Source organism: Aliivibrio sp. 1S175, from assembly GCF_001690985.1.
In the GTDB taxonomy this organism is placed as follows: domain Bacteria; phylum Pseudomonadota; class Gammaproteobacteria; order Enterobacterales; family Vibrionaceae; genus Aliivibrio.
The window spans coordinates 47,529-105,199 of record NZ_MAJS01000035.1 but is presented as its reverse complement, the minus strand read 5'-3'; the positions used below and the strand labels follow the sequence as shown (position 1 = coordinate 105,199).

The following is a 57,671-nucleotide window of genomic DNA, read 5'->3' as shown; positions in this document are numbered from 1 at the left end:
CCACGCAAGCGGCATTAACTGATAAAGACATTGCAGTATATAACCAAGCGGCAGCAGGCGATGAAGATCTTGTTGAATCGGCTTATGAACGTTTTGAACAATTAATTCAAAGTGAGGGGGCAACCCCCTTAACTCTCGTTTATCTTGGCAGCTCAGAAACCCTAAAAGGCCGAGACGCCATGATGCCTTGGACAGCAATGAAATACGTTGAACAAGGGTTAGCTAACATTGGCAAAGGGCTAAATTTACTTGCTACGGAAACGACCCCAATTGAAGATCAACCCGTTGTGTCTGGTCTTCCTAATTCTTATCTCACCCGTGCTTTAGCGGCAGCAACGTATTCACAATTGCCTGATATGTTTAATCATTTTGAGCGCGGTTATGATCTTTATTTGGCTCTTTTATCTGAGCCTACTTTTCAACAGCAACCTTATCAAGCCACCGCTTGGGTATACGGTTATGCAGTACAGGCAGCGCTTCGTGCTGATGATATAAATCAAGCCAATCAATGGGTAGCAGTCATGAGTGAGCGAGATAACAATCATCCTGAATCAATAAAAGCGCAGGCACTTATTCGTTCTAAAAACTAGGAGGCGATAATGATCAGTTTTAGTGGCATAGAAAAAACATATCAATTGGGCTCTCAAGACGTTAAAGCGTTGAAAAAGGTCGAGGGCTTTATTATTAAAGGCAGCATGGTGACTCTATGCGGCCCATCAGGTTCAGGAAAAAGCACCTTACTCAATATACTTGGCCTGTTAGATATGGATTATAAAGGCAAGATCAGAATGGATGGACAAGCTTATCCTAAAGATCCCATTAAAGCTGCCACGTTACGTCGTCACAAATTAGGTTTCGTATTTCAACGCTTTAATCTAGTGCCAGTGATGACCGCTTTAGAGAACGTAGCCTATCCGCTGCATTTAAATGGCTACAATCGAGAAGATCAAAAACGCTTAGCCACTGAAATGTTAGAAAAAGTAGGCCTTGGCAATTTTATTCATCACCGACCAGACAATCTTTCTGGTGGACAGCAGCAACGTGTCGCTATTGCAAGAGCATTAGTGCATAAACCAAGCTTAGTCATTGCCGACGAACCAACGGCGAGCCTAGATAGCCATACCGCAGAAAAAGTGATTGATATTATGAAAGCGTTAGGCAAAGAAATGGAAACCACCTTTATTATTGCGACGCATGATTACCGAATGGCGCAGCATTGTGATGCCAGTATAAATTTACTTGATGGCACGATCAGTAAGGAGACTATCTCATGGACAAGTTAATGGCCTTAGTTCCTGATTCATTGCGTCTTGCTTGGTTGAACTTATTGCGTAATGGACGCCGTAGTGCGCTTTCAATTCTTATTATTACTATTGCCGTTTTTGCGCTAACCAGTGCGGGCGGTTTTGGTTTATATACTTATGATTCATTGAAAGAATCGACAGCAAGAGACACTGGACACCTTACTCTAAGTCAGCCGGGTTATTTTGAAAGTGATGAAGAGATGCCGCTTAGTAATGGACTTTCAGATACTTCAAGTTTAATTAATGAAATCATGAAACACGATGAAGTAAGAGGAGTGCAACCGCGTATTTATTTTACAGGGTTAATCTCTAACGGGATAAAGTCGACCATATTTATGGGAACGGGTGTCAACGATCGTGAGTTTGATATGAAAGGTCCATTTCTAGACATGAGATCAGGAAAAACCTTAATGGATATTACATCGAGTCGATATGACGTGATGGAACCTGAGATTATGCTCGGAGTGGATTTAGCTAAAAATCTAAATGTGGGTATTGGTGATTGGGTTACTTTACTGGCAACGACCAGTGAGGGTGCGTTGAATGCGTTTGATTTTAAAGTACATGGAATTTATTCAACAGGGGTTCCAGAATTAGATAAACGTCAGCTGTATATACACATTGACTCAGCCCAAGAGCTGTTGATTTCAGATAAAGTGAGTACATTATCCGTCTTTCTGTTCGATACCGAGCAAACAGAGCTTATGCACCAACGATTAAATGAAGAAGTAAAAATCACACAGCAAGATATTGAAATTACCCCATGGCAAGACAGAGCCTTCTTCTACAATAAAGTAAAAAGCCTTTATGATCTGATTTTTGGTGTGATGGGATTTGTGATGGGATTAGTCGTCTTTGTTGCGCTGTTTAATACCATGACAATGTCCGTGACTGAGCGAACTCGTGAAATTGGTACCTTATCCGCACTGGGAAGTTACCCAAATGAAATTATCCATTCATTCTTAAGAGAAGCGGGTTTACTTGCTGTCATTGGTGTGTTTTTGGGGGCGTTAACCACTGCGATTACCACCGCGTTTCTGATGGTTATTGATGTACAAATGCCACCACCTCCGGGCAGAACCGACGGTTATCCATTAAATATTTATTTCTCTTTTGAGTTAGTCGCTTACGCAGGTTTTGGTGTGATGTGTATTTGCCTGCTTGCTGCGTATTTATCCGCTCGCAAAGGAGTCAAAAAACCAATCACGGAGGCGCTTATCTATGTCTAAACTCAAATTATTACCTACATTATTTTTATTAATAGGTTTTCAATCTCCAGTGGTGGCGACAGAGCTTGACCAACCAACGATTAATCAACAAGAGTTGACTCAACCAGAAAAAGAAATTCGGGATAGCCAAATTAAACAAATGATTAAGGCGGCGGATGATTATCGATTAGATAATGCGGCCGCAAAAGTGGTATCAGAAGTATTACTGTATAAAAATAATGAGTTAGATAAAACACGTCAATACACGGTCTATATGCGAGAAAATAGAGAATCATTAGTGCTGTTTAATTCTCAAGTAGAAGCTGGGCAAAAGATGCTGATGTTAGGTGATAATTATTGGTTATTAATGCCTAAAAGTCGCCGGCCAATCCGTATTACGCCAATGCAGAAATTATTGGGAGAGGCGTCTGTCGGTGATATTTCAACGCTAACATGGAGTGATGATTATCAAGGGCAGTGGCAATTGAGTGAGTCACTGACATTAGAGAATGGTAAGCAGGTGCAAACTGAAAAACTCAAATTAAATGCCATTACTAAAGGCGCGAGTTATTTCACTATTGATTTATGGTTAGAACAGGGAACTCATTTTCCAATCAAAGCTGATTTGTATCTACGTTCAGGGAGAATGGCGAAAGAAGCGTGGTTTATTAAAGGGATTAGAGAAGGAGAAACTAAAGTAATCTCGATGGTATTAAATGATCGGATCCAAACAAACCAAAAAACCGTCATTGAATACAAAGAAATTGTACCAACAGATATTGCGGATAAATATTACAACCCCGCTTATCTATCTCGCACCAAACAATTGGATTTGTAACAATGAGCAGGGTTATTAAATCTGTACTACTCGTTAGCGCTGGTTTTTTTTCTGCCACGTTGTCAGCGTCGGACTTTACGTTTGAATGGGATTGGATGCTCAGTGCCGAAACGGTTCAACAAAGAGAGACGGCTTTCTCTCCAATAACAGATAACGAGCATCAAGAGTCATTCAATGGTTTATTAGATGTTCAGATTGGCTATCAAGATTGGAATGCGGTGGTGGCACTGAAAGGTAATGATCTCTATTACCACTCAAGCCTTGAGTATCAAGATAAAAGTGCAGAAGCGGAATTGATTATCAGTGAACTGTTTTGGCAAAGTAGTGTTGATATTGCCAATACATCATTGGATTTACAACTAGGTAAAGTCCGAGTCGATTGGGGCGTTGGCTATGGTTACCGACCGTTAGATATATTCACGCCATATCGTCGTAACCCAGTCGGCATTCAAGTAGAAGAAGGGGCGGGGGTAGCCTCGGTATCTTATTTTGATAACCAAGGCGAATGGTCATTAATCTATACCGATTCTTCATGGACACAACAACAAGGGAATGAGTTAGAAGAGCAAAGCGAACAGCAAGGGATAGGAATAAGACGTTATGCGTTAATGGGAGATACCGAATACCAATGGGTCGCTTATTACGATGACGTTCGGCAAGGATTAGTGGGGGTAAGTGTCGTGACGGTGCTTGATGCTGCGTGGGAGTTTCATGGCTCGGCCGTGTATCAATTAAAGTATCTTTCTTATCAGCAGCCTAGTATCACGCTTTATCCTGTCACCTTAAAAAAAGAAGAAAATGCATATCAAGCCTTAGTAGGATTTACGTGGGCAAATGCCGTAGGCAATAGTATTGTCTTAGAATATTGGTATGACAGCCGAGCATGGAGCAAAAGCGATTGGAATAATGCGTTTATTGTGGCAACGCCATCGTATCAACAAGGCTTTAATCAGGCGAATATGGTTCAACATAACATGATGTTTCATTGGAGCCTAGATCCTAACGCATGGTCAACATGGCAATGGAGCCAAAACATATCATGGCTAAGTCAATTTACCCCAACATTTGATGTGCTTTACTCACCAGAAGATAATGGCGTGATAGCAACGCAGTGGTTAAATTATTTACTGCATGACTCGGGTGATTCCAGTATTGAAATGGAACTTGCCGCGCGTTTTTTAACAGGAAAAAGCGATTCTGCGTATGCAAACCTACCAGATAAGCATATGATCTTACTGAACCTAAAAGGAAGATTTTAATGGTTACAATAAATAAACAAAAAGAGCCAACGTTTAGATTACTAAAAAGCTTTTCTATCACCACGGTATTTTGCATTATTATTGCGATGGTAACGAGTAATCTTTGGCCATCACCATTTTATGAACATATCATTATTAGCCTTGGTTATGGCTATAGTGCAATTTTGTCTGCGTACATATTAGATAAACTTTTCCCGATGATTAGAAAAGTGTACTCAAGCGCGATAGCCATGGTATTCACTGTTATTTTTGGCACACTGCACGCTTTTATATGGCTTAAAAAATACGATGACTTTTCAACGATAGAAGCGCTTAAACCCGTAGTGCTATTAGGACTTATATTTTCAATAATCTGTTTTTACTATTTTCATACTAATGAACAAAAACTATTAGCAGAACAAGAATTAGAAGTGGCTAAGCGTAAGCAATCAGAACAAGAAAAAGCACTAGTACTTAGCCAGTTGAGCCAATTACAAAGTCAAATAGAACCGCATTTCTTATTTAATACACTTGCCAATATTAGTGCGTTAATTGAGCTAGACAATAATAAAGCGAAGCTGATGTTAGAAAAACTAACCGATTTACTGAGAGGTACGTTAAAAACAAGCCGTAAACCATTAATCAGCTTAGAACAAGAGACCGAATTACTCAGCGCCTATTTAGCAATTCAGCAAATCCGGTTAGGTGAAAGATTAAACTATGACATCGATAATCCGTTGATTGACTCATTGTCATTACCCCCATTATTAATCCAACCCCTAGTTGAAAATGCCATTACACATAGTATTGAACCTAAGGCGAGTGGTGGACAAGTTAAGGTAAAGTTTAAGCAACTTGATGGTATCTTTAAAGTTACTATCTTTAATAATGGGTTAGGTTTAAATTCAACGTGTTCTACTGCGGGTAATGGCATGAGTCTGAATAATATAAAACAGAGATTACAGGATTTGTTTGAAGGTAAAGCATCGTTAACTATCACTGAAAACAAGCAAGGTGGCGTAACCACGGAGTTATCAATACCCATGGAATGTTTAGAACAACTGAATAAGGAATATTCATGAATCAATCAACTACCGCTATTATTGCTGACGATGAACCTTTATTACGTTTTCATCTTGAAAAAATGCTCTCGGATTTATGGTTAGATTTAGAGATTGTCGCTACCTGTGCTAATGGTAAAGAAGCGCTCGAAGCAATAGAGTTGCATCAACCAGACGTAGTTTTTCTGGATATTAAAATGCCAGAGTTAGATGGCATGACATTAGCGACTCAACTGCAAAAATCGGCCATGCCACCTTTGATTACGTTCATTACAGCGTATGATGAGTTTGCAATAAAAGCCTTTGAAAATAATGCGATAGATTATGTATTAAAGCCAATATCAGAAACAAGGCTAGCGGTAACGTGTGAAAAGATACAACAGAGAATTGTTCAACAAAGGCTCTCTAAACAAAGAAGTTCATCAGATCCTTTGATAGAAGTCCAAAACAGCCCACACCAAACCATACTTAGTGATTTGTTAATTCAAATACAGCAGTTGTCTGCTCAAAAAACGCCAGATTATTTAACTTGGATTAAAGCCTATCAAGGAGAAGATTTACACCTAATCTCTATCTATGATGTGCTTTATTTTAAAGCAGAAGATAAATATGTTTCTGTTTATGCCCAACAAGAAAATAATAAAGTAACCGAGTATTTGATCCGTTGTTCTCTTAAGGAGTTACAGCAGAAAATAAATCCGGATCATTTTTGGCATATTCATCGTTCAAGTATTGTGAACGTAGCTAAAATAGACAAAGTAAAAAAAGATCTGTTAGGGCATTTGCACGTTCATATTGGTGGGGTGAAATTGTCAGTAAGCCGAAATGCTCAAAGCCTGTTTAAAGGCATGTAAAAAGCGAGAGTGTGAGTGTAACGCCCCATTTCTACAGCATAACTATCAATAGAAGGTAATCTAATAGATAAGCAACAGGGCGCTACAAGGGTGGTTCAATAGTCTTTGTAGTAAGCTATAAGCATCTAACTACAGTCTTACAACGATACTCTGATACGGTGTAAGTACTAGGTGTGATCCTAAATGAGTGACAGGATCCAGATTTGCAATTAAGCATTCAACTTCTTTATCCGTTAAATGTTCAGGCAGAGTTAACGTCTGAGACTCAGCAGTAAAGTTATTTAGCACGACTAAATGTTGATCGGCATCTTTACGTTCATAAGCAAATACCGCAGGGTGATCTTCAAACAGTGGAATGAAATCACCATACACAATTACAGGATTCTGTTTTCTCAGTGCGATCAGCTTTTGGTAATGATAAAAAATAGAATCGGTATCTTCCAAAGCTACGGCCACGTTTATCTCAGGGAAATTCGGGTTCAATGAGATCCAAGGCGATCCTTGAGTAAAACCAGCGTGGGCAGAATCATCCCAATGCATTGGTGTACGCGCGTTATCACGACTGTTAGCATGAATGCCTTTCATCATGGTCTCATGACTAACGCCAGAGTCAGTTTTTACTTTATAGAAGTTCAGCGTTTCAATGTCTTTGTACTCTTCTAACGTATCAAATGCCACGTTAGTCATACCAATCTCTTCACCTTGGAAGATATACGGTGTTCCCTTCAATAAATGCAGGGTTGTTGCTAACATTTTTGCGGACTCAACACGATATTGACCATCACAACCGTACTTAGAAACAACACGAGGCAAATCGTGATTATTCCAAAACAGTGAGTTCCAACCATTATTGCTTAACTCAAGCTGCCATTTAATCATCACTTGCTTAAAGGCATTAAGATCTAACGGTTTTGGTTTCCACTTATCGCCGTCTTCCCATAACAAAGTAATGTGCTCAAACTGGAACACCATTGATAACTCATTACGAGCAGGGTTACTATAAAGCTGCGCGGTTTCTGGCGTGGCATCCCACGTTTCACCTACGGTTAATAAGTCTTTATTACCAAACGTCGCTTGATTCATCTGTTGAAGAAGCGGATGTAAACGATCGCCATTACCCGTGATCTTTTTATCGATTTCTTTACCAATTAAATCAATCACATCTAAACGGAAGCCACCAATACCTTGGTCGATCCACCAATTCATCATATCAAACACTTTTTGGTGAACCGCAGGGTTTTCCCAGTTTAAATCTGGCTGACGTTTTGAGAATAGATGGAAATAGTATTGCTGATTTTCCTCATCCCACTCCCACGCCGTACCACCAAAAATAGAGCCTAAATCACTTGGTGCTTCACCGTTTTCACCCGCATCACGCCAGATATAAAAATCACGATATTCACTGTTTTTGTTGTTTTTTGCTTCAACAAACCAAGGGTGTTCATCTGAGGTATGGTTAACCACCAAATCCATCACGATTTTAATGCCACGTTGTTCCGCTTTTTGCATTAATTCACGCATGTCATCCATGCTACCAAATTCAGCAGCAATGGCTTGATAATCAGAGATATCATAGCCATTGTCATCCATCGGAGACTGATAAACAGGAGAGAGCCAAATAACGTCGATACCAAGTGTCGTTAAGTAATCGAGCTTGCTGATAATACCTTGAAGATCACCAATACCATCATTATTTGAATCACAAAAGCTGCGTGGGTAAATTTGATATACCACACTGTTATGCCACCAACGTTTTTCCATCTTGATATCCAATATTCATTAAAGAAAGTAAAACTAATATAGCGAAATTAAATCGGTATGAATAATTGATAATTTGAACTCTGATATAGAAAAAATTTATATCACGAGTATGGTAGAGGCGATACTTACTATGGATTATCATGATGGAAAAGCAGTACCGTTACTTTTATGAGGTGGCTCGCCAAGGCAGTATTAAAGCCGCGGCGGATAAATTGTTCATTAGTCAACCAACACTCACAACGGCAATCAAAAAATTAGAAGATGTACTTGGCACATTATTGTTTCATCGAAAATCTAAAGGAGTTGAATTAACCAGTGCTGGCTGGGTCTACTATCGTTATGTACAAGATATTTATGAAAAACACGGCCAGATGATGCATCAACTCTCTGACATGAAAGCCCGTAGCCAAGGTAAAATTAAAATTGGGATTGGTGAAGCGTGGTGGGAGTGTTTTGCCGCGGATGTTATTAAACAATTTATAGAGACTCATCCCAATAATTCACTCTACATTGAGTTTGGTAATGGATTATCAATGCTAAGTCATTTGCTTAATGGTGATATTGATCTCTTTATTGGTCATGAAATAGAAAATATTGATTCTCGTAACCGAGTGCGTTTTATTCCCTTATTTACAGAGCGTGAATCTTTATATGTTCGAGAAGGGCACCCATTATTAAATGATGAGGCGTTAAGCCTGCATGATTACCCACAAATAAAAGTTACGCCAGACCACACTAGAGACGGGAAAGTTCTGAATGATAAAGGGGCCGAGACTTTTGCAATTAAAGCACAGCAAGTCAAAGTGGTTTATGAATTAGACTCGTTAAAAGCCAGTATTGATATGCTTAAAATGAGCGATTCGATTATGCCTTATACCGATAAAATTAAAGAAAAAATGAAAGATCAGAACATTGCTACATTACCAATTACAGATCATCGACAAGGCGTCGTCGGGATTTATTCAAATACCGAAGTATTGTCCGAAAATATGGAGTACTTAGTGAATTTATTTAAGCAATAAACAAAGGAGTAGGTAAATAAAGTAAAGATCATTCTAAGATGAACTAGAATTAATTAAATATATGCTACTGTAGCAATAATATAAACATTAATGAGAGTCACTATCATGTCGAGCACTGCTCATTGGAGAAATCCAAAAACCTTTCTTATTTTAATCTCGATTGTCGTTCCTATCGCATTTTCGGCTTGGAGTGCTTTGCTCAATAACTTTGTGATTGAAAAGGCCGCTTTTACAGGTGCCGATATTGGTTTACTGCAAAGTGTACGTGAGATCCCTGGGTTTTTAGCGTTTACCGCTGTTTTCGTCCTTCTTTTTCTTCGTGAACAAAAATTCATGATCCTTTCTTTAGTGATGTTGGCTGCGGGTGTAGCAATTACAGGCTTCTTCCCGAGTGTTTATGGATTGTTGTGCACTACGTTATTAATGTCGACGGGGTTCCATTATTTTGAAACCTTAAAACAGTCATTATCTCTGCAATGGTTTACGAAAGAAGAAGCGCCTGAAATGTTAGGTAAACTAATTTCTGTGGGAGCGTTGGCCTCTTTATGTACGTATGGGGCGTTGTGGGTATTACTTGAAGTTATACAGCTAGAGTTTAAATGGATTTACTTGATTGCTGGCTCTGTTGCTTTGGGTATCATTATCTTTATGTGGATCGCTTTTCCTGAATTTAAAAGTGAAACGCCTCAAACTAAGAAGCTAGTACTGCGTAAACGTTACTGGCTGTATTATGCATTAACTTTTATGAGTGGCGCCCGTCGTCAGATATTCACTGTTTTTGCTGGTTTTTTAATGGTAGAAAAATTTGGGTATTCAGCCGCAGATATCACCTTATTGTTCCTCGCTAACTACGCATTTAACTGGCTATTTGCTAAAAAAATCGGTCGTTGGATTGGTGTCGTTGGAGAACGTAAAGCGTTGATGTTTGAATACGGAGGCTTAATTTGTGTATTTGTTGGCTATGCCGTAGTACAAACGGCAGAAGTAGCTGCGGCATTATACATTATTGACCATTTGTTCTTCGCGTTAGCGCTTGCTATTAAAACGTATTTCCAAAAAATTGCTGATCCTGCTGATATGGCTTCTACCGCCGGTGTGGCATTTACGATAAACCATATAGCAGCAGTCATTATTCCGGTAAGTTTTGGTTTGGTATGGTTAGTGTCTCCTGCTGCGGTATTTTATGTAGGCGCAGGAATGGCATTATTATCCTTAATATTGTCTTTAAACATACCTCAAGCACCAACTGAAGGAAATGAAACTCGCATTTTAAAGTGGAACTGATTAAAGTAATGCCATTGCATAAATTAAAAGGAAGTTGCATGAATACGATTACTCATGATCTTGAAAACAAATGCTATCAAATCACTTTAGAAGGGGATCAAGTCGCTAAAGTGTATTATGAAAAGAAAGGTCATATTCTAGATGTCATAAGCACCCGTATTCCTGATGAGTTACAAGGGAAGGGGTATGGAAAAGTGATGATGGAATCGTTTCTCTCTGAAATGAAAGCGTCTAACTTACAGATTGTACCGGTGTGTTCTTATGTTGTTCATTACATGAATCGAAATGAGCAATGGCAATTCTTAGTTGCGAAATAATTAAATCAAATAAAGCCTAGTTCAATTGAGCTAGGCTTTATTTTTATCTATCTAATTGAACAGAAAAAGGATGGAAAAGATGTCTCTACAAGCGTTTATTGAAAGGTTAAATACTCAGCCAGAATTGGTAGATTTTTCAGACACAATGTCAGTGATTGACGCGAATTATGATTTTATACCAACGGAGTTTTCTAATGGAAATACCGTTAGTGAAGCAGAGCAGAATAATGGGTCGTGTAAGATCTTTGCTTTTGCTCAATTAAATCAATTGACGGTTGAGCAAACGTTGACTTGCTTTGGTCAATATTATCGCGACGATGTGTTACAAAACCCAACCAATGACGATCACCAAAATATACGTAACTTTATGGTGACGGGTTGGAGTGGTATTCAATTTAAAAGTGAAGCATTAAAACTTAAATAACCCTATATAGAAACCAATAAAGAGAGACCATAATGATCAAACTTGCTGTTATTGGAACAAGCTGGATTACTGAACGTTTTATTGCGGGGGCGATAGCGTCAGGAAAATATGAATTAAAAGCGGTGTATTCTCGTTCATTAGAACAAGCAAAAGCGTTTGCAGAGAAGTTTGCGGTAGAACTGGCTTTTGATAACTTAGATCAATTGGCTGAGTGCCGTGAGATTGATACGGTATATATTGCGAGCCCTAACTCTTATCACGCGCCACAATCAATTCAAATGATGAAACAGGGCAAACACGTTATCTGTGAAAAGCCAATGGCATCAAATTACACCCAAGCACAACTTGCCTATAAAACAGCAGAAGAAAATAATGTGGTTCTGTTTGAGGCGTTTATGTCTCCGTATTTACCTAATTTTCAGGTAATGAAAGCGCAATTACCAAGCCTAGGATCAATCAGAAAAGCGCACATTACCTATTGTCAGTATTCTTCCCGTTACCCAAAATATCTAAATGGTGAAAACCCTAACACCTTTAATCCTGAGTTCTCTAACGGTTCTATTATGGATATTGGTTTTTACTGTGTGGGCTCTATGATTGAGTTATTTGGTGAACCTAAATCTATTCAAGCACAAGCGCACTTATTGGATTCAGGTGTTGATGGTAACGGCAGTATCATTTGTGGTTACGATGGCTTTGATGTCGTTGTCATGCACTCTAAAACAAGTGATTCTTATGTGCCAAGTGAGATCCAAGGTGAGAATGGAGCCATTTTGGCTGATATGATCTCTATCGGTGAGAAAATCACAAAAATCACTCGTGGTGGAAAAACCGAAAACTTAACCGTGGAGCAGAATGACAATCCAATGATCTATGAAGCACTTAAATTTGCAGAACAAGTTGAAGCCAACCAAATGGATAAACATGCGGTTGAACGTTCATTATTGATTTCGAAAGTAACGACAGAGATCCGTAAGCAGACCGGCGTTGTTTTCCCTGCGGATAGCTAGTGTTTTTACTTAACTATTTTTAATAAAAAAGCCGAATAATATTACATTATCCGGCTTTTTTATTGTCTACAGAATGCGTTATTCAAATGATTTATTAGTGATATATCCTTATGTTAACGATGAGTGTTGATAAGATGCTAGGTTAATGTTTTGTATAAATAAGATTAATTTTTAAGATGATGTTTTTTAGTGTTTACATAATCAAAATAAGTATATATAGTCACAAATAGTGAATTTATATTTAATTTGTTTTATGCAGTAGCAAAAGGAATATCGTTATGGAACAGACAGACATTACCTCCCTTATCCCCATTGTAATTACACTTTTTATTTCTCTGACCACGAAAAATGTGGTCGTTGGTTTATTCGCGGGTGTACTTAGTGGTGTCGCCATGATTAATGGATTGTTCATTCATGGTGACCCTTTAGAAACGTTTGGTGTGATGATAAAAAGTTATATTTCGCCACAGTTAACGGACAGCTATAATGCTGGTGTTATCGTATTACTTGTTTTTATTGGTGGCTTTGTTGCATTGATGGAAAAATCAGGAGGAGGCTATGCATTTGCAGATAAGGTAACTACGTGGATTAAGAGTAAATTCCAAGCTCAAACATCAGCATGGCTGGGTGGAATAATCATTTTCTTTTCTGATCTAGGCACTCCTTTAATTGTCGGTCCCGTTTTTCGTCCTCTTTTCGACAAATTAAAAATATCTCGTCAAAAATTGGCTTTCATTATTGATTCAACGTCATCTCCTGTTGCTATTTTAATCCCTTTTATTGGATGGGGTGTTTATATCATGGGATTAATTCAAAAAGAGTTTACCGCGCTAAATGTTGAACTATCAGATTGGGATGCATTTATTGGCGCAATTCCATTTCAGTTCTATGCCATTTTAGCGATTGCGATAGTTCCTCTTGTTGCTTTTAAAAAACTGGATTTTGGTCCGATGGCAAAAGCAGAATATGCCGCTGAAAAAGGTAATATACACATTTCATCAGAAGCATCTAAAGAGATATTTACGCATAAAAATGCAAAAGCATCATTTGTATGGGCGCCATTGCTTGTTATGGGATTAGTATTAGGCTTTATGCTTGTGCCTTTAGGTTTCCCGTTTGAGAAAGTATCAGGTTCGGTATTTCGTTCTGCACTTTCAACTGCCTATTTCTTTGCGGCGGCGACGTTAATTTGTCTTATGGCTGTTTATAAAGTAAGAAATTGGTCGGAAGGCATTTCTGTCTATATGAAAGGCATGGGTAATATGATGCAAGTCGCGATTATCTTGATCCTTGCTTGGTCATTAAGCTCAGTTGGTAAAGAGTTAGGGACGGCAGCTTATATTGCAGAGCAAGCACAAAATGGTTTCCCTCATTGGTTAGTTCCTGCGGTTGCATTTTTATTAGCGGCAATCATTTCTTTTGCTACAGGATCGTCATGGGGAACGTTTGCCATCATGATGCCTTTAGTTATTTCAACAGCACTTGCTATTGATGCTCCATTATACGCGTGCATTGGTGCGGTGTTATCTGGTGGTTTATTTGGTGACCATTGTTCCCCGATATCTGAGACGACCATTTTATCGTCGACAGGGGCTGGGTGTGATCAGTTTGAGCATTTTAAAACTCAATTGCCTTATGCCTTATTAAACGGTGGAATTGCTTTAGTCAGTTTTGTTATTGCGGGTCTTATTGAGAATCCATTAATTTTTGTATTCGCTTTGGTAGCGCAAGTTACTTTGGTGTTTATATTCGCTAGATTAACATCTGTTAATATCACCAATGAAAATAAGGTTGTGACCAGTTAGACTAGGCCTTTTATATTATTGTAGTGAGTTGAACGGTCCTTTGTTGGGCCGTTTTTTGTTTTAAATAAAATAAGTAATTTTAAATGTAATTAAGAGGTTGGATACTTACAAAAACAAGAGACGTCGACCTAGGAAGTTAAGAGTGAAAGGGAATAGAGTTTGACTGAGGAACCTATTCATATTTATATAATAGGCAAATTTATTATTAGATACCTTCAATACATTGAATGTGGAGACACAGATGCTCTGCCAATTTAAACTGATCCCTGGCCGGTTACTTACAAAAAAAGAATTACAATATATTCTTACGCCTAATGAGCTACATGTTCACCTTAATCGCTTTACCAGTCTACAAGCTTTAAACGCTTCTTTGCCCATTAATCTACAACGCCATATTGCTACTTCTGATCCACAAGGACTTTCACGTGTGGTACGGAGTATTCGTCAATTAGTTGAGAGCGGAGAGTGGGTTGCATTATCTTTACTGAACCAACACCGAAGTATAGATGAATTACATCTAGCTAAAGGGACAGGTCTTCAACAACGCATTGATAAAGTTGTTAATCCCTCAATCACTGGGTCTCGTATAAAAGTAAAACCGACGTTACTCAATGTAAGCACCTCGGTCTCATCTATCATCCCAATGACAGAAAAAAAGAACGACGATAAAATCGTCATAGAGTTTGCGGGACAATGGCCAAATAACGCTGGTTCTATATCCATTTCAAAATTGAAAAACATAAATGAAAAGACATTAAAACCGAAAAAAGACAGTAAAAATGCACATAGGAGTTTAGTTGAGTTTACCTATTTGGATGACATAGACCGATCTTTATATTTGACGCTACCAAGTATGAACTCTGCTAAAGAGATAAACCTGTTACTGAGTGAATCATTATCCCCTGTTACCAAAGAAACAGAAATGGCAGAGTGGGATAATGTATTAGTGCCAGTGGTTCCAATGAAGAAACAAGGGGCGATGCACTCGTTATATCAAACTGGCTTCTTTTATGTCGTTTGGAAGGGGGAAGTATGGCGAGAAATTGCTGTTAATAAAAAAGGGTATTTTTGTGAATGTTACCGTCAAGAAGACAATAAAGAGTCGTCAAAATCTTATCATGTAAATATTACAGGTTCTGAATTTCTACCACATTCCAATGTTTCCTTTGAACGATTTGAATTGTATCAACAAGGGAAAAAAGTTTTTTCTGGTGAGCTTGATCTATGTGAACAAGCAAGAGTATTTGATTTAGGAGAAGAAGAGGTTACTTTAAAATTTGTAGATTTTGATTGCGATGACATACGCTTACCGACACATGAAAGTCCAGCAAAAGATGATGGCTCAAGTAGTACGAAACGAATAAGTCACCCAATGCCTCATATTTGGATACCTTATAAAATATTAGGTCAACAGCAAACCGATTGTTATGTCTATTATAGCCAAATATCATTGAATGAAAATGACATTAATGCACTAGAGGCTGATTATATTAATATCGCTGTATCCACTGATGAAATGTCTGTTTATAGCAAGCAGCAAGTATTTGAAGGGGATGGTATCTACAAGTTACCTATAGTTGATAATTCAGTTTTTGGTTCAGAATTAATCAATAAGCAAAGTGATAGCAACATTGCAGCAATCACTGTGATGCCACCAAAAAATCAAATCACATTACGTTACCGAATTTGCAGCACGACAGACCAACCTGATGATTTCTTTATGTTGAGAAATGAAGAGGAAGAATGGTCACAGAAAGTTTATTTCAGACAAGCAAAAGCCGATGATGAAGGTTTCTTAAATCTCCCGTTCTCTGGTTGGCCAAAAGGAGTTGAAGAGGTTGATATTATTCGCGGCGCAAGTGCTGACTTAGGGACAACAGAATACGAATTATCCGTTTTGAAAACAAAAATTAAAATTTCAGAATTAATAGGCTAGAACAATGAAAAAAATACTATTACTTGCATTATTTAGCATCACTTTAATGGGGTGCAATGACCCTGAAAGCGCCGCAGCAGAAGCGGCTCAATTAAAGGCTGAACAGCATCCAGATCGTACCTATGTGGGTGAGAATAACTATTACACAATGGAAAGCAGTGAACATGCGGCGTTTGGGCGAAAAAAAGAATTAAAAGTAATGTATCAAGACTTTCCACGTTACTTTGTTGAAAAAGCCAAAGAGTGGCCAAAAGAAGATCTTAATGACGCTAGCTCATACGATTTACCGCGTTTTCAATTTGCATGGGCGAACTCAAGCTCAAAAGATGAGTATGAAAGCGGGCTTAAAATTTGGAGCATGAAAACCGACGGAACAGATTTACGCTTGGTGACGGATGCAACCATAGATTTAACTGCGGTGCGAAATTTAACTCGTTCGCCAAATAATCGCTACGTCGCTTGGGCTGGCTCTGGTGGTCATAAAAGTGTGTATGATTTAAAAACAGGTAAAGTGACAGTTGTACAGAAGACTACCTCTCCACTTGATATGCTTTGGTCTGAGGAAAGCCGCTATTTGTATCATGAGAGATATCGTAATCGTTATTCTCGTTGGGATTCTGAGACTGGTGAAATTAGTGAGATTGATTTTGATATAGAAACTTCGGCAGTAAGCTATGGAGGTAATCGTATTGTAGTGTATCCATTTGGCGTTACTGTTTTTGATAGCATCACAAATGAAAAGAAGCTCTTAATCGATGTTGATGAGACTCTTCCCTTTAAAGAAGCACGAATGACAATTCGTTCTATTGATCCTACTGGTCGTTATGGTTGGGGATCTAATCCTTCTTTTGGGTTCTTTTTTGATATAGAAAAAGGAACTGTAAAACAGATGGTAGATGATTTTGTCCCTGCTCAAATTTTAGGTAAAGATGCACATTATAGTGCTCTGAGTAAAATGACTTATGTCACTATTGTTGATCGTCTCGAGGATAAAGTATGGTCATGGCGTGCTTTCTCACATGGTGCCATGTCTGGAGAAGGAATTCTTTATAATGGATTAGCTAACGATGGTTTGTGGTTTAAGGAGAGAAAATAATGTCTACTTTGACAACTTATGATCATGGAGTGTATCTGTTAGGAGCATATTTTGAATGGAAGCGTCGTGGACAAAGTGAATCATTTCCCGATTGGAATAAGGGGGTTTCATCTGATTTAACCGAGGCTAATGATTTACGCAATGTTCGCCCAATCCCTTTTACGCCTGTTTTGGTTCATGATACTGAAAAACCAGTATTATGGGGAACGAATAAAGACGGTTTATTATGTCAGTTGGGTTATTTTGATGAGAATACAGCCCCTGAATCCATAGCAAAAAAACAAACCTTTTTACGTCATAAGCAGGCATTAACGGTTAGTGAATTAAATTTAGATAAACCATATTCATTAATGTTTCCGCCATTAAATGTGATTGGACAACTGGCTGAAACACACACCAGCGTTAAAGCGTTAAACGATTCACTAAAAGATATTTATTCCAATAAATTAAAAACGGAAGAAAAATATTCTAAATTAATTGAATTTACTATCAGTAAAATCAAAGTTAGCCAGTTAGCTGAACCTTATAAAGATTTCGATAAACCGCTGACAGATGAACAGAATGATTACAATGCTTGGTATAACAAAATTATAGCGAGTGAAGTAACAGAAATTCAAGGCATTATTACTCCTGTTTTTCACTCGCTTGGGGTGGTGTTCAGCAGTGATTTGTATGTGGGGGCAGAGGTTTCTCTTATTCAAGTGAAATCAAAACAAGACAATTCAGGTGAAGCTGAGGATGTTTTGGCTACGAGTTTTATCACTAAGCCTAACCCTAACCAAGAAAAAACAGATGAAGCTAAAGCTACACTACCGAGCGTAGTGTTTAATTTTGATCCTACATTAATTGATGATGGTTATTTTTTACTGCGAACAAGCTTTTGGGTAAAAGACTATTTAGATAAGCAAAAAGAAATATTAGAAGAAGGAATAGACGCTATTTTTCCTGATTCAGTAAAGCAAGGGCAATTAAAATTTAAAGCGAATGATAAGCATCCAGAGAGTGGAAGGATACAAGACGTCTATACTTATGAGTTGCATGAAAAAGTCACTTTTAAACCAATAAGTGGTTTTGGTAAGTTGGCGATAGTGTGTGGTGATTTAATCTCGCTTGAAGAGTGTTTAATTTATCAGTATCCAACAGCATTACCTAGTTATTCTGATTTTATGACACAACAAGGAAATACAGTGGCGTTAAAAGGCACTGGTGTAGCCACGCTTGGTGTTGCATCCGCAGTGCAAAAGACTGCGCAATCTTACGCTCAAGGTTTTGCGACAAAAGGCATTGGTGTCTTTGGTGATTTATCTAGCCAACAAATTGCAACCAGTGTGGCAAAAAATATTTGGGGTAAATTAACCGTTGAGGGTGTTTTACCAGAGCCACTTACAGCAGGAGCGAGTTTCTTATTTGGATTGCAATCGGTCAAAGAAGCGCGTGATGCCTTTACTGATGCAGTTAAGCTCACAGAAAGAGTACAACGATTTAATTTAACAGCCGGGCAAACTTTAGAAAGGGCGGTGCGTAAAGGTTTTGCTAATAAGACGTTTATGCAGAATGCGCTAAAAGAGATAAAAGAAAACTTTCAAGAGCACGGGGCATCTGTTAGTACTCGAAACCTTGCGGCAAGTTGGTTTGAGGGAAGTGCCTATACAAAATTGGCTAAAGGCTTACCTATTATAGACAGTATTGGCAGTATGTATGATTTTTATCAACTAGTAGATAAACAAGGAAAGCTAGAGAAAAAATCGGATGAAGTACAAAAAGACTTTGATGGTGCAACTACTGATTATTTGCAAAAAATTGTGATGGTAAAAGCTGAGGCGGATTGGGCTAAGCAGCTTTCAGATGCCATTAAGATTTTGAATAATGACGGTAAGGAGCAAATAGCTCGTATTATTACGCAAGGTACTCGCGCGATTATTCATATTAACTTCAAATTTAATTCGTCGGAGTTACCAAATACAGGTACGACATTACGCAGTGATATTGATAAAGTTTGTGAGAAAATTGCTGAACTACTAAAAACACACCCAGACTATCGAATTCAAATCGATGGTCACGCAGGGCGAATCGGCAGTGATAAAGCGAATCAGACGATTGCTGAGGATCGCGCGAAGCAAATTGAACAGGTGATTTTAGATAAAGCGAAAGAAGATAAAACATTATCTGAGCGTATTATTACTTTGTCACATGGCAATACTCAACCAATAAGTGCAGACAGTGCTAAAGTCAATATGAGTGAAACGGGGGATGATTCAGCGTTAGCGGAAGATAGACGTGTTGAAATAAGCCTATTACCTCCAACCTACTCATTGGCTTTACCACCTAGCCGAACAGGTATGATTGACTTAGAGAAAGTTCGTCAAGCAAAACAGGCGATTGATGTTGGGTTAGATAATAATCAAAAAGAGCAAGTGTCAGCAGTATTCAACTCTTTAATGGGGGTGGCAATGTTAACGCCTATCGCCCCTGTCGCGGCTGGGGTTCTGTTGATAAAAGAGGGGGCTAGTATTGCGGACAGTGGGTTAAGCTTTTTAGATTCAATACTAACAGAAGGGGCTTACAAGGATTTTAAAGCCAAATATAAGAACGTTAATGAGCTAAACCAGTTAGGTAAAATTCACATTGAAGTTTTGCAACAGTATCGTGGGTTTAAGGTAAAAATCGAACAGCAGTTAACAAAAAAAGAAGAGGTAGAAGCGTTTCTAAAGGCGAATAAAACATCAGAAGAATTACAAAAACGTTTCTTACTTCGAGCTTTGGCGTTAAATGGTTTAATTGAATTGCTTGCCAGAATATCGCTAGGGAGCAGCTCAAATAGTGATTATAAAAAAGAACTCATAAGCGATCGAGTTCAAGACTACATAGAAACTTATATTCTTAATGATAATTGGGAAGCCCCTCAGTCGTCTTACAACACCATGGCTCAGAATTGGCTGAACCGAGTGAGAGATGATAAAACTGGCGCATCGCAAGCACGCTCTTTCTTTGTCGAATATGCCAATAAGAATAAGAAAGCAACGTTGGATGAAGCAACGAAACATTTAGTTAAACGAGCTAAAATTCAAGGTACGTTTAATACCGGGTTCCCTGTGCAAACCAGTTTGTATATGGATGACAAAGAGAATGGTTTTGTTGATTTTGCTAAGTTGTTTAACAATACCGCTCAAGATTTAAAATCAGATGATATTGGTTTTAGTCGTTTATTGGTACTTAACGATCGAGATGATGATAAATCATGGGTGCCTTATTCAAAGTGGAAAGAACCAGATAAAACAAACCGTATTACGCCATTTACTCGTGTTAAGTTACAAGTTGTATTAACCAAAGACGCTTCAGAAGATGCGAAGAAATTCTTTAAAGCAACATTAAGTTATGGTTGTGATCGTGGCTGGCTTGATGTTGATGGCCCTCAATATCAAGTCTTATTATCAGCAAAAGAGGTGTCTGATTTAACCGTATGTGGGTCATCAGATAAAGAACTTGCTTCATACTACACACAGCAGTTAGGCAATAACTATGATGCGGATAAAGAAGGAACACAAACGTTAACCGCTGTTGAATTTGAACCAACCTATTGGTTCGGTGAGTATGAAATCCCCGGTCTTAAACCTCTGTTTTCTGGTTATTGGTATGAAAATTTTGATACGTGGAAACAAGATGGTAAATACAAAGCTCTGTCGTATTTCTTTAAGCTAAATCAGCATAAAGTTTCGATAGAAAAACTGGACGTTGGTGGCGTACTTTACGATATGAGCAATATTCACTATGGCATAGATGACAACAATACCTATGGAAGAGTTGATACATCAACTAAACCGTTATATCTCTTCGATGGATTAGGTAATCAAAGTGCGGTAATTAATGAAGCTGATTTACTTGTTGAAAGTTTTGTTAAAGCTAATGAAGCCAGTAAAGGAACAGGTAAAAAGCCCTATATAGAAGGAAATATCACATCGCTTGCTTCATTAAACATAGGGAATAAATTTGAATGGTTTGATAAACAAAAGCCAATAAATTCTCGACAGTTTGATTGGAGTAAAGAGCAACCAACCTCGATTTATGTGGCCTTGTTAGCAGATAAAGATAACCGTGAAGATTACAAGAGTATTGGTTTCAATCTTGATAAGATCACAATGCAGCTAAAGTTAAGTATTGAAGAGCAACACTCAACATTTAAAAAGTCTAATTCAAAAGGACCAAGTTACTTTAGTTCTGTTTATCATGTGATGGACATTAATTATGAGCCTGAAAATATAGAGAAATATTCGAAAGGCAATACCTATAAAAATATAGACTCTACTTATGTTGAATTGGATGTTCAGACTGAAGATAAGCAAGCCTTTGTCGACTTTGCCTCTCAAGTATTCGAAAGAGTTAAAGGTGAACCACAGTCAATGCTGCATGTAGGAACGCGAACGAGAAAACTCTATATCATGAAGTTTGATTTGGATTATATGTCTCCAACAGGTAAAAAGGTCAAAGGATTAAGACCGTTTGGACCGATACTAGATGACGACACTGGTGAAATTTATTCTTCTGAATTACGTCTTTTTGGATTATACCAAGAAGGTATTGATAAAGGAGAGAGTAAATATGTTTCAGGTTCTCCATTAGCGATCGAACTACCAGACAGTGAGCGTTTTTATGGCAGTGATTTACCTTGGACTCAAGAGGGAAATAAATCAGCTAACTTAGACATATCAGCACAAGCTTATTGGAAAGAGTTGCCAAATAAGAGTGAGGATGCGCAGGAAAAATGGTTGAAAGATTGGATAAACAACGAGGCTGAAACCTTATCAGCGCCAAAAAGCAGTAGTTGAGAATAATGTTTTTCAAGAATAACCACCTGAAATAGGGTGGTTATTCATTTAGATGAAAGCTTGCATTAGTTAACTTTCTTAAAATATGCTTAAATAACGTGCAATCAAATAGTTAAGTGAAAAAAAAGCTTTACCTCTGCGCTCAGTGTGGCATTATCTATCTCGTTCGACGATGTGCGTACATCGTATAATGGCTATTACCTCAGCCTTCCAAGCTGATGATGCGGGTTCGATTCCCGCTGTACGCTCCAATCTCTTTTTATCCTCCCAAGAGATTGTTCCTGTTTTAACATTCCAATTTATCGAAAACGAAGCGCTTAGTGGCGTGTTTTGTCGTATCTGGCATTTGAGGATCTTTTGACCTTATTTATGATTAAATGATGCGGTGGCCAAATGGTGGCTAAATCGGTGTCTACGATGTCACTTTATCTATATAGCCTTAAGATCAATAGAAAAAATATTCAGCTGTAAGGATCGGTGCAGGTAGGGAGGATGTGATTCTGTGGGACTAGAATAAAAAATTATGGCGCTAATGGATACAATAAAGACACCAAATTACGATAGCTTGAAAGGGATGATTTAAATGGACCAATGATCTAAATCATTAGCCCATTATTAGAATGTTTAAATAGCCGTTATTTTATTTATTTTCGTGTTATTTATCTTAAATAGTTACCATTTCAACATGTTGGTTTTTAACAATATACAACTATTATACATTGCTTCTTTAGTACTAATATCTAGAGTGCGCTTGCCTTTAAATCGTAGTGGTTCTTTAATGGCAACATCATGTGCAAAAATAACCAGTTTTGCATTCTTAATATCAAGAGGGGTTATACGGTTATTAATTCCATCTGCACCTTGTGTTTCAACTTTTATTTTAATACCTAAGCTATGAGCCGCTTTTTCTAAACTCTTTGCGGCTAAAAAGGTATGAGCAACACCAGAAGGGCAGGCGGTTATCGCCAATACATCTGCCGTACCTTCCCCTTTCACAGAACAAAAATCAAGGTTTTGCTTTTGGGGATCATCGTCTTCGACAGCATTTTTCTTTAATGAGATAACAATAAGCGCCGTTGTTAATGCCCCCATTAGCGTTCCAATGACATAGCCAAACTTCCCATCAATGACAGGTAAAACAATCCATCCACCCCAAGGGGCGTGATTCAGTACATTAAACAAGAACCCAGTAATATTACCAATGATGCCACCCGCAACGATTGCAGGAATAACACGAGCGGGATCTGATGCAGCAAAAGGAATAGCACCTTCAGTGATGCCAATCATCCCCATAATACCTGCGGCTTTACCTGCTTCGCGTTCTTCTCGTTTGAATTTCTTAGGGGATAAGAAAGTGGCAAGTGCCATCCCCAAAGGAGGAGTACAAATAGCAATGCCTACACCTCCCATAAGCCAAGGTTGAGTATTTACTTGAGTCTGAGCAAATAGAGTTGCGACTTTATTAATAGGGCCACCCATATCAAATGCGGTCATTGCGCCAAGAATTGCGCCAAGAACGATTTTTCCTGACCCTGCCATGCTAGCCAGCCATTCATTTAATAGTGTCATTGTCATGGCGATTGGTGCACCAATGACCCAGGAGACAGCAGAGCAAGTGAGAAAAGTACCGATAAGAGGGTAGATAAAAATACAGCCCAGTGATTTCATACTGGTAGGAAGCTTAATTTTCTTTAGAGCCCGAACAACAAAGCCTGCAAAAAAACCGATGATGATGGCACCCAAAAAACCTGTATTATAGTGCTGAACAGCGAACCAAGAACCGATCATTCCTGGGGCTAATCCGGGTTTATCTGCAATGGAGTACGCAATATAACCACCCAGTACAGCGGTAAATAATGTTAACCCTGCAATTCCCATTTGAGCTATATCTGCCAATATACCTTCTGTAGGTATTGCACCATGACCTGACATCATCACTGAGAGAGATAACAGCACACCACCTGCAACAATGAATGGGATCATGTGTGAGGTACCAAACAATAGGTGTTCTTTAGCTCTTCCTAATCGACGTTGTACGTTGCTTTTTTCTTGTTGAGGTAGAGGCGCTTCACTTGGTGTGTATTCTTTTTCTAATTTAATAATATCAGTAAAAAGAGATAACGCTTCTGCTTCTGTAGACACAGATTTAAGTTTTTCGGTAAAGCCATCCTCAATAAGACGACTGGATATTTGAGCTAAAACTTCAATATGATGAGTGTCATCGCCATCAGGAGAAGCGAGCATAAAGAAGATATCAGATGGCTCACCATCTTCTGCGCCATAATCAATACCATGACGGCTAATACCTACAGCGACAGCGGGGGTTATAACGGCAGAACTTTTGGCGTGTGGAATAGCGATACCGTCTTCAAAACCAGTATTACCAATGTCTTCTCTTGCCCATACATCTAATAAAAACTGTTTTTTATCAGACAGTTTACCGGCGTCATCTAAAATTTGAACCATCTCTTCAAGAATACTTTCTTTTGAGGAGGACTTTAAGTCTAAGCAAATGACATCGGTATTGATAAGAGAATGAATGTTCATGAATTACTCGTTATTGCTAATTTTATAGTTACTACTATTAATGTAAGTAAATATACGGTTTTAAAATACAGCATAAAAAAGGCTTTTACTGGATTTTTGTACCCTTAGTTGAAAAGTGTGATTCTGGTCGTTATGCATTGATATAAAGCATTTTATTATAGAGTGAGTTTGTATTTTTTAAGAGTAAATCATGAAAATTGTTGCAGTAACTGCGTGTCCTACTGGCATTGCTCATACCTATATGGCAGCTGATGTATTAATGAAAGCAGCAGCAAAATATGGTGTGTCTATTAAAGTTGAGACACAAGGTGCTATGGGTATTGAAAGCGAATTAACGACGGCAGATATTATTAATGCAGATGTTGTTATTATCGCGTCCGATATTGAAATAGCAAATAAAGGACGCTTTGTTGGGATCAATACAAAACAGTACAGTATTGAGTTAGTATTAACGGATGTAGACCAAATTTTATCCAAGCATCTTCTATGATTGAACCCGTAACAAATGATTATCGGATTACCTTTTTCGTAAAGCAAACTGGCTTGCCTCCTCAGTTGGCAAGTCAGTTAACTCGTTTAGCAAAGAAATTCAAATGCTTGGTTTATATTGACAATATTACAAGAGATCGCAGTTCTGATGTATCAAGTTCTCTTGGGCTTTTAAAGCTCGCCTTAACAGAAGGTGATTTTTGTCAGTTAGTGACTGTAGGGGTAGATGCTGAATGGGCTAATTTTGTATTAACGGATTTACTTTCTGTTGGATTTGATTTTATTGCCTCGGATAAATTATGTGATTTCTCAGAAGCCATATTGAACAAACATCCTAGGCTAACCCCAAAATGTGATATTGATTTTCATTACGTAAAAGCGCAAACACGCCTTTCTAAGTTTGAAATATTAAAAGGACTTTCGCTATTAATTTGCCCTAAAGAAACGGATGAATTATTGCTGCTGTTCATTAAACGTGAAGAACGTTCCTCAACAGCCATGGCGAAACAGATCGCTTTACCTCATGTTATTACGTCTTTAGTTGATAAACCGACGATAGCGATTATCCGTAGTGATTACTCTATTGATTGGGCTTCTAAAATGGGAGACGTAAATTTAATTATTGCGTTGGTTTTACCAGATAATCCAACAAGAGATATGATCATAAGTGCGACTCAGCTTACGCGTAGTATGTTATCGACAGATTTTAGTCAACGATTAGTCGGTACAAGACAACCAATGGGCTTACAAGCCTTATTATTGTATTCAATGTGTAAAGAATAAAAAAATAGCCAACGAAAGGAGTCACTCGTCAGCTATTAGGGGATTTATTAACGATTATTGGCGTTCTTAGTTAAATGCTCTTGCTACTTTTCCGAGGCTTTGTAATGTGTATTTGCTTGTGTAAGCGGGTACAAAGATAGAATGGCCTTTTGGAACGCAAACGGATTCACCAGAGGTGTGATTAACGGTCATATCTTCATCAATCGCAAATAAGATTTCTGCACTTTGTGTTGTTAAAGGCAGTTCAGATTTTGGCGTTAAGACTGAAAATTTAAAATCATCAACAGGGATTGGGTAATTCATCCCACCATCAATATCAATAGGTTGCATTAATAAAGCCGATTTTGGAATGCTATTAAACTCAGTACATGACATCAATTCATCAATATCCATGTATTTTGGTGTTAATCCTGCTCGTAATACATTGTCAGAATTCGCCATTATCTCAAGACCGGTACCATTAATGTAAGCGTGAGGGGTACAAGCTTTTAAATACATCGCCTCACCAGGTTGTAAAGTAATAACATTAAGCATTAATGGAGTAAATAAACCAATGTCATTTGGGTATTGCTCTGACAAATCTTGTATTTGAACGAATAAGCCTTCTGAACTGCGAGTTGCGTAATCAACCAATTCGGTGACGGCGATTTCTTTTGTCTCGCCTTCTAAAGAAAGCATCTCTTTGAAGAATTGTTTTAGTCCCTTTGCATTCGGTTCTTGTGCGAAAGCGTCAACAAGGTAAGAAATAGAAGGTAATGCCATTTGAGTAAATAATGAAATGATTTCTTCATATTCTCTAAACCCGTTCATCGCTTTGTACGTTGTTAATGCATAAACTAATTCAGGTTTGTGATTATTGTCTTTGTAGTTACGGTTAAAGGCACTTAATTCAATGCCTGCTTTTTCTTCTTTTTCATAGCCATCAACGGCTTGTTGTTTGTTCGGGTGAACTTGAATCGACAGTGCTTTTTCTGCGGCCAATACTTTAAACAGATATGGCAGTTCACCAAAGTTTTGTGCTGTAGGTGAAGATAAAAAAGCCTCTTTATCTTCATTAATTAAATCAGACAATAAAATGGACTCTCCATTAATAGTGACAAGCGAACAACCATTTGGATGTGCCCCCATCCATAACTCCGCCTGAGGTTTTCCTGTTGTATTCTTAATATCAAAAAGCATTTCGATAGAGGTATGACTGCCCCAAGCATAATCTTGAATTACGTTATTCATAGGGTAGAAAAAGTGTTTTTTACATGTGTTCATAATCGACTCGTATAATATTAGGGGGGTGACACCATCAAACAAAGGGGGAGGTTGGCGATGGTGTCACAAAATAATTAAGCAGTTGCTACCGTTACGTTTTTGTTTTGACGCATCTTCTTAATAGAGATACATACAAGAGCGGTCACTACCGTACCAGTTGCCATACAAGCGATAGCAAGTACTGGTTTATTCATTGCGCCTAGTAGAGCGACGACAGGACCACCATGAGCAACGCTATTGGTAATGCCGAATGAGAAGGCCATTACTGCCGCTGTCATAGAACCAAGCATATTTGCAGGAATGACAGAGATAGGATCTTGTGCTGCAAATGGGATAGCGCCTTCAGAAATGCCCACTAAGCCCATTGCACCAGAGGCTTTACCCGCTTCGATTTCTGATGATTCAAAGATATTGAATTTACGCCCAATAACGGTTGCTAATGACATACCTAGTGGTGCTACAGGGATTGCACACGCCATTGCACCCATGAATTGAGTTTGCCCACTCGCTATCATGCCAACAGAGAATAGGAACGCGACTTTGTTGAATGGACCACCCATATCAAAGCCTGCCATACCACCAAGAACGATACCAAGTAGAACCACATTACCGGTGCTTAAGTTTGTTAAAAGCATCGTTAATGAATCCATCAAACTTGCAATTGGGGCACCAATAACGAAGATGAATAAACCAGAAATGAACAATGAACCAGCAATAGGAGCAATCATGATTGGCACAAGAGGCTGGATAAATTTATGGTAATTAATGCTTACGATAAATTTAACAAAGTAACCAACCAGTAAACCGGCAATGATGGCACCAATGAAACCAGTCCCTGCATCTGCACCATAGAAAGAACCGTTGTTGGCAATCCAACCACCGATAAGACCAGGTGTTAATGCTGGACGATCAGCAATGGCGTAAGCAATATAACCAGCAAGAACGGGGATCATTAACGTAAAGGCAACAACACCAACATCAAGAACTTTATTCCATAAACTACCAGGTGGGATCGCCATGCCACTTTCTGTTGGTTGGCCACCTAATGCCAGAGCTAGTGCGATTAATAAGCCGCCAGTAACAACAAACGGGATCATGTGAGATACGCCGTTCATTAAGTAGCGATACAAGTCTGAACGTGTTTGAGAGGCCGTGTTTTTTGTATCGTTTGAATTAGAAGAAGCGTCAGCAACAAAAGGTGGTTGAGTTAGAGATTGAGTAATCAGTCCTTTTGCATCTTTAATTGGTGCTTTAACATTGGTTTGAATTAATTTCTTTCCAGCGAAGCGAGTTAGGTCAACTTGCTTATCACAAGCAACAATAATGGCATCTGCCTGTTCTATTTCTTCTGCGGTAGGGCTGTTTTTAACGCCAATTGAACCGTTGGTTTCAACTTTAATTTTGTAGCCTAATTCAGCTGCGCCTTTCTCAAGCGCTTCGCACGCTAAATATGTGTGTGCTATGCCGGCAGGACAGCCAGTGACGCCAATAAGAAAGCCCTGATTTGCTTCAATTGTGTCTACTTCTTCTGGTTTTTGCAGAAGCAATTCCAATGCTGCTTTAGGAGACGTAGCCTTTATGAATTTTTCAATAAATCCATCTTCAATTAATTTAGAAGAAAGTTCTGCTAATACTTCAATGTGGTGGTCTGCGCCATTAGCAGGAGATGCAATCATAAAGAATAATCGTGACGGTAAACCATCATCAGCACCGTATTCAATCCCTTCTTGGCTAACACCAATCATGACTGCTGGTGAAATTACCGCTGCGCTTTTTGCATGAGGAAGTGCAACGCCTTCTTCAAATCCAGTATTACCTAATGCTTCACGAGCATAGATATCCGCTAAAAATTGTTGTTTGTCACTGATGCGACCTTGTTTGTGTAAGGTGTTGGCCATCTCTGTAAAAACGTCGTCTTTGGTTTTAGCTGTGAGGTTTAGACAAATGAGCTGTTCATTAATTAAGTCGGTTATCATGATTCATTCCCAATTTTTTGTGGATTGCTTGAGTGGGAATAGTGTGGATCCGATAAGACTTATTGATAAGTGTGTGAGAAAGACATTTACTGGATTATTGTATCGCCTTCTTCCAAGTGTGATTAAGATCTTATTTTTATAAATCGAAATACCTATAATGTACGAATCAAAAAAGTTTTTAATAAATATATAGTTACGTTCAATCTTTATCTTTATATGGTTTGTTTTTTGTTTTCTATTTGTTACTTATTGAATGGCTTAGTGGATAAAAGTAGCGTTTGTTTTTTGTTATTTCTAATGTGAGAAAGCATGGCTGTTGTATTTAATAGTGTTTTAGAAGCGCTTTTGTCTGAACGAGAAAGCTTTAATCAGATTTGGTTTGCGGGTGATAAAGTCACACCACCGCAATTTAGTTATCAGGTAAACTTCCCTCGTTTAGAATTGGTTATTAGTGGTGAATATTTAAATCAAATTGAAGACCCAGATCTTGGAATTACAGAGATTAAAGTGATGGCGGGAGATGCATTATATATTCCCCCAAACTGTTGGAATAAACCAAGTTGGGATGAAGATTGTTCAGTGTTGAGCTTATTATTTGGCCGTCGCCAAGTTGGTTTTAGTTTGGTGGGTAAACGTAAGGGTGAATCTGGATTTTATGATGTCCAAAAATACAGTATTCAAACTCGCACAGGTCATGCGATTGATAACATTTTAGAAGCACTAAATGCACTAGCAAGAGAGCCAAACAAAAAACCGATGGATGAACACTTACTACTTGCTTTGTTAAGTTACAGTAACGCAATGCTGGGTGAACCAAGTGACGTGATTTCACCGAAGAAACGGAGTGAAGATCTGTATCAAGGGATATGTATATATATTCAAGAAAACTTCCATCGCAGTATTGATAGAAGCAATATAGCGAATCGATTTAACATTTCGCCAAATCATCTGTCAAGAATGTTTAGACAACAAGGACACATGACATTGGCAGATTACATTACGTGGGTTCGTATTGAACGTGCAAAATTTATGCTGAAGAAATATACATTTAGATTGACTGAAGTGGCAACACGCTGCGGCTTTCAAGATGTGAATTACTTTTATCGAGTATTTAAGAATAAAACCACGTATACACCGTCTGATTATAGAACCATGATAAAATAGGGCACGAAAGCGCCCTAATTAAACAATTTATTTTTTATCTTTTCTAAGAGAGCGTACGACAATTGATAGTTGTGCTCTCGTGCGATTTTTTGTGAGAAAAACAGTTGAGGTAATTCAATAATCGCAATGGCGATTAATATGCAGAATCCAAACTCTTCACCAGAGAAAATCAAAAATAACCCTAAAACTAAAGACAATAATTCCCCAAAGAACCATAAGTATTTATTTAAGTATAAATGATGAAATCCGCCTAAGAATAAGACGTTTAAGGCTGCATAAGTATCAGGGTCTTTTAAGAGTTGTGCTTGCTCTTTATAGTAGATTTTACGATCTTCATCCGATAACACTGCTACTTGTTTTCTTAGTTGTTCTTCTTTATCTTCTAATTCATTCTTCTTGATAAGAAAATTCATTATGGAACCTCATCGTAAATTATTTCAGTCAAATCAGGTTGATTACAACGTTTAATTCTTTGTAATCCTAGCTTCCAGCCTTTGAAGGCTCCATATTTTTGAATACATTTTTTTGTATATTCAGAACAAGTAGGTTCAAAGTTACATTCAATATTTAATAACTTTTTTGATCCGCCTTTATTTTGGTAGGTACGGATCAAAGTAATTGATAGTTGTGCGAGCATTAACGACCTAATGTAATAATAACGGCTTCACGTTTCCAGAAAAGAAGAAAGCGTTTTTGCTCTACGATTTGAAAAGCTAGCTGCCAACCTTCTTGGGCGTACTTGTTTAGTTCGGCTTCCATTTTTTGAATTGGAACGCCACTTGCGCCTAAGAAAATAGTGCCACAACCGCCTTCCACTAAGTGAATGACTTTGTACTCTTTGAAGCTTGTCATTGCTATTTACTCTATTGTTTTAAAAAGAAAAGAATGTATTTTATAATCTGTGAATTTACAATTTAAAAAATTAGAATCGTAGGTATTTGTGGCGTAGCTCTCAATTACTATTTTGGATGTTTTTTTTTATATTTAACTAAATGAGAAGAGTTACTTCCCATGTTACAAAAATAGAGTTAAGTTGGTTTTTATTGAGATTAAATGCTAAATAAAGGATTATTTTGAGCTGGATACTTTTTACCTTATTGGCGGCATTTAGTCAGTCATGGCGTAACGCATTTCAGAGTCGCTTAAGTAAAGAAATGAACGTGACAGGAGTGACGCTGTCACGTTTTTTATGGGCAAGTCCGCTTGCTGCATTTTATCTGTTATCCCTTTATATTTATCAGCCCGTTTCTTTGCCTATTTTTACTACTTACTCATACCTATTCATTGTTGGCGCATCGATAATGCAAATTATAGCGACTGGATTGATGGTGGTATTGTTTAAACAAAAGAATTTTGCGATTGGTGCCGGATTAGCAAAAAGCGAAGCGCCAGTCGCAGCTTTTCTCGGTGTGTTGTTTTTTGGTACTTCATTGTCATTGTTGGGCTGGGTAGGTGTCGCGGTCGGAGCCATCGCGGTTTTTATGTTGAGTTGCCCTGATGGTATTCGTAGCCTTTCATTAAAGACGGCCTTGATTGGTTTAGCGTGTAGCACTTCATTCGCACTCACTTCATTATGGATTAGAGAGGCAAGTCTAACGCTTGATATTCCATTTCCTCATCGTGCGGCTTGGGTTCTATTGTTGGTTATCACGCTCCAAACCTTGGTGCTCGTAGCTTACATGCTAGTTAAAGATCGCTCTACTCTAAAAACGATGTTTACCAAACCTAAGTTAGTCATTATGACGAGTATTACCAGTTTTATCGGTTCGTTAGGGTGGTTTAGTGCCATGTCATTACAAACGGTACCACTAGTAAAAACACTTGGACAAGTAGAGGTGTTCTTTACTATGTTGATCTCTTTATTTTGGTTAAAAGAGCGCATAAAAAGAAAAGACATACTTGCCTTAATATTAATAGCTATCGCTGCCGTGTTAGTGATGTGGCAGTAGTATGACTCGACCTTAGTATTAACGCATGCGCTTATACTGTTCTATTAATTTTAATGTTTCAGAGAGCGGTTTTGGTCTTGATAATAGAAAACCTTGTACCGCATCAACGCCACATTTTGCAACGAACTCGTATTCTTCTGGAGTTTCAACGCCTTCAGCGACCACTTCACAGTCAGCTATTTCGCCCATTTTTGCGATTAATTGATACAACTCCCTTCCTTTTGAGGTGGTTGCGTCTAGCAGTAATGAGCGATCAAGTTTCACTTTATCAAACGGGTATTTATTTAAATGGGGAAAGGAAGCGTAACCCGTTCCAAAATCGTCCATTGATATTTTTATCCCGTGTGATTTTAAGTTTTCCATCGTCTGTAATAAAGGAAGATTATCACTCAAAATCGCTTCTTCTGTGATCTCAAGTTCTAACCACAGGGGAGAAATAGAAAAGTGGTTTAGTCGTGATAACAAATGAGAGACAAAATCGGCCTTTTCAATGGAAGCAACAGAGATATTGATAGCCACTCGATGCTGTGGTGATAATGCCATTTGTTGCATATCCAATAAAACTTTATCAATAACCAACTTATCTAACATTGGCATCATGTTTAGCAATTGAAAGTCAGAAATAAACGTCGGTGGATGCAGTTTTCCTGCATTGTCGTGATAACGCAGTAATGCCTCAAATGAGAAAAAGTGCTTATCTAATACAGATTGTAAAAGTTGGTAATGCATGACTAACTCACCTTGATGGAGCAAGGTAGCCAGTCGCTTTTGAGCCGATGACATATTTAAACTGGTCATCGCCGACGTTCTGACACTATCGAGTAGGCTAGTAAAAATAGTTTTTTCTACAAGAGTATCTGACATGGCCTCTTTTAAACGAATAGAGTATCTCCCCGCAAAAGAAAGATAGAAAGGGCGATAAACAAAGATCCCGACAATGATAATAATTAACTGTAGCAATGATCCCTCAATATTGTTGCCCATCGCAATGTAGCCGCTAAAGAGAGGAGGAGTCATCCAATTGACAACATCGACTACAGGCGATATGACCCCGAGTGAAATTGATAGATAAGTAATCAAAAAGCTAATTAAAGGTAAACCTATAAATGGAATGATCAGAAGCGGATTAAAGATAATAGGTAAACCAAATAGCAATACTTCATTAATGTTAAACATTACCAATGGAAGAGCAGCTAACGCTAACATTATATGATTACGTTCTTTAGAAAAAATCAAAATACACAATAATAGGCTAATGCTGTTGCCTGAGCCTCCCATCGACATGAAGGCATCATAGAATCCTTGGCTAATGATATTAAGAGGTGCTTCACCTGCAGTCCAAGCGCTCATGTTTTCTTGTGTTGCAGAATAAATTGTCTGCTTTATGGAAAACAGCATATTGTGGCCATTGATGCCGATAGCACCTAACAAACCAAGTAAGGTTTGATAAATTAATCCACCAGAGAAAGTTAATGGATCAAGGTTGATCCCACTAATGAATGAAGTGAAAAATTCAATTACCTTAACCGTCACTTTAGAAAGAAATAATGTAAAGCTAATAAATAAGAAAAGGTGTGCCACATGTTTGAACAGGCGTGAGGTAAAATCCGGTGCTTGTGGCTCTAATTGTTGTAAATTGAAGCGAGTACAGTACGTAAAAGTAATTAAAGCACTTAGTAAAGCGAGCAGTGGGTTGTTTGGGAAAAAATAAGACGTTGATAAGGTGCCGCTTTCAATTGAGATAAGATAAAAAAGAGTTAATGAATAAATAATAAAGAGCGCATTGTTGAAGGTTGTCTTATGAGATAAGTAATAACTGGTAATTATACAGAATGAGAGTGGGTAAATATTGATCAGTAAATTTGATAAATGAAAACATAACCCAGAGATAAATGGTAATTCTAGAAGTTGGAATGTATGACCTAAAAGTACAGCGAGCGCATTAGAGAGTGTTAAAGGCAGCAGCAATAGTGCGATAGCTGAAAGATCATAAAAATATGACTGTGAATTATGGCTGCTTGATGTCAATTTATTTTTTAAAACGGACAGTAAGTGTAAAAGTGAAATATGTAATGCACTAGGGAAGCGGTTTGTTTTCAAAGGTGGTATCCAGTAAATAAAACTATCGCGAAACTAAAGAAGTTGAGAAGCTATAGAAAGAAATCATAGTGATTAATATAAAGTGGTTTTTTATTTTATTTGTTTTACTTCATGATATAAGCTGTATTTTTGAAGGAGAATGATATCACTATATTGTTCTTTGTCATGTTTTACTTTAAATAATCGAATGTAGAATAACAATTTTCCAGTTAATAATGTGCTTCTTTTAAGGAAAGAAAAAGGCAAACCAATTGGCTTGCCTTTATTGTATTCATAATCGGTATTATTTGCGGGGTATTATTCTTCGTAGTTATCAATGCTTGGGCAAGAACAAATTAAGTTTCGGTCACCGTACACGTTATCAACGCGGTTTACCGTTGGCCAGTATTTAGATGCTTTTGCTTGAGCTGATGGGAAACAAGCCACTTCACGAGTGTATGGGTGATCCCACTCGTTCGACATTAGATCGACTTGAGTATGCGGTGCATTCACAAGCGGATTATTGTCTAACGGCCATTCGCCTTGCTGAACTTTATTCATCTCTTCACGGATTGCGATCATTGCTTCACAGAAGCGATCCAATTCGGCTAAGTCTTCAGATTCTGTTGGCTCAATCATTAACGTCCCCGCAACAGGGAACGACATGGTTGGTGCATGGAAACCAAAGTCCATCAAACGTTTCGCAATGTCTTCTTCACTGATCCCTGTTGCTTCTTTAAGCGGACGGATATCAATAATACATTCGTGAGCAATTCGACCATTTGTACCACGGTATAAAACAGGGTAGTGAGGACGTAAGCGCTCCATTACGTAGTTCGCATTCAAAATAGCCACTTTAGTCGCTTCTGTCAGACCCATTTCACCCATCATCGCAATGTATGCCCATGAAATAGGAAGAATAGAGGCACTGCCTAGATCCGCAGCAGAAACCGCATAATCTGGACCTTGAACGCCATTTTCAGAGTGACCCGGAAGGAAAGGGGCTAGGTGCGATTTAACACCGATAGGACCCATACCCGGACCACCACCGCCATGCGGAATACAGAACGTTTTATGTAAATTTAGGTGAGAAACATCAGAGCCAATAAAGCCAGGACTGGTTAAACCAACCTGTGCATTCATGTTGGCACCATCAAGGTACACTTGACCACCTGCTTCATGAACCATGTCACACACTTCACGTACTTGCTCTTCATATACACCGTGTGTAGAAGGGTAAGTGATCATGATGCTTGATAGGTTTTCTTGGTGCTTAGCGATTTTCTCAGCCAAATCGATCATGTCGATATTGCCGTTATCATCACATTTAACGACAACCACTTTCATTGACACCATTGAAGCGGTTGCAGGGTTAGTTCCGTGAGCAGAGCTTGGGATCAAGCACACGTTACGGTGACCTTCGTTGCGGCTTTCATGGTAACGTTGAATCGCAATTAATCCTGCGTATTCACCAGATGCGCCTGAGTTCGGTTGCAGAGAAAAATCATCGTAGCCTGTGATTTCACACAGCATCGATTTTAGAGACGTTGCTAAGGTTGTGTAACCTGCCGCTTGGTTAAGTGGTGCGAATGGGTGAATACCACCAAACTCAGGCCACGTGACGGGAAGCATTTCAGCCACAGCATTTAACTTCATGGTACAAGATCCAAGCGGGATCATGCCGTGAGTTAATGAGAAATCTTTGTTTTCCAGTTTTTTCAAATAACGCAGCATTTGTGTTTCGCTGTGATGCGTATTGAACACTGGATGAGTTAAGAACGATGAAGTACGACGACACGCTTCAGGAATAGCCGAGAACTCATCTTGACCAATATCATTTGATAAGCTGTCACACTCTGCGTTATCAACACCAAATACAGCCAGTAACGCCACTAAATCAGAAACCGTGGTGGTTTCATCAAAGCTAATGCCTAATTCAGTATCAAATTTACGTAGGTTGATGCTGGCGGCTAGGGCTTTGGTGTAAAGAATGTCAGTTTGTTGTTCTGTCTTAACCGTTAACGTATCAAAGAAGTGTTGATGTGCTAATTCAAACCCTGCTGATTGCAGAGATTTTGCAACGATAGCCGTGAAATGATGCACACGACGAGCGATAGTTTTTAGGCCTTCAGGACCGTGATACACCGCGTAGAAAGAGGCCATATTTGCAAGTAACGCTTGAGCTGTACAAATATTCGATGTCGCTTTTTCACGACGAATATGCTGCTCACGCGTTTGCATTGCCATACGCAGCGCTTGATTGCCTTTTGAATCAATAGACACCCCAATCACACGACCCGGCATAGAACGTTTTAGTTTTTCACGTGTTGCCATGAATGCAGCGTGTGGACCGCCGTATCCCATTGGAACACCAAAGCGTTGTGCGCTACCAATTGCTATATCCGCACCCATTTCACCAACAGGTTTAAGAAGTACTGAAGCAAGTAGGTCGGTAGCCACAACCACTAAGGTTTTCTTAGCGTGCGCTTGGTCGATCAATGTTGTTAGATCTTTTACTTCGCCCGTCGTTCCTGGGTATTGAAGCAATGCACCAAACACATCATGTGAATCTAAATTTGAGTCCGTATCAACAACAACGTCAAAACCGATGAATTTAGCTCGTGTTTTGATTACTGCTAACGTTTGTGGGTGAACATCATCTGCCACAAAGAAAGTCGAACTCTTGTTTTTACCACCACGTTTACACAGTGTCATGGCTTCTGCTGCTGCGGTCGCTTCATCAAGAAGGGAGGCGTTAGCAATATCAAGGCCTGTTAAATCCATTACCATTTGTTGATAATTAAGTAACGCTTCTAAACGACCTTGAGAAATCTCAGGTTGATAAGGGGTGTAAGCGGTGTACCAACCTGGGTTTTCGAATACATTACGTAAAATCACATTAGGCGTGTGCGTATTGTAATAACCTTGGCCGATATAGCTTGTGTTCAATGTGTTTTGTTGAGCGATTAGTTTTAACTCAGCAAGCATGGCATTTTCAGAAAGGCCGTGAGGTAATTGCATTGGCTGAGGCAAACGAATTGAGCTTGGTACGGTTTCTTCGATTAATTTTTCTAGTGTTTCAGCGCCAACCGTATTGAGCATATGTTGATGCTGTGAAGAAGCGGGACCATTGTGGCGACGAATAAACTCGTTATCCGTGCCTAATTGTTGAAGAAGCTGACTCATGATCTTAATCCTTTTTGTTATTTTTATTCTTCTTCGATGCTTTCAAGGTATTGATCGCCAGGAATTAAGTTTTCAAGATCACCGTCGTCAGATAGCTTGATTCGAGCAATCCAACCACCTTCATACGGTTCTTCGTTAACTAACTCTGGGCTGTCTTCTAATTCTTCGTTGATTTCTACAATCACACCAGAGACTGGAGAGTAAATATCTGAAGCCGCTTTTACTGATTCAACCAAAGAGAAGCTTTCTTTTGCGGTTACTTCGTCATCGACATCTGGTAGATCAACAAATACCACATCACCCAGTAAGCCTTGAGCGTGAGCAGAGATCCCAACCGTTACCGTACCGTCGCCATTTTCACGTACCCATTCGTGGCTTTCTGTAAATTTAAGTTCTTTTTCCATGATACTTCTCCAGTGTGAGTTGCTATTAGCATTAAGTGAAATCAGAAGTGAGGGTGGTATTAATTACATCCATCACATTACATCTGATAAACATACAAGTGTGAAATGCAACATTCAACGTCGAAGTTTCCAATAAGAAACTTTGTTTCCCGTTTTGCTACCTAGCGCACTATTTGAGCATCCTTGTTGCCTTTTCTCTCGCAATTTTCCTCTGTAAAGTGAATATTAAGAGCGCTATTTGGATGCTTAATGAGCAAGGAGAGCAACTTGAGTGAACCAAGAAATATAATGACAGAGGCTAAAATCGTTAAAGTAGAGAAAAATAACGAAGAGCAACCGATTGCTCCTCTCGATCTTGGTAAAAGATTAAAAGCCATTCGTATTCAGCTTGGATTGACGCTTGAAGAAGCCAGCAAGCGAACGGGTTTGGCTCGTTCAACGTTATCAAAAATAGAAAATGAACAAATATCACCCACATTTCAGGCGTTGCAAAAGCTAGCCAGTGGATTAGATATTGATATCCCGCAAATATTTGAGCCGCCAAAGAAAAAAGGCGCGGTAGGAAGGCGAGATATCACACTGGCAGAACAAGGTAAGCCGCATCCAACGGCCACTTATGAACATGAACTGCTGGCGACGCAATTATCCAACAAAAGAATGATGCCATTTAAAAGCCGCATACGTGCTCGAGATTTTAATGCCTACGCAGAATGGGTTCGTCATGACGGAGAAGAGTTTTTATTGGTTCTAGAAGGAGAAGTTTGTTTTTACAGCGAATTCTATGAACCTGTTAATTTAGCGGTAGGGGACAGTGTTTATTATGAGGCAAGCATGGGTCACGTGCTTATTTCAATCAGTGAAGAAGACGCTCAAATTCTCTGGGTTACGGCCAAATAATACGTAATCAATAAACGCTTACTTAATTAGAACAATAACGACTAAATCAGCCAGTGATGGCACATGGAGAAAGAAGAATGTCAGAACAACTAAATAAAACTGCACTTTTTAATATGCACGTAGCTGCTGGCGCAAAAATGGTGCCATTTGCCGGTTATGATATGCCAGTCCAATACCCACTTGGTGTGAAAAAAGAACACCTTCATACACGAGATTCGGCAGGGTTGTTTGATGTATCTCACATGGGACAACTGCGATTAAAAGGTGAGGGCGCGGCGGCTGCATTAGAAGCATTGGTTCCGGTTGATATTATTGATCTTCCTTCTCAAAAACAACGTTATGCGTTCTTCACTAACGAAGAAGGCGGCATCATGGATGATTTGATGGTGGCTAATTTTGGCGATCACCTGTTTGTTGTTGTGAATGCCGCATGTAAAGAACAAGATATTGCGCATCTACAAGCAAACCTTCCTGAAGGTGTTGAGCTTGAAGTGATTGAAGATCGCGCTTTATTGGCATTACAAGGTCCTCAAGCGGCAGATGTATTATCACGACTTCAACCGTCAGTGGCTTCTATGCTGTTTATGGATACGGCTGTTATTGAGATCAATGGCATCGAGTGTTACATCAGCCGCTCTGGTTACACAGGTGAAGATGGCTACGAAATCTCAGTGCCAAATGATAAAGCCGCAGAGCTTGCAGACGCATTAACGTCTTTTGAAGAAGTAGAGTGGATCGGACTTGGTGCGCGTGATTCACTGCGCTTAGAGTGCGGTCTGTGTTTATACGGTCATGATTTAGATACCACCACCACACCAGTTGAAGCAAGTTTGTTGTGGGGTATTAGTAAGAACCGTCGTGCGGATGGTGAAAGAGCCGGTGGTTTCCCTGGTGCTGATATCATTCTTAAGCAAATAGAAACCAAAGATGTGAACCGCAAACGAGTTGGTTTGGTTGGTCAAACTAAAGCTCCTGTTCGTGAGGGCTGTAAATTGTTCGATGCAAATGATACTGAAATTGGTGTGATCACTTCTGGTACTGCAGGTCCGACAGCAGGTAAACCGGTGTCAATGGGATACTTAAGAACCGATCTTGCTGTTATTGGCACTGAAGTGTTCGCTGAAGTTCGAGGCAAAAAATTAGCAATGACCGTTGAAAAAATGCCGTTTGTACCTCAGCGTTATTATCGCGGTTAAGGTTTTCAGTTAGCTATTGTCTAACTAAACCTCCATTTATGATATTCACAAAGCCCTCTATGCTTACATTAGCTAGAGGGTTTTATGTATAAAATGTAATAAATATTGGAATTATCATCAAATTTGCACTAAATATTAATAGAGGTACGGAAGAAATTGTTACAGTTTGGTTGTTCTGTATTTTTTGTGATTGGTTTATTTAATATGTGTTCTTGGACATTTTAATAATATTAATGAGTTTTAGTTCTCATTATTGATCTTTTTTGAACAGTGTTCATTATCGTCAAGTTTATGTTTACTAAGGATAATGTATGTTCTAGCGAACGCTTGTAAGCTAGGAAAGTGTTTGCATAAAAACGTGATGTGTAACACAATTATAGTTCTGGCACTTACTAAGCATTGTTTTTACGATTAGATATCAAATAAGGTTTCTCTATGAAGGTTGTCGATTTTCTAAAGCATAAGCGTGAATATCTGGCTAAACATCCGTTTGAATTAAAAGACTGGATGTCACCAACCATTAAGGATTACTGGATTGAATTTTTACAGAAAGCCAATAATATTCACATTATTTCATGGGTTAAAGAGCACAAACGCGCTGTAAATGGATCACAGCAAGAGGTAGTTCAACCTGAGCCAATAGAAATGAATCTAGATACTCAAGCTGTATTTGAAGAGTTAAACGCTCGTTTGGGCGAAGAAATCCACATTGGCGACTGGTCAATGATGGATCAAGAACGTATTAATCAGTTCGGTGCTGTCACCGAAGATATGCAATGGATCCATACCGATCCAGAAAGAGCATCAGCAGAATCCCCATTTAAAACCCCTATTGCTCATGGCTTTTTAACGCTTTCAATGCTATCTAAATTAACAGATAACGTAGGTAGTGATAATTTATTATTTCCTACTGCGAAAATGACAGTGAATTACGGCTTAAACAAAGTACGTTTTCCATATCCTGTAAAAGCAGGTAAACGAATCCGTGCTAGAAGCACACTCATGTCAGTAACACCGATCAAACGTGGTTTAGAAATTGAAACTGAAGTAAAAGTTGAAATTGAAAAATGTCGCCGACCAGGCTGTGTTGCGGTTTCAGTGATTCGTTTATACTTTTAATTACTTAAAACCACTGATTTAAAATACAAAAAAGCCGCATTAATCTTTATATTATGAAGATTAATGCGGCTTTTTTATATCGAGTAAGCTGTAGCTCACTCTATTGCTTAGGCGACTCGTTTTTTATTGTGGTTAGCACCACGTAACATAGCTCTCACTAATTCCGTTGCTTCAAACTTAGTGAGAGCTTCATGAGCACCAACTTGTTTCGCTTGTTCAACACATATTTCACTAGAAAGAGAAGTATGAAGGATAACGTAAGCGTCTTTTAATTTTGCATCATTTTGAATTTCAAAGGCCAATTCATAGCCATCTAATCCTGGCATCTCAATGTCACTAACTACGATATCAAATGGGTTATTTTCTTCTGCAGCTCGTTTTAGCATTTCATAAGCATCAAGGCCATTTGTAGCGACATGATAAATAATATTAATACTGTCTAAAGCGGTTGATAGTTGCTTACGTGCTACAAAGGAATCATCAACCAATAGAATATTAAGTGCTTTGAGTTTTTCTCTTTCTACATCGGCTAATATTGGGTAAAGGTTCGATGTATCTTCGGGGTATATTTTAGATAATAGAAGTTCAACATCTAACAGTTGAACTATTTTATCGTCAACTCGAGTGATCCCCGTGACAAAAACATTGGAACCTGCGGTTTCAGGCGAAGCTTCAATTGTCTTCCAGTCACATTCAATAATTTTATCTATTGCTCTAACTGCAAACCCTACAACCGTTCGCATACAGTCTGTGATAATGATATAGCAGTCTTTTAATTCTTCTTTGTGAAGCGGTCTAAAGCCCACAGCAGCAGACATATCAATAATTGGAATCGCCATATTTCGATTTGTTGTCGTTCCTAGTACATGATGATGAGAATAAGGGATAGACGTTAATACTTGGAAGGGAACGATCTCGCGAACTTTTAATGTACCAATAGCAAAACGTTGAGTTAACGTAAGTTTGAATAGCAACATACCTTGTGATTGGTTCGCCTTACTTTTCATCTATGCCAGCCTTTAATTGGTTAAATTGAGTTTCTTTTTATAAAGACTATTGTAGTTTTTTTGAGACTGCATTGAAAGGTGAGGGTATCATTTGTATAAGGATAAACGGTATAATTACGTGATATTTATAATGACATTATCTTGAGGCATTCATGGCTAATACAGCATCAGCACTACATATTCTTGTAAAACATAAAGAACAAGCTGAAGACATCATCAAACAGCTAAACAAAGGCGCAAAATTTCATGTGCTAGCGAAGAAATACTCTAGCTGTCCTTCTGGTAAAAAAGGGGGCGATTTAGGTGAGTTTAAAAAAGGCCAAATGGTACCGCAGTTTGATAAAGTGTGCTTTAGTGGTGAAACGTTAGTTCCTCATTTAGTGAAAACCAAATTTGGTTGGCATGTAATTAAAGTGCTTTACCGTACTTAAATTGACTGACTAAGCGTAGAATCAATAAATACAAAAAATCCGACGCATGACGTCGGATTTTTATTACCTATAAAAACGATATTAGAGAGATTAACGCTCCCAATAGGCTTCTTCTAAACAATCTTCACGCTCTGGCATTGCTTTAGAAAGACGTGGAGAGTGCTGAGTTAACACTTCATAGCTTGCACGATTTGAGTATTTACAAATTTGAGAGAAAGAGGAATAAGTTAAATATTCTTTATCATGCTTGCTTGAGTTAGGCACATTTTCTTTATGATAGAAGTTTGCAGCCATGTCGTGCAGTAATGCTGACAATGCGGCATCCCCAGCACCGTTGGTATTTTTAATCTCCATTGGGCCCCCCATGTAAGGAGCAATGTGAGAAGAGACTTTAATTGGCTTAGTACATTGTGCTTTCATCATTGGGCGACTGTATTCAAAACGATTGAATTCAGGAATGTTACCAGGAAGAAGTGGCTTATCAGTTTCACGTTTCATGCTTTCTTCAGTGAAGCCTGCCATGTAAAGACCGACAGGTCCTGCAGTACAAAGCACTAAATCAACCCATTCCAAGGCTTTATCCGCCGCGAGTAGGGGATCTTTCTCACCGGTTAACGCTTCTGCTTCTTCTTCGTTCATTGCAACAACAGTGACATTTTCCTTCAAGAATGTTTGCCACCATTCCGCTTTACCTTCAATGACGTATTTAGTGCCTAAAGTAAGAACAACAGGAACATTATGAGATTTTGCACAATCAATCGCTTTTTGAACGGCATCCATCATAGGATCGCCTTCTTTACCTCGAACAAGGTAAGACGAAATCACTAATGCAGAGGCTTTATCAAAGATATGTTCAGGTACGTGTGCAGGGCACAGTTGGTTCATGTCACCTTCATTGATTGCAAACGTACGTTCGCCATCTTTAGTGATCAGCGTATAACAGCGGCCAATAGGGCCTTGAACCGGTTGTAAATGGTCTAAGTCCATACGGCTTGTGGTGTTACATAGGTAACGATAAGCGTAAGAACCGATTTTGATGTTTTCACTCATGACACCTAATAAAATAGATTTACTGTCGGCAAGTACTGAGTAGTTATGAAGGGTGTTACCAATGGTATCGCCAGGGTATTCATGGCTTATTAAGTTTCTTTCAAAGAGTTCTTTATACAATGCTTCGGCTTTCGCTTCTTCAAGAACTAATGAATGGCCTTTACTTAATTGATGACGTTCTAAAAAATCATCATCGACTTTCGCTTCGATATCAACAATAGTTTGACCAACACCAATAAGATGAGTTCTCTCAAGTTTTGGTGTTTGGTTAATTTGATTCACTAGTGGATCGCGAGTGTGAACAGGAAAATAGTGTTTAGACTTACGTTGGCCAGGAAACTTCATGAATTAAATGTCATTAATAAGTGAATTTTCCGAGATTATATCACAACTTTTTTCATTAACATTCATGAATATAGTAAAAAATTGAGAACTAGGTCACTTTAGTTTTGCAGGACTCAATAGCAAACGTTTACTTTTATGGTTTAAGAGATGGTACTGGCGTTTTTGTGGATGGTATAAAATGCCATTTAATTATGATTTGTAGAGTTATATATCGTGTGATTTGTTTTGTTAGTCTTTTCTGCGAAATGTTGTTATTTATTTGCAGATATATCAATGGTATCACAAAAAAAAACGAATTATCAGACTTGCGAAATAAGTTTCCGGCCCTATAATATTGAAAACCGGAGCGCCTGCCAGCGCCCCGGTTTTTTTGTGCCTGCCATCTTGGTTTGTTAACTGCCTTCTGCCAAAGGCAACAAGAGATAGTAGAGCCATTATCGATAATACGAGGAATTTATCATGCGTATCGAACAAGAATTAAAGTTAGGCTTCAAAGATGTACTGTTTCGTCCTAAGCGTTCAACACTAAAAAGTCGCTCTCAAGTCGAATTAACCCGCGAGTTTACATTTAAGCACAGCGGTCGTCAATGGTCTGGTACACCTGTAATTGCAGCTAACATGGATTCTGTAGGTAGTTTCGCTATGGCGAAGGCACTTTCTGAGCATGGTGTGATGACTGCGATTCATAAGCATTACACGGTTGAAGATTGGGCTGGTTTTGTAAAAGAAAACGACGCTTCTGTTCTTAACAACTCAATGGTTTCTACGGGTACTTCTGAAGCTGATTTCCAAAAAACAAAAGATATCATGGCATTGACTGATGACTTGATCTTCATTTGTGTTGATATCGCAAATGGTTACTCAGAGCATTTAGTTCAATACGTAGAAAAAGTACGAGCACAATTTCCTGATAAAGTAATCTCTGCAGGTAACGTTGTTACGGGTGATATGGTTGAAGAACTTATCCTTGCTGGTGCTGATATCGTTAAAGTGGGCATTGGCCCAGGTTCAGTATGTACTACACGTGTTAAAACAGGTGTGGGTTACCCACAACTTTCTGCAATCATTGAATGTGCTGACGCAGCGCATGGCCTTGGCGGTCGTATTATCGGTGATGGCGGTTGTTCATGTGCCGGTGACGTATCTAAGGCGTTCGGCGGCGGTGCTGATTTCGTAATGCTTGGCGGAATGCTAGCTGGTCACGAAGAGTCAGGTGGCGAAGTGATTGAGCAAGATGGTAAGCAGTTCATGAAATTCTACGGAATGTCTTCACAAAGCGCGATGGACAAGCACTCAGGTGGTGTTGCTAAGTACCGTGCAGCTGAAGGAAAAACCGTACTATTACCATACCGTGGTTCAGTTCATACAACGATTTCTGACATCCTTGGCGGTGTACGTTCAACTTGTACATACGTAGGCGCGGCAAAGCTTCGTGAGCTAACTAAGCGCACAACTTTCATCCGCGTACAAGAGCAAGAGAACAACGTTTACGGTAAAGAGTGATTAGTTGATAATTCGGAAATAACGAATAATGAAAGGTCGCATTGAGCGGCCTTTTTTTTGGTCTAAAATCGGTAAGTGGCGACAAAGTGGCGACAGTTATTTTGTTTTTATTTTCTGGTTAAAAGTGAATATGCACTCTTTAATCATAAAAATGCATAATCTATAAATTTGAGATAGGGTTCTTTGCTATCGCTTCAGTGAGATGATCTGGTGCAAAATGAGCATAACGCATGGTCATTTGGATATCGGCATGACCAAGAATGTCACGAAGAACTAAAATATTACCGCCGTTCATCATAAAGTGACTTGCAAAAGAATGACGTAAAACATGAGAGGCTTGGCCAGCTGGCAAATCAATACCTATCTTATGCTTTAAAATGTAGCAAAAAGGGGTGTAGCACTCTTCAAACAACTTACCTGATGTTGGCTTATGGATTTCGTTATACAACTCTTCAGTGATGGGAACAGAGCGGATTTTCTTATTCTTCGTATTGGTATAAGTGATCTTAAACTTAGATAGCTGATTACCAGTTAATTGTGCTGCTTCATTCCAACGCGCACCAGTAGACAAACACACCTTTACTATCTTCAGCATATCTTGACGTTTATGGTCAGAGACTTTATTAAGGAGTAGGGCAATCTCTTCTTTTGCTAAAAAACTCATTGGTCTTTCATGATCACGAAATGGCTTAATGCTTTCTAAAGGGTTTGGGCCTTTCCATTCGCCCAGTTCTTTAAGCTTTTCAAATACTGCTTTAAAACGAGCCAGTTCAGAATTTAATGTGGCAATACTTGGTGCGCCTTTTTGCCATTTACTATCTACAAAGGTAATTTCACCAGCCATACGTTTACGACGGAACTCAGCATACATGTTTGCTGTGAAAGTAGAGGCAACAGGGTTACCCATAGATTTAACCATGTGCTCAAACTTTTGATAGATAACTTGGCCGTTTGATAGGTTTGTGCCGTACATAGTAAACCAGATTTCAATGAGAACAGATAAACGACGATGCTCAGGTTTATCACCAAGCCAAGGTTTATCATCAATTTCTTTCATTGTGTATTGTTCAAAGGTATTCGCTTCGCCTTTGGTGGCAAAACGTTTACGAATGCGTTTACCCTCGCGGCCAGTAGGGTAGCACTCGCATAACCAAGGTTTCTTTGAATTGTCTTTTAAGTTGCGGATAGCCATGGAAATACCTTTGCACTGTTTTTATATACAGTACAAAGGTGAATGGTGAAAAGCAATGTTTAACATTGATATATTTGCACAATAAAATATTTATGGTTACTTAAAATGACCTGCTAATTCTAATAATTCAACATGTGTGCTTTTATCGGTATTTTTTGATTGAGGGTTCAATAAATAATGAAAGGAAATTGAAACAATAAGACTGTTTATAGTATGGCTCTGGTGCCTATCTCTTTGTTCTTTTATTTTTATGCTCTCCCAATTAATATGTGAACTTTCTGACGAAAGTGAATTTAATAAATAATATAAACTATCTTCAATTATCATATTTGTTGAGTTGTTAAATTTAATTGGTTTTATAGTTAAATTTCTTGGTAAGTGAGCTGTTCCTTGAGGGTTATTTGAATGAGTATATGGTAATTCATTACTATCGGTATATGAAACATATTTTTCTGGATGAAGGCGCTTTAATATTGAAAGTATAATTAATGGGAATAATTTAAATTGCTTTCCAGATACTTTAGCCATTTCTATATCATTAATGACTTTAGATATTTCACGTAATGATGTCATGTTATGCCACTTAAATATACTTTCTAGTATTTCTTTAAAAAATAGCTCATCAACGGAAAAGTCTGTACCAATTATTGGTTCTAAATGAATTAATAAATAGTCTATTAAACTTGGTGCTGGAAGCGTGACCGTTTTATGAAAAAAACGACTTAAATAAGCATGAGCATTAAAGTCATGCCCATAGATTGCTTTTACAGAGTGTTGAAGTTGTTCTGTATCTGTTGCAATTACAAATACAAAGTTCTTAGTATCAAAGAAATGTTTAATACTTTCGATAACCTCAATTGCATAATTTGGTCTGCAGCGATCAAGTTCATCAATTAATATGTAAATAGGGTATTGTTTAGGATTGTTCGTTTTTTCTGTTGATTCTATTACTGCTTTAGCTAATGACACTAATGTATTTTTAAACTCTTCAATGCCATCTACTTTTTGACGTTGTTCTAAAATATCTTTTAAAACTTCTTTTAAGGCCTCGCCGCATCCGTCTTCGCTAATATCAATGCCAAAACTAGTTGTTATGTCTTTTATTAGTGATTCATCTTCAGGCATTCCAGTTTTGTGTTTAGCGTAACCGACAACCATTGTAGGTAACGCTTTACGAATAAAGTGACTGCTTTTATTAAATAATGATTTTACTAAGTCTTTATTTTCAGACATAGAACTTGCAAGCTGAGCATGAAAGCAATCGACTAGAGCTAACATCGCGTCTTTTGAAAAATCAGACTTCCATGCATCAAAGTATACGACAGGGTGTTTTTCTTCTAGTTTATTGTAAAGGCAGCTTAAAAATGTTGTTTTTCCAGCTCCCCATTCGGCGTTTAAGTTCAGAACGTACCCATCGTCACTTTTAGTATTTAAAAAGTTTATGAGGTGATCTGCAAACGGTTCATTATCTATGACTGTGTATTTTGAAAACACTTCTTCTTCTGGGATTATTCTTGTCATTACTCTAGCCTAGTTATAAAAAAGGCCAAGTACATACTTGGCCTATATAGTTATTTATGTGTTGCTGCTTTTCCAATCTCAACCATACCTTCAATCGCTTCTAATGCATAAGCAAAGCAAGCGATTAGAACAATAACGATCATTATTAATTTGATAATTTTATTCATTATTTTCACCACAGAGTGAATAGTTTATAATTAAAGCTCTGTATAAATAGCAATTGGTTCTATTATTATTTCTCGATCACTTTTACCTGTAAAGCTTTGTTCCATTTCATATAAGCTTTCACCCATATGTTTAAAATGAGAAATAACTTTAGCTCCATCTGGAACTTCATTATCATCAACTTCTTGTGTTCCATCCGCATGGCTAATTGTGCCAATAACAACAAATTCCTTTGCTGTTTTTCGTGAGTATTTTCTGTAGATTGCTATTAGTGAATCTCTTAAATAATTTGAATTAAGGCATGAAGTCAAAATAGAGTTATTATATTTTTGCTCAAAACGAATTATATCATCTCCAAAATGTTCAAGAAGAATATTAAAACTTTTTATCGAAATGGGTGGCAATCCTTTACCATTTGCTATTTGTTGTTTGATTTCTTTATCAAAGCTTGATTGAAGATTCTTGGCATCTATTGATTTTGGATTATTTGCTTTCAACTTATCTATTTTTTGTAGAGTTTCTGTAAGAGGCAACGTTGCAACTGCTTCGCCTATTTCATTAAAATGAGAGAAAAAATGTTGTAGTCCTTGTAAATCTATAAATTTACCTTTTGCTCTAATTTTAACAAATGACTTGTTTGATTCGCATATTTCATCATAGTTAAAATCTTGTATAGTTAAATCAAGAATACGATCTGAACTAATTAATTCTTTTTCAAATAAATTAAAAGAATGGTCATGTAGGAATTTCTTAGTTGTAGAGCTACTAGTTTCTCGAATAACATCAGCAATAATACGGCTTGAAAGTAACTTATCTTTAGATTGTTCTTCGTTTGTCGTTTCTAAGCCTTCTTCATTAAGGACATACTCAGTAATCCCTTCAAATAATTGCGATGAAAATGAGTATAGCTTTGGTTCGTCTAAATAAATAAAGTTTTTGATCATCTTTTTCCTAGCCTAGTTTTATCTTTGAAGCGTTCTTGCGCTTCTTTTCGTTGTTGTTTGCGATCTTCTATAAATTCGTTATGTGAGAACTTACGTCGAGTATCTAAATATGACCAGATAGCAATGCCTAGCCCTGCAAGAACTGCAAAAAGTGTTATTCCGCTAATGATTATATTACTGAGCATGTACTATCTCCTTGAGAAGAATCTTTTGACTTGGCTGATAGTCGATCAAATACCATATAAGCAAGTATAAATGAAATGATAGACGAAGCCATAGAACAATACTTCAGCATTTCAGCATCTATTTGAGTTGCCCCCGTTTCGTGGATCAGTAAACCGAGTGTGAATACGCCATAAATAAATACGCCTCCTATTGAAGCTCCATTATTTATGGATTTCCAGTTATCGTCATCATGCATGTGTTCAAGCTCATTAAGTATTGAGATATGCATAACAAAACCAAATGCAATAAAATCACTTGCTGATAACCAAGCAATATTATCTAAAAATAAATTAGTTATTAATCTTGCTAAAATGGGGAGGAGTCCAATAAAGACTGTATAAGCAAACCATTTATATTTTTTATTAGTAGATTGAATCAAAACTATTCCTTTCCCATCACCATAGCCACACGGCCAACTACCTTAATATCATCTTCTGCGACATTGATAGTTGAGCCATTAAAGCTGATCGCTAACTTCTTACCCGGTAGTCGTTGTAGTTCATTGATCGAGAACGAGCCATCGATATCAATTAAGTACTTACCTTGATTCGCCTTGGTTTCATTTTTATCAATAAAGTATGAAACGTAGTCATGCTCTAAAAGAATAACCTCATCACTTCCAGTTCTTTCAATAAATGCCTTATCTAAAGAGAGAGGACTCTCTTCAACTAATTCACCCTTTTGAATAACAAAGCTTTTGATTTGAACTTGATCAGATGATGACCTGACTTCTTTTTGTGGGAAAGCTTCGCCTTCGCCAAGTGCCATATAACGAACAGATGCACCAGTACGCAAATGAGTTCTTAAAATGATCTCAAATGGGGTTAAACCACGCTGATGCCAAGTTGAAATCGTCGATTTAGGTACACCAATCACTTCTGCAAGTGCTAAAAAATCACGCGATTGTGTGATCTCCTTCAATTTATCGGTAACTTCTCGACCTTTTAAGTACTCAGGTGCATTATTTAATTCTTGATATTCACGCATAATCGATCTAATATTCACTCAGTTGGGCGATTGGACATCTCAACGCATTAATAAACATTCAGTAACCTTAGAGGATACCACCATGAATAACCCTTTGTCATTTCAAGTTGTTGTTCCAGTTCCATTTATGACGTATCAGGAGTATTCCAAATATTCTGGAATTACTGTTCGTACCCTTAAAAACTGGCAACAGCAGGGATTACTTATCATTAAGAAAAAAGATAAGCCTCGTGAAACCCCATTAGTAAACGTAATTGCAATGCAAGAGCTTGCTACTCGTGAAGCTCTTAGCTACTTGGGTTAACGCTATGGCTAACCAATCAAACCAAAACGAACCAACAGTATTGGAAATTATCGTTGCAATTGTAGTTCTGGTTTCCCTTGGTTTTGTCATTTGAGTATCGGACAGATAGAGGAATCGCTCAATGTGCGATTTACGTGAGCTTAAACAAAATGCTTTTGACAATGCATGTTACGCATTTGCAGATTCAGAAAACATGGAACAAGTAGCAAAGCAGTGTGGAATAAACCCAACAATGCTACGCAACAAGTTAAACCCTGAACAACCGCATAAGTTAACAGTAGGGGATTTAACCGCGATTACGGAAGCAAGCGGCAATTACTGCATCATTAATAGTGTTTTGCTTAGTCTCAATATGGTTGGCGCAAAAGTCGATCCAAATGCAAACCAAGAAACCTTAATTAAACGAGCTTTAGAAAATAGTGTTCATGCCGGTGATTTATCTCGCCTTGCATTAGAGAACGGTGGCGAAATTCGTTTACCACGTTCTAAGCGTAATGAGCTGTTAGACAAAGCACACAAAAGCGTTAGTAATTTGGTGTTGCTAATGAATGATCTTGAAAACAAAACATCCGGCTTATCACCGTTTTTATCTATGAGTTTAGATTTCGTTGTAAACGGCGCACCAATACCGGGTTTATCGTGAGGAACAAATCATGTCTCAATTAGCACAAGTATCACACCCTGTTCCATCAGCACAAGAAAGCATTAATACGTGTAAGGCTCTTTTCTCTACAGGGCATAAACGAAATCAAATCAAAATAGCGTTTAATTCTTTGACTGTTCGTGCTCGTGGAATGATTTGTATTGCAGGCGGATTACCCGCTGCAGATTGCCACCGTAGCTTTGAAGATTTTAACGATATTGAATTACAAAAGATTCGCCGTGGCATGATTGAATTGAAAGGCATCACCAAGCGCTTTGATACTAAAGTCGGTGATGTAAACAAGTTAAGACCAAGCCATTTCCAAGCCTAATTAATACCTAGCCAACCTTTGCCCCTGTAGCAGGGGGCTTTTTTTGTACCTAAATTTTATTTATTACACAGGAATAATGAAATGAATGACTTAAAAACAGCAGAGCAGTTTTATCAAGCATCACTGGAAAACCTTAATAAAGCGAATGAACTGCATGAAAAAATGGAAGCAACAGAAAGAAAAACGGTAGCGTTATTCTCTCGTTTTATTGATGGTACGAAATCTATTTCTGGCGATGTTGAGTTTGCCGCGAGAGATAATCTTAAAGCAATACAATCACGCGATATATTAGCTGTGATTAATTCAATTACTGCAATGACGTTAGATATGCCTAAACCATTTCTTGCTGTTTGTTATGCAGGTTCAGCAATTAATTCGTTCGATATAAATGTTTGGAATCCAAGTGACAAAGATAGCTTAAATGACCGATTGAACGGAAATTTGATCCTTGATAAGCCATCAGCGCTTGAAGATGCTCTTTCACTCGAAAGTCAATTGGCTGAATTTATCATTGAAATAAAAGACAAAACAGAGGTGGCAGCATGATGTTTATGGCTGTTTTCCTTAATAGCGGCGGTGGTGTGGTTCGTGACGACGATACTCAAGAAATCAAAATGAAAGAGCTTGGTGAGTTTGAATCAAAAGAACTAGCCATTGATAACGCTTGTGAAGATTTGAGATGTAGACATGTTACTAGGGGCGTAATTATTAGAGCTAATAACACTGGTGGTTACATGGTTTGCGATACACAGGAGTTTGCAGAGCTATGAATATGATTGAATGTACTCAAAAAGTAGAAATGTTATTGGATGAAGTGCTAAAAGCACCAAAGACACGTGAAGAGATAGAAGCGTTGTTTCAAAAGTTAAAGAAAGAATTATGGAGTGAAAAAGTTATGCCTACAGAAGTACATATCGCAATTCAAAAAGCGGCAGGTAAAGCAATTAATGTAGGCATGAGTAATGTTATTTATAGAGATCTTAAGGTTTTTCTTTCAACAAAAAAACCGAATCAAACCCTTTTACTGGGCCGCTCTCTTTGAGTAAGTCAACTAAACCAAAAGATCCAAATTCTTGGGTTAGTTTAACTAGTTGGCCTAATCCACCAACGGTGATGGTTCTGTATTCTTCTTTGCCAGCAGCACCAATAATGGCTGCTAGATACTCAGGGCCATCGGTTTCACATTCATTAGCCTTAAGCCATTCTTCAATTTTGTTGTCGTTTGGTAGTTTGTCTTCTGGATTAACTAATTTTGTTTTCATATTTACCAACTGTAATTAAATTATGAAGTTATCTTTTACCACAGAAGAACAACGTGCAGCCACTAAAGCTTGTTTAAGCTTTGGTGGTTTGTGCGTATTCCCTCAAAAGCCAAAAGAGATCCTAACGCTGTTACCTGACACATCAGTTAAGAACAAAGAGCCTGATGATATGTCGATTGTTGAGCGTAAGCTTTATCTAGTAGATAGAGTAAATCACGAATGGCGTAGACAGTTCTTTTCTGGCTTACCTAATTACTTAGCAAGGTACTTTGCTGATCGTTATATCTCAATTTTCAAAAAAGACGGTCGTGCAAAAGCAGCTAAATTCTTAACAGAAAAGATGGGTGATGAACTGCAGCGCCGTGTAAGTGTTGTGCTTTATCGTTACCGCCACCTACCAACATACAACAAGATTAAATTGATGAGTGAAGACATTGATCAATGTGATTTTGATGAAGTGCCGAATATCGGCCAGCTTGAATTTAATCTTGAAGCAGTCAAAGCGAAAAAGCCAAAGTCTCGTTTACTTGCAGAGCTTGAGCTAGATGAGATTAAAGACATGGCGTTTAAGATATCTAAAATCATACAAGGCCGTTTCACTCAATTAAGTATTGAGCATAACGGCGAAACAGATAAAGAAATTGATGCCGGCATTATTAAGGTGTTTGAGGGTTTAGCTGCATTAACTTATAGTTTTGGCATTGTTGCACCTCATAAGAAAAAGAAAGTCCTTACTGCAGAAGATGTCTACAGCGATATTTTCAGAATGCAGGATGAAAAATGGTGGCGTGGCCGTTTAGTGAAAGCGCGTAAAATCATGCGTGAACATTTGGCCATAGCTATGGGGCAGGTATCAAAACGTGCTTCGGCTTATTGCTCTTATGATTGCGTTCGTGAACATCAAGAACAGCAAAAGCGCAATTGGGATGCAATTCAAAACAAAATCCTCATCGATGAAGATACCCAAGAAGAATGTGAATTAAAAGACATGGTTTTAAAAAGCGTGTCGAATCCGGCTATTCGCCGTCATGAGCTTATGACAAGAACCAGAGGCTGTGAAAATATCGCAGATGAAATGGGGCTTTGTGGTTTGTTCTTAACGTTAACGACTCCGGGTAAATATCATAACAGTTACCAACGTGGCGGTTTCATTCCTCATTGGAGTGGTGCAAGTCCTCGTGATGCTCAAATCTACTTGAATGGGGTTTGGTCACGCATTCGCGCTAAGTTAGGCCGTGATGAATTTCGTTGGTTTGGGATTCGTGTTGCTGAACCGCATCATGATGGAACACCACACTGGCATTTACTTCTTTGGTGTAAGCCTGAAGATAAAGCCGAGATTACTCGTATCTTCATTGATTACGCGACAAAAGAAGACAAACAAGAATTAATGAAAAGCGGAGAGTTTGATCACTCTGCGCGTTGTGATGTGAAAGACATAGACCCAGAACAGGGCTCTGCTACTGGTTACATTGCTAAATACATTTCTAAAAATATTGATGGCTATGCGATGGATGATGCGGTTTCTGATGAAACTGATAAGCCAATTAAGGATATGGCCAAGAATGTCAGCGCTTGGAAAAGTCGCTGGAACATTCGTCAATTTCAATTTATTGGTGGCGCACCGGTTACCACTTATCGTGAATTACGCCGCTTGGCCAATCTTGATAAAGCTTCTTATATGGATTTCTTACACTCTCAAGAACGTTCACAGTTATTAACTGTTTATCACTCGATGGTGTTTACCCATGTAGGCCCACAACAACCAGATACCGCATTTACTAAACCTGACTTAATGAAACGTTTAGGTGATGCTTATCAACCAACGGTTACCCATCCAAACGGCAGTGTGATTAAAACCATGCGATCTGCTGATGAAGGTAATTGGCAAGGTTACATTATGGGGCAGGGTGGCCCATTCGTTAAGCGTGCCGCTTTGATTGTTCGTAATGCTTATGAAGAGCTACCGTTTTCTTCTCGTTACTCTGAAACCATCCGTAAGGTAGAAGGAATACTTGCAGCTGGTGAGTTTATTAAAACTCGCGTAAGAACTTGGACGATTCAAAATAAGGTTAAGAAATTCGATGAACCAGAACCTGAAGCGGAGGCTCTTGCTCTTGATAGCAGCGCAGCTGCTCCTTGGAGTTCTGTCAATAACTGTACGGACGATCCCGAAAAGGATCAAAAAGGACAGGTGAGCGATAAGCTATCTAAAATACTAACGCCTTTAGGTAAAAAGCCTGAATCCCTTGATGAACATGCACTTAACGCCTTTATGAAAGGCAGTTCTTTGAACCTCGATGATGGTCGTAAGGTGAAAATACGTTCAGGTTATGTGGATGAAGAAGGGAACGTTCGCCTACCAGAGCTGATGGAAATAGAAAAAGAGCCGGAAGATTTACGATGGCTTGATTTTAAAGGTTGGCCAGAGCCACCAAACGAGTCAAAAACTGACGAATACCAACAACCAAACCTCTCAATCTTTCCCGAATATGAATTTGGTGATGATGAGTGGCCGTTAATCTAAGGAATATGTATGAATGACCACACAATAACTCGGTTCTGTTTAGTGTTCTTTAGCTGTTGTTTTTCACTTGGCTGTTATGCATTAGCGATGAACATAGGTGTTTCAAAGGACTCAGATATATTAGGGTTTCTCGTAATTATGTTTATTAATGGAATGATGATTAAGGATTTGATTTGTAATACTGCAGTGCTAATACCTACAAAGAAAACAGCGATATATACTGAGAAAGTGAAATGTAATTTTCGCCATCAGTGGAAAAAAGAGTTTGATGGTAAAGGTATAAGATATTTTTCATGTAAGCGATGCCAAGCAAGAATGGTTAGGCAGAATAGATACTCTAAAGCAGTTATTGATTGGCATTGGTTGATAAGAAAAACAGAAATAATAAGAATTAATGAAAGATCTGATTAATTGGCCGAAATCGTTAAAACTGTGGCGCAAATCACCTCTAAAATAAGCACTGTTTATTTATACAGTAAAATACTGTATTCTTATACAGGTCAAATGGTTAAGGCGTGGCAATGCTATGAATAATAAAGAATTATACCTAGAAGCAATGGAATTTATTTTAGAGGGTACTGCACTTAGTACCCATGGTGAAAGCAAAAGTGGCATTGCTATGTATCTAGTAGGATTAGTCGTTGCTGACCAAAAAGAAGAGTTGAAGCCTGAAAAGATGGACGCTCTACGGATGATTATCCAAATGGCTGATGAAGCTGAATCACAAAAAATGGCCCTCTAGTTGAGGGCTTCTTTTTGTCTATAAGATAGAAAGTTCTAACTGTAATTCTTTGCGCTGTTCTGGCGCTAAACCTCTCACCAATTCAATGGCCATTTGAGAAGTCGTTTTTGCTGAAGGGCTTAAAGTATGGCTGAAACTCAAATTCATCACATAAGTATGGCCACACTCGGGGTCACTACAACTGCAATATAAATCTGAATAACTCTCTGAAATTCGATTGGTCTTTTGAATGCGGCTTTTGTTGCCGCATTCAGGGCAGAATACTCGCATAAAAACATCCATTTGATTCACTAACTGACAGATCAATTGTAAACCAAAGTACTGGTTTTTTATACAGTTGGGTTTTTTATATTTAAAGCTGAAATACTAGCACTAGGGTAAGTATTGTTACTCAATTTGGATTGTTTCTTCTTATTTTCATCTTGACGAAATTTAATGTAAGTACTCATATCAAAGAATGAGTATGACTCAATTTCAGAACAAGGAATGATAACTCTAAAATCACGTAATTTTAAAAAATTATGGCTTCCGTCGTATATGCCTTGATCTGCATAATGATTTAGATAATTTGTTGTATGCTCAAATACAAGAGTATCTTTGTTTCTGTAACCGCTAAGGTGAGGTAAGATCGCTATATGTTCTACTTTTCCATCAATAAGCTCATCGCCTAAGCATTTTCCAACGTAAGTTTTCTTGGATGAAAGGGTTAGCATAATTAGTTTTTGATCATATGTTGATTCAAAAATAAAGGACTCTAAATGGTTATTTGAGATTATCTTTCTCAAACGTTTTGTTTTTTGAGTAAGAAACAGGCGGTAATATAAAAGAGAAAACCAGGCTGATACTTGTGCTAGAAATATAGTGAGAAGAGCCCACGCTCCAATTTTTATTTCAGAAAAGTTTAGAAATAAGCCCTCAAAATCAGTTAAAAGAAAGCCTAATGGCTTGATGAATTTAGATACACAATCAAAATAATCGATTGAAAAGCAAACTGCTCCACTGACTAAGCTAAAAATTACACCACGATAGGCGACATAAAAATATGAATGCCACCCATCAGTTCTGTTTAATTGATATTTTGAAGATAGATGTTTCGATGAAAAAAGATATCCAGCAACAAGTGCTACTGCAATTAAAACTACGCCCATTTTATTACAAAGCTTTTAGTCTGTGAATCTGCTCATCGAGTTCTTTAAGCTCTTTTAGTTTATCTAAATCAGCTTGTAGTTTTCTTTGTACATCTTCGTTGTCAAAATTAACACGAATTACACCACTATCTCCGATAGTTACTCTATCTTGATTAGCTAGCATAATTTGTAACAGATAGTCGTCTTTCTTTTTAGATAAAAAACCTAACATATTAAAGTCCTTACTCTCTAGAGAGATGTTTCGCACCGATTAGTTCTACTCTTAATATCTATCTAACCTACGTACTAGGGTGTTAGTGATATCGCAAGGT

General features: G+C 38.2%; 56 protein-coding genes and 1 tRNA gene (1 of these 57 only partly in view). 35 read left to right on the top strand and 22 right to left on the bottom strand.

Features of this window, described 5'->3' with window-relative positions; all coding sequences use genetic code 11:
- The 7 genes in view from A6E06_RS11930 to A6E06_RS11900 are tightly spaced (at most 9 nt apart) and all read left to right on the top strand, a layout consistent with a single transcriptional unit that may run on beyond the window.
- On the top strand, positions 1 to 590 hold the 3' portion of the coding sequence (locus A6E06_RS11930; protein WP_065593506.1) for a hypothetical protein. Its footprint begins 58 nt before the window's first position; only the last 590 of its 648 coding nucleotides appear in the window; its start codon lies beyond the left edge, outside the window; its stop codon occupies positions 588 to 590.
- A 9-nt stretch (positions 591 to 599) separates the two neighbouring features.
- Positions 600 to 1,283 (top strand): ABC transporter ATP-binding protein, encoded by a 684-nt coding sequence (locus A6E06_RS11925; RefSeq protein WP_065593507.1) that lies wholly within the window; start codon positions 600 to 602, stop codon positions 1,281 to 1,283.
- Positions 1,271 to 2,533, top strand: a complete 1,263-nt coding sequence (locus A6E06_RS11920) for an FtsX-like permease family protein (protein WP_065593508.1) — start codon at positions 1,271 to 1,273, stop codon at positions 2,531 to 2,533. Before A6E06_RS11925 ends, A6E06_RS11920 begins: the two co-directional genes overlap by 13 nt.
- Positions 2,526 to 3,350 carry an outer membrane lipoprotein-sorting protein gene (locus A6E06_RS11915; protein WP_065593509.1) on the top strand — a complete coding sequence of 275 codons (825 nt, stop codon included), beginning with the start codon at positions 2,526 to 2,528 and terminating at the stop codon, positions 3,348 to 3,350. Before A6E06_RS11920 ends, A6E06_RS11915 begins: the two co-directional genes overlap by 8 nt.
- 2 nt (positions 3,351 to 3,352) lie before the next feature.
- Positions 3,353 to 4,609, top strand: a complete 1,257-nt coding sequence (locus tag A6E06_RS11910) for a hypothetical protein (RefSeq protein WP_065593510.1) — start codon at positions 3,353 to 3,355, stop codon at positions 4,607 to 4,609.
- On the top strand, positions 4,609 to 5,670 hold the full coding sequence (locus tag A6E06_RS11905) for a sensor histidine kinase (RefSeq protein ID WP_065593511.1): 1,062 nt from the start codon (positions 4,609 to 4,611) through the stop codon (positions 5,668 to 5,670). Before A6E06_RS11910 ends, A6E06_RS11905 begins: the two co-directional genes overlap by 1 nt.
- On the top strand, positions 5,667 to 6,503 hold the full coding sequence (locus A6E06_RS11900) for a LytTR family DNA-binding domain-containing protein (protein ID WP_065593512.1): 837 nt from the start codon (positions 5,667 to 5,669) through the stop codon (positions 6,501 to 6,503). The genes A6E06_RS11905 and A6E06_RS11900 overlap by 4 nt, the downstream gene beginning before the upstream one ends.
- 129 nt (positions 6,504 to 6,632) lie before the next feature.
- Here the strand turns inward: A6E06_RS11900 and A6E06_RS11895 are convergent, their stop codons facing one another.
- On the bottom strand, positions 6,633 to 8,264 hold the full coding sequence (locus tag A6E06_RS11895) for an alpha-glucosidase (RefSeq protein WP_065593513.1): 1,632 nt from the start codon (positions 8,262 to 8,264) through the stop codon (positions 6,633 to 6,635).
- Between the two features lie 143 nt (positions 8,265 to 8,407).
- On the opposite strand from A6E06_RS11895, the gene A6E06_RS11890 reads away from it, so the two are divergent.
- The 10 genes from A6E06_RS11890 to A6E06_RS11845 all read left to right on the top strand — a co-directional run bounded on the left by A6E06_RS11890 (position 8,408) and on the right by A6E06_RS11845 (position 22,232).
- Complete coding sequence (locus A6E06_RS11890) at positions 8,408 to 9,286, top strand: LysR family transcriptional regulator (protein WP_065593514.1); 879 nt, start codon at positions 8,408 to 8,410, stop codon at positions 9,284 to 9,286.
- 105 nt (positions 9,287 to 9,391) lie between these two features.
- Entirely contained in the window at positions 9,392 to 10,570 is a 1,179-nt protein-coding gene (locus tag A6E06_RS11885; RefSeq protein ID WP_065593515.1) for an MFS transporter, read from the top strand.
- 38 nt (positions 10,571 to 10,608) lie between these two features.
- Complete coding sequence (locus tag A6E06_RS11880) at positions 10,609 to 10,887, top strand: GNAT family N-acetyltransferase (RefSeq protein ID WP_065593516.1); 279 nt, start codon at positions 10,609 to 10,611, stop codon at positions 10,885 to 10,887.
- A gap of 79 nt (positions 10,888 to 10,966) precedes the next feature.
- Entirely contained in the window at positions 10,967 to 11,311 is a 345-nt protein-coding gene (locus A6E06_RS11875; protein WP_065593517.1) for a HopJ type III effector protein, read from the top strand.
- Positions 11,312 to 11,343: 32 nt separating this feature from the next.
- On the top strand, positions 11,344 to 12,321 hold the full coding sequence (locus tag A6E06_RS11870) for a Gfo/Idh/MocA family protein (protein ID WP_065593518.1): 978 nt from the start codon (positions 11,344 to 11,346) through the stop codon (positions 12,319 to 12,321).
- Between the two features lie 278 nt (positions 12,322 to 12,599).
- A complete protein-coding gene (locus A6E06_RS11865; protein WP_065593519.1) occupies positions 12,600 to 14,126 on the top strand; it encodes a Na+/H+ antiporter NhaC family protein in 1,527 nt (508 codons plus the stop codon).
- A gap of 241 nt (positions 14,127 to 14,367) precedes the next feature.
- Positions 14,368 to 16,062 carry a hypothetical protein gene (locus tag A6E06_RS11860; RefSeq protein ID WP_065593520.1) on the top strand — a complete coding sequence of 565 codons (1,695 nt, stop codon included), beginning with the start codon at positions 14,368 to 14,370 and terminating at the stop codon, positions 16,060 to 16,062.
- Positions 16,063 to 16,066: 4 nt separating this feature from the next.
- Positions 16,067 to 17,158, top strand: a complete 1,092-nt coding sequence (locus A6E06_RS11855) for a YncE family protein (RefSeq protein WP_065593521.1) — start codon at positions 16,067 to 16,069, stop codon at positions 17,156 to 17,158.
- Complete coding sequence (locus A6E06_RS11850) at positions 17,158 to 21,981, top strand: OmpA family protein (RefSeq protein WP_065593522.1); 4,824 nt, start codon at positions 17,158 to 17,160, stop codon at positions 21,979 to 21,981. Before A6E06_RS11855 ends, A6E06_RS11850 begins: the two co-directional genes overlap by 1 nt.
- A 176-nt stretch (positions 21,982 to 22,157) precedes the next feature.
- A tRNA-Gly gene (locus tag A6E06_RS11845) sits at positions 22,158 to 22,232 on the top strand.
- Positions 22,233 to 22,653: 421 nt separating this feature from the next.
- Here A6E06_RS11845 and A6E06_RS11840 read toward each other — a convergent pair.
- A complete protein-coding gene (locus tag A6E06_RS11840) occupies positions 22,654 to 24,528 on the bottom strand; it encodes a fructose-specific PTS transporter subunit EIIC (RefSeq protein WP_065593523.1) in 1,875 nt (624 codons plus the stop codon).
- A gap of 190 nt (positions 24,529 to 24,718) precedes the next feature.
- Here A6E06_RS11840 and A6E06_RS11835 point away from each other — a divergent pair, with 190 nt between their 5' ends.
- Positions 24,719 to 25,018, top strand: a complete 300-nt coding sequence (locus A6E06_RS11835; protein ID WP_065593524.1) for a PTS fructose transporter subunit IIB — start codon at positions 24,719 to 24,721, stop codon at positions 25,016 to 25,018.
- The gene (locus A6E06_RS11830; RefSeq protein WP_065593525.1) at positions 25,015 to 25,800 is read left to right on the top strand and encodes a PTS sugar transporter subunit IIA; all 786 of its coding nucleotides are present in this window, start codon (positions 25,015 to 25,017) and stop codon (positions 25,798 to 25,800) included. The genes A6E06_RS11835 and A6E06_RS11830 overlap by 4 nt, the downstream gene beginning before the upstream one ends.
- A 66-nt stretch (positions 25,801 to 25,866) precedes the next feature.
- Here A6E06_RS11830 and manA read toward each other — a convergent pair whose 3' ends face one another.
- Together manA and A6E06_RS11820 are read right to left on the bottom strand one after the other, a co-directional pair.
- Positions 25,867 to 27,063, bottom strand: coding sequence for a mannose-6-phosphate isomerase, class I (gene manA / locus A6E06_RS11825; protein ID WP_065593526.1), 1,197 nt, complete (start codon positions 27,061 to 27,063; stop codon positions 25,867 to 25,869).
- Between the two features lie 74 nt (positions 27,064 to 27,137).
- Complete coding sequence (locus A6E06_RS11820; protein WP_065593527.1) at positions 27,138 to 29,039, bottom strand: fructose-specific PTS transporter subunit EIIC; 1,902 nt, start codon at positions 29,037 to 29,039, stop codon at positions 27,138 to 27,140.
- A 309-nt stretch (positions 29,040 to 29,348) separates the two neighbouring features.
- Between A6E06_RS11820 and A6E06_RS11815 the strand changes: the two genes are divergently transcribed.
- Positions 29,349 to 30,203 (top strand): helix-turn-helix transcriptional regulator, encoded by an 855-nt coding sequence (locus A6E06_RS11815; protein ID WP_065593528.1) that lies wholly within the window; start codon positions 29,349 to 29,351, stop codon positions 30,201 to 30,203.
- 14 nt (positions 30,204 to 30,217) lie between these two features.
- Here the strand turns inward: A6E06_RS11815 and A6E06_RS11810 are convergent, their stop codons facing one another.
- Genes A6E06_RS11810 through A6E06_RS11800 form a run of 3 tightly spaced genes read right to left on the bottom strand, consistent with a single transcriptional unit; the run spans position 30,218 to position 31,055 of the window.
- Positions 30,218 to 30,616 carry a hypothetical protein gene (locus tag A6E06_RS11810; protein WP_065593529.1) on the bottom strand — a complete coding sequence of 133 codons (399 nt, stop codon included), beginning with the start codon at positions 30,614 to 30,616 and terminating at the stop codon, positions 30,218 to 30,220.
- Positions 30,616 to 30,840, bottom strand: coding sequence for a membrane protein insertion efficiency factor YidD (gene yidD, locus A6E06_RS11805; protein ID WP_065593530.1), 225 nt, complete (start codon positions 30,838 to 30,840; stop codon positions 30,616 to 30,618). Before yidD ends, A6E06_RS11810 begins: the two co-directional genes overlap by 1 nt.
- The gene (locus A6E06_RS11800; protein WP_065593531.1) at positions 30,840 to 31,055 is read right to left on the bottom strand and encodes a DUF4177 domain-containing protein; all 216 of its coding nucleotides are present in this window, start codon (positions 31,053 to 31,055) and stop codon (positions 30,840 to 30,842) included. The genes yidD and A6E06_RS11800 overlap by 1 nt, the downstream gene beginning before the upstream one ends.
- Before the next feature lie 221 nt (positions 31,056 to 31,276).
- Here A6E06_RS11800 and A6E06_RS11795 point away from each other — a divergent pair, with 221 nt between their 5' ends.
- On the top strand, positions 31,277 to 32,152 hold the full coding sequence (locus tag A6E06_RS11795) for a DMT family transporter (RefSeq protein WP_065593532.1): 876 nt from the start codon (positions 31,277 to 31,279) through the stop codon (positions 32,150 to 32,152).
- 18 nt (positions 32,153 to 32,170) lie between these two features.
- On the opposite strand, the gene A6E06_RS11790 is transcribed toward A6E06_RS11795, so the two are convergent.
- The 3 genes from A6E06_RS11790 to gcvH all read right to left on the bottom strand — a co-directional run bounded on the left by A6E06_RS11790 (position 32,171) and on the right by gcvH (position 37,821).
- Positions 32,171 to 34,219 (bottom strand): EAL domain-containing protein, encoded by a 2,049-nt coding sequence (locus A6E06_RS11790; RefSeq protein ID WP_141676965.1) that lies wholly within the window; start codon positions 34,217 to 34,219, stop codon positions 32,171 to 32,173.
- 330 nt (positions 34,220 to 34,549) lie between these two features.
- Positions 34,550 to 37,417 carry an aminomethyl-transferring glycine dehydrogenase gene (gene gcvP / locus A6E06_RS11785; RefSeq protein WP_065593533.1) on the bottom strand — a complete coding sequence of 956 codons (2,868 nt, stop codon included), beginning with the start codon at positions 37,415 to 37,417 and terminating at the stop codon, positions 34,550 to 34,552.
- Positions 37,418 to 37,440: 23 nt separating this feature from the next.
- Positions 37,441 to 37,821: a glycine cleavage system protein GcvH gene (gene gcvH / locus A6E06_RS11780; RefSeq protein WP_065593534.1), complete on the bottom strand. Its 381-nt coding sequence runs from the start codon at positions 37,819 to 37,821 to the stop codon at positions 37,441 to 37,443.
- A gap of 288 nt (positions 37,822 to 38,109) precedes the next feature.
- Between gcvH and A6E06_RS11775 the strand changes: the two genes are divergently transcribed.
- The 3 genes from A6E06_RS11775 to A6E06_RS11765 all read left to right on the top strand — a co-directional run bounded on the left by A6E06_RS11775 (position 38,110) and on the right by A6E06_RS11765 (position 41,033).
- Positions 38,110 to 38,718: a helix-turn-helix domain-containing protein gene (locus A6E06_RS11775; protein ID WP_255312089.1), complete on the top strand. Its 609-nt coding sequence runs from the start codon at positions 38,110 to 38,112 to the stop codon at positions 38,716 to 38,718.
- Positions 38,719 to 38,795: 77 nt separating this feature from the next.
- On the top strand, positions 38,796 to 39,914 hold the full coding sequence (gene gcvT, locus A6E06_RS11770; protein WP_065593536.1) for a glycine cleavage system aminomethyltransferase GcvT: 1,119 nt from the start codon (positions 38,796 to 38,798) through the stop codon (positions 39,912 to 39,914).
- Between the two features lie 435 nt (positions 39,915 to 40,349).
- On the top strand, positions 40,350 to 41,033 hold the full coding sequence (locus A6E06_RS11765; protein ID WP_065593537.1) for a MaoC family dehydratase: 684 nt from the start codon (positions 40,350 to 40,352) through the stop codon (positions 41,031 to 41,033).
- A 107-nt stretch (positions 41,034 to 41,140) separates the two neighbouring features.
- Here A6E06_RS11765 and A6E06_RS11760 read toward each other — a convergent pair whose 3' ends face one another.
- Entirely contained in the window at positions 41,141 to 42,040 is a 900-nt protein-coding gene (locus A6E06_RS11760) for a chemotaxis protein (RefSeq protein WP_065593538.1), read from the bottom strand.
- Between the two features lie 152 nt (positions 42,041 to 42,192).
- On the opposite strand from A6E06_RS11760, the gene A6E06_RS11755 reads away from it, so the two are divergent.
- On the top strand, positions 42,193 to 42,471 hold the full coding sequence (locus A6E06_RS11755) for a peptidylprolyl isomerase (protein WP_012551830.1): 279 nt from the start codon (positions 42,193 to 42,195) through the stop codon (positions 42,469 to 42,471).
- Positions 42,472 to 42,561: 90 nt separating this feature from the next.
- Here the strand turns inward: A6E06_RS11755 and A6E06_RS11750 are convergent, their stop codons facing one another.
- A complete protein-coding gene (locus A6E06_RS11750; RefSeq protein ID WP_065593539.1) occupies positions 42,562 to 43,866 on the bottom strand; it encodes an inosine/guanosine kinase in 1,305 nt (434 codons plus the stop codon).
- A gap of 459 nt (positions 43,867 to 44,325) precedes the next feature.
- Between A6E06_RS11750 and A6E06_RS11745 the strand changes: the two genes are divergently transcribed.
- Positions 44,326 to 45,369 carry a GMP reductase gene (locus A6E06_RS11745; protein ID WP_065593540.1) on the top strand — a complete coding sequence of 348 codons (1,044 nt, stop codon included), beginning with the start codon at positions 44,326 to 44,328 and terminating at the stop codon, positions 45,367 to 45,369.
- Between the two features lie 160 nt (positions 45,370 to 45,529).
- Here the strand turns inward: A6E06_RS11745 and A6E06_RS11740 are convergent, their stop codons facing one another.
- From A6E06_RS11740 to A6E06_RS11715, 6 genes are all read right to left on the bottom strand, one after another.
- Positions 45,530 to 46,561, bottom strand: coding sequence for a tyrosine-type recombinase/integrase (locus A6E06_RS11740; RefSeq protein ID WP_065593541.1), 1,032 nt, complete (start codon positions 46,559 to 46,561; stop codon positions 45,530 to 45,532).
- 96 nt (positions 46,562 to 46,657) lie between these two features.
- Positions 46,658 to 48,082, bottom strand: coding sequence for a P-loop NTPase fold protein (locus A6E06_RS11735; RefSeq protein WP_065593542.1), 1,425 nt, complete (start codon positions 48,080 to 48,082; stop codon positions 46,658 to 46,660).
- A 197-nt stretch (positions 48,083 to 48,279) separates the two neighbouring features.
- Positions 48,280 to 49,191, bottom strand: a complete 912-nt coding sequence (locus A6E06_RS11730; RefSeq protein WP_065593543.1) for a hypothetical protein — start codon at positions 49,189 to 49,191, stop codon at positions 48,280 to 48,282.
- Positions 49,188 to 49,376, bottom strand: coding sequence for a hypothetical protein (locus A6E06_RS11725; protein ID WP_065593544.1), 189 nt, complete (start codon positions 49,374 to 49,376; stop codon positions 49,188 to 49,190). Before A6E06_RS11725 ends, A6E06_RS11730 begins: the two co-directional genes overlap by 4 nt.
- A complete protein-coding gene (locus tag A6E06_RS11720) occupies positions 49,361 to 49,795 on the bottom strand; it encodes a hypothetical protein (protein ID WP_083190325.1) in 435 nt (144 codons plus the stop codon). Before A6E06_RS11720 ends, A6E06_RS11725 begins: the two co-directional genes overlap by 16 nt.
- 2 nt (positions 49,796 to 49,797) lie before the next feature.
- Positions 49,798 to 50,403 carry a helix-turn-helix domain-containing protein gene (locus tag A6E06_RS11715; protein WP_065593546.1) on the bottom strand — a complete coding sequence of 202 codons (606 nt, stop codon included), beginning with the start codon at positions 50,401 to 50,403 and terminating at the stop codon, positions 49,798 to 49,800.
- Positions 50,404 to 50,485: 82 nt separating this feature from the next.
- Here A6E06_RS11715 and A6E06_RS11710 point away from each other — a divergent pair, with 82 nt between their 5' ends.
- The 6 genes from A6E06_RS11710 to A6E06_RS19825 all read left to right on the top strand — a co-directional run bounded on the left by A6E06_RS11710 (position 50,486) and on the right by A6E06_RS19825 (position 52,723).
- On the top strand, positions 50,486 to 50,707 hold the full coding sequence (locus A6E06_RS11710) for a hypothetical protein (protein ID WP_065593547.1): 222 nt from the start codon (positions 50,486 to 50,488) through the stop codon (positions 50,705 to 50,707).
- 121 nt (positions 50,708 to 50,828) lie between these two features.
- On the top strand, positions 50,829 to 51,350 hold the full coding sequence (locus A6E06_RS11705; RefSeq protein WP_065593548.1) for a phage regulatory CII family protein: 522 nt from the start codon (positions 50,829 to 50,831) through the stop codon (positions 51,348 to 51,350).
- A 10-nt stretch (positions 51,351 to 51,360) separates the two neighbouring features.
- A complete protein-coding gene (locus A6E06_RS11700) occupies positions 51,361 to 51,681 on the top strand; it encodes a hypothetical protein (RefSeq protein ID WP_065593549.1) in 321 nt (106 codons plus the stop codon).
- Positions 51,682 to 51,762: 81 nt separating this feature from the next.
- Positions 51,763 to 52,227, top strand: coding sequence for a hypothetical protein (locus tag A6E06_RS11695; protein ID WP_065593550.1), 465 nt, complete (start codon positions 51,763 to 51,765; stop codon positions 52,225 to 52,227).
- Complete coding sequence (locus A6E06_RS11690; RefSeq protein ID WP_065593551.1) at positions 52,224 to 52,451, top strand: hypothetical protein; 228 nt, start codon at positions 52,224 to 52,226, stop codon at positions 52,449 to 52,451. The genes A6E06_RS11695 and A6E06_RS11690 overlap by 4 nt, the downstream gene beginning before the upstream one ends.
- Complete coding sequence (locus A6E06_RS19825; protein ID WP_065593552.1) at positions 52,448 to 52,723, top strand: hypothetical protein; 276 nt, start codon at positions 52,448 to 52,450, stop codon at positions 52,721 to 52,723. Before A6E06_RS11690 ends, A6E06_RS19825 begins: the two co-directional genes overlap by 4 nt.
- Here A6E06_RS19825 and A6E06_RS11685 read toward each other — a convergent pair.
- Positions 52,662 to 52,943 (bottom strand): hypothetical protein, encoded by a 282-nt coding sequence (locus A6E06_RS11685; RefSeq protein ID WP_045103786.1) that lies wholly within the window; start codon positions 52,941 to 52,943, stop codon positions 52,662 to 52,664. The genes A6E06_RS19825 and A6E06_RS11685 overlap by 62 nt on opposite strands.
- Positions 52,944 to 52,965: 22 nt before the next feature.
- Between A6E06_RS11685 and A6E06_RS11680 the strand changes: the two genes are divergently transcribed.
- The 3 genes from A6E06_RS11680 (at position 52,966) to A6E06_RS11670 (ending at position 56,212) form a co-directional block, all read left to right on the top strand.
- Entirely contained in the window at positions 52,966 to 55,470 is a 2,505-nt protein-coding gene (locus tag A6E06_RS11680) for a replication endonuclease (protein WP_255312083.1), read from the top strand.
- Between the two features lie 9 nt (positions 55,471 to 55,479).
- The gene (locus tag A6E06_RS11675) at positions 55,480 to 55,881 is read left to right on the top strand and encodes a hypothetical protein (RefSeq protein WP_065593554.1); all 402 of its coding nucleotides are present in this window, start codon (positions 55,480 to 55,482) and stop codon (positions 55,879 to 55,881) included.
- Positions 55,882 to 55,996: 115 nt separating this feature from the next.
- Positions 55,997 to 56,212, top strand: coding sequence for a hypothetical protein (locus tag A6E06_RS11670; protein ID WP_045103788.1), 216 nt, complete (start codon positions 55,997 to 55,999; stop codon positions 56,210 to 56,212).
- An 18-nt stretch (positions 56,213 to 56,230) separates the two neighbouring features.
- Here A6E06_RS11670 and A6E06_RS11665 read toward each other — a convergent pair whose 3' ends face one another.
- From A6E06_RS11665 to A6E06_RS11655, 3 genes are read right to left on the bottom strand one after another with little or no spacing between them, the layout of a single operon-like run.
- Positions 56,231 to 56,482, bottom strand: a complete 252-nt coding sequence (locus A6E06_RS11665; protein WP_045103789.1) for an ogr/Delta-like zinc finger family protein — start codon at positions 56,480 to 56,482, stop codon at positions 56,231 to 56,233.
- A 59-nt stretch (positions 56,483 to 56,541) separates the two neighbouring features.
- Positions 56,542 to 57,360 (bottom strand): hypothetical protein, encoded by an 819-nt coding sequence (locus tag A6E06_RS11660; RefSeq protein WP_065593555.1) that lies wholly within the window; start codon positions 57,358 to 57,360, stop codon positions 56,542 to 56,544.
- 4 nt (positions 57,361 to 57,364) lie between these two features.
- A complete protein-coding gene (locus tag A6E06_RS11655; protein ID WP_065593556.1) occupies positions 57,365 to 57,571 on the bottom strand; it encodes a hypothetical protein in 207 nt (68 codons plus the stop codon).
- Positions 57,572 to 57,671: the final 100 nt, after the last annotated feature.

Coding starts and splice junctions, on each gene's coding strand:
- A6E06_RS11910 (WP_065593510.1), top strand. CDS start 3,353: ATGAGCAGGGTTATTAAATCTGTACTACTCGTTAGCGCTGGTTTTTTT.
- A6E06_RS11830 (WP_065593525.1), top strand. CDS start 25,015: ATGATTGAACCCGTAACAAATGATTATCGGATTACCTTTTTCGTAAAG.
- A6E06_RS11725 (WP_065593544.1), bottom strand. CDS start 49,376: ATGCTCAGTAATATAATCATTAGCGGAATAACACTTTTTGCAGTTCTT.
- A6E06_RS11740 (WP_065593541.1), bottom strand. CDS start 46,561: ATGGCTATCCGCAACTTAAAAGACAATTCAAAGAAACCTTGGTTATGC.
- A6E06_RS11810 (WP_065593529.1), bottom strand. CDS start 30,616: ATGAATTTTCTTATCAAGAAGAATGAATTAGAAGATAAAGAAGAACAA.
- A6E06_RS11690 (WP_065593551.1), top strand. CDS start 52,224: ATGATGTTTATGGCTGTTTTCCTTAATAGCGGCGGTGGTGTGGTTCGT.
- A6E06_RS11675 (WP_065593554.1), top strand. CDS start 55,480: ATGAATGACCACACAATAACTCGGTTCTGTTTAGTGTTCTTTAGCTGT.
- A6E06_RS11760 (WP_065593538.1), bottom strand. CDS start 42,040: ATGAAAAGTAAGGCGAACCAATCACAAGGTATGTTGCTATTCAAACTT.
- manA (WP_065593526.1), bottom strand. CDS start 27,063: ATGAACACATGTAAAAAACACTTTTTCTACCCTATGAATAACGTAATT.
- A6E06_RS11800 (WP_065593531.1), bottom strand. CDS start 31,055: ATGACAAGCTTCAAAGAGTACAAAGTCATTCACTTAGTGGAAGGCGGT.
- A6E06_RS11920 (WP_065593508.1), top strand. CDS start 1,271: ATGGACAAGTTAATGGCCTTAGTTCCTGATTCATTGCGTCTTGCTTGG.
- A6E06_RS11710 (WP_065593547.1), top strand. CDS start 50,486: ATGAATAACCCTTTGTCATTTCAAGTTGTTGTTCCAGTTCCATTTATG.
- A6E06_RS11730 (WP_065593543.1), bottom strand. CDS start 49,191: ATGATCAAAAACTTTATTTATTTAGACGAACCAAAGCTATACTCATTT.
- A6E06_RS11905 (WP_065593511.1), top strand. CDS start 4,609: ATGGTTACAATAAATAAACAAAAAGAGCCAACGTTTAGATTACTAAAA.
- A6E06_RS11765 (WP_065593537.1), top strand. CDS start 40,350: ATGAAGGTTGTCGATTTTCTAAAGCATAAGCGTGAATATCTGGCTAAA.
- A6E06_RS11655 (WP_065593556.1), bottom strand. CDS start 57,571: ATGTTAGGTTTTTTATCTAAAAAGAAAGACGACTATCTGTTACAAATT.
- A6E06_RS11680 (WP_255312083.1), top strand. CDS start 52,966: ATGAAGTTATCTTTTACCACAGAAGAACAACGTGCAGCCACTAAAGCT.
- A6E06_RS11665 (WP_045103789.1), bottom strand. CDS start 56,482: ATGCGAGTATTCTGCCCTGAATGCGGCAACAAAAGCCGCATTCAAAAG.
- A6E06_RS11915 (WP_065593509.1), top strand. CDS start 2,526: ATGTCTAAACTCAAATTATTACCTACATTATTTTTATTAATAGGTTTT.
- A6E06_RS19825 (WP_065593552.1), top strand. CDS start 52,448: ATGAATATGATTGAATGTACTCAAAAAGTAGAAATGTTATTGGATGAA.
- A6E06_RS11855 (WP_065593521.1), top strand. CDS start 16,067: ATGAAAAAAATACTATTACTTGCATTATTTAGCATCACTTTAATGGGG.
- A6E06_RS11875 (WP_065593517.1), top strand. CDS start 10,967: ATGTCTCTACAAGCGTTTATTGAAAGGTTAAATACTCAGCCAGAATTG.
- A6E06_RS11885 (WP_065593515.1), top strand. CDS start 9,392: ATGTCGAGCACTGCTCATTGGAGAAATCCAAAAACCTTTCTTATTTTA.
- A6E06_RS11705 (WP_065593548.1), top strand. CDS start 50,829: ATGTGCGATTTACGTGAGCTTAAACAAAATGCTTTTGACAATGCATGT.
- A6E06_RS11820 (WP_065593527.1), bottom strand. CDS start 29,039: ATGATAACCGACTTAATTAATGAACAGCTCATTTGTCTAAACCTCACA.
- A6E06_RS11700 (WP_065593549.1), top strand. CDS start 51,361: ATGTCTCAATTAGCACAAGTATCACACCCTGTTCCATCAGCACAAGAA.
- A6E06_RS11840 (WP_065593523.1), bottom strand. CDS start 24,528: ATGAACATTCATTCTCTTATCAATACCGATGTCATTTGCTTAGACTTA.
- gcvP (WP_065593533.1), bottom strand. CDS start 37,417: ATGAGTCAGCTTCTTCAACAATTAGGCACGGATAACGAGTTTATTCGT.
- yidD (WP_065593530.1), bottom strand. CDS start 30,840: ATGCTCGCACAACTATCAATTACTTTGATCCGTACCTACCAAAATAAA.
- A6E06_RS11835 (WP_065593524.1), top strand. CDS start 24,719: ATGAAAATTGTTGCAGTAACTGCGTGTCCTACTGGCATTGCTCATACC.
- A6E06_RS11850 (WP_065593522.1), top strand. CDS start 17,158: ATGTCTACTTTGACAACTTATGATCATGGAGTGTATCTGTTAGGAGCA.
- A6E06_RS11670 (WP_045103788.1), top strand. CDS start 55,997: ATGAATAATAAAGAATTATACCTAGAAGCAATGGAATTTATTTTAGAG.
- A6E06_RS11660 (WP_065593555.1), bottom strand. CDS start 57,360: ATGGGCGTAGTTTTAATTGCAGTAGCACTTGTTGCTGGATATCTTTTT.
- gcvH (WP_065593534.1), bottom strand. CDS start 37,821: ATGGAAAAAGAACTTAAATTTACAGAAAGCCACGAATGGGTACGTGAA.
- A6E06_RS11925 (WP_065593507.1), top strand. CDS start 600: ATGATCAGTTTTAGTGGCATAGAAAAAACATATCAATTGGGCTCTCAA.
- A6E06_RS11755 (WP_012551830.1), top strand. CDS start 42,193: ATGGCTAATACAGCATCAGCACTACATATTCTTGTAAAACATAAAGAA.
- A6E06_RS11895 (WP_065593513.1), bottom strand. CDS start 8,264: ATGGAAAAACGTTGGTGGCATAACAGTGTGGTATATCAAATTTACCCA.
- A6E06_RS11815 (WP_065593528.1), top strand. CDS start 29,349: ATGGCTGTTGTATTTAATAGTGTTTTAGAAGCGCTTTTGTCTGAACGA.
- A6E06_RS11880 (WP_065593516.1), top strand. CDS start 10,609: ATGAATACGATTACTCATGATCTTGAAAACAAATGCTATCAAATCACT.
- A6E06_RS11900 (WP_065593512.1), top strand. CDS start 5,667: ATGAATCAATCAACTACCGCTATTATTGCTGACGATGAACCTTTATTA.
- A6E06_RS11750 (WP_065593539.1), bottom strand. CDS start 43,866: ATGAAGTTTCCTGGCCAACGTAAGTCTAAACACTATTTTCCTGTTCAC.
- gcvT (WP_065593536.1), top strand. CDS start 38,796: ATGTCAGAACAACTAAATAAAACTGCACTTTTTAATATGCACGTAGCT.
- A6E06_RS11745 (WP_065593540.1), top strand. CDS start 44,326: ATGCGTATCGAACAAGAATTAAAGTTAGGCTTCAAAGATGTACTGTTT.
- A6E06_RS11735 (WP_065593542.1), bottom strand. CDS start 48,082: ATGACAAGAATAATCCCAGAAGAAGAAGTGTTTTCAAAATACACAGTC.
- A6E06_RS11890 (WP_065593514.1), top strand. CDS start 8,408: ATGGAAAAGCAGTACCGTTACTTTTATGAGGTGGCTCGCCAAGGCAGT.
- A6E06_RS11870 (WP_065593518.1), top strand. CDS start 11,344: ATGATCAAACTTGCTGTTATTGGAACAAGCTGGATTACTGAACGTTTT.
- A6E06_RS11860 (WP_065593520.1), top strand. CDS start 14,368: ATGCTCTGCCAATTTAAACTGATCCCTGGCCGGTTACTTACAAAAAAA.
- A6E06_RS11715 (WP_065593546.1), bottom strand. CDS start 50,403: ATGCGTGAATATCAAGAATTAAATAATGCACCTGAGTACTTAAAAGGT.
- A6E06_RS11685 (WP_045103786.1), bottom strand. CDS start 52,943: ATGAAAACAAAATTAGTTAATCCAGAAGACAAACTACCAAACGACAAC.
- A6E06_RS11775 (WP_255312089.1), top strand. CDS start 38,110: ATGACAGAGGCTAAAATCGTTAAAGTAGAGAAAAATAACGAAGAGCAA.
- A6E06_RS11695 (WP_065593550.1), top strand. CDS start 51,763: ATGAATGACTTAAAAACAGCAGAGCAGTTTTATCAAGCATCACTGGAA.
- A6E06_RS11865 (WP_065593519.1), top strand. CDS start 12,600: ATGGAACAGACAGACATTACCTCCCTTATCCCCATTGTAATTACACTT.